Source organism: Sphingomonas mollis (assembly GCF_016427505.1).
GTDB classification, from domain to species: domain Bacteria; phylum Pseudomonadota; class Alphaproteobacteria; order Sphingomonadales; family Sphingomonadaceae; genus Sphingomonas; species Sphingomonas mollis.
Map to the genome: position 1 here is coordinate 284,937 of NZ_JAELXS010000003.1, position 54,843 is coordinate 339,779.

The window sequence follows — 54,843 nt, forward strand, 5'->3', positions numbered from 1 at the left end:
GGCCAGCACCGCGCCGATCGTTTCCCCGTCATGCAGCGCCGTTCGCATCGCGGCGATGGTCGCATCGCCCGGGGGCGGATCGATGCCGATCGCCAGCCCCACTTCCTCCAAGGTCTCACGGATCGCAGCAATCCGCGCGGCGATCCCGTCCACGTCGGCCGCCTCCAGTCCAACGGCCAGCGCACGATCGCCGGGATCGACCCGTCCACCGGGGAACACCCATGCGCCACCCGCAAACGCCATCGTCTCCGCCCGCTTCACCATCAACAATTCGGGCGGCGAGCCCGGGGAAGGGCTGTCCCGCAGGATTATCAGGGTCGCAGCGGGAATGGGGTCAGGCAACGTCATCGCCCGACATAACGCGCCGCCGGGCGGATCATTCCACCGGGATCAACAATAGCTGGTGACGGAAAGGCGGGTGGTGGAGCCGAGGGGAATCGAACCCCTGACCTCTGCAGTGCGATTGCAGCGCTCTCCCATCTGAGCTACGGCCCCGCACCCTTCCGAATAGCCGGTCGTAACCGGATTTTTCGCCCTTAGCGACCTCGATTTCCCAATGCAACATAGGGCGGTGTGGCGCATCGAAAATGCCCCGCGATCAGCCGACCTGGGCCCGCGACGGACCGGTGTGCGGACATCGGTAGAGGGGAACATCGAACCCGGAAACCCGTTTTTGCCAATGTATCGGGCCAGCGCCGAAGACGCGGCCGGTATGCAGGAGAATGGAGACCAACATGGGCTATGAACGCTATCCACGCGGCACCAACCCGCAAGGCGACTATTACAACCGCACCGATCCCCACGACTATGGCCGCGATTACGGCGGCGGTCGCGATTACAGCTATTCGAGCGCGCGCGATTACGCAGCGGCGGGATATGATCGCGACGACGACCGATCGCGGGACCGTTACGGCCGTCAGGAATATGGCAACCAGCGTTATGGCCAGCGCGACCAGTTCGATCGCAGCCGCGCCGGTGGCGGTTACGGCAGGCGCGATGAATATCACGGCTCCTACGCCTCGGATGGCCGTCGTTTCGAGGATGTCGGGCGCAATCGCCATGCCGACGACGACAACCGCCATGATAACCGCCAGCGTGATCGCGGGTATGGACGCCAGCCGCAGGGCTACGAATATGAGGACCGTGGGTTCTTTGCCCGCGCCGGCGACGAGGTACGCTCGTGGTTCGGCGATGACGATGCGGAACGCCGTCGCGAACTGGATTCGCGCTACGACGATCGCGGATATCGCAGTGGCGGCGGCCAGCATGACGAGCATTATGGCAGCTGGCGGTCCAGCCAGATCGCCGCGCTCGACCGCGATTATGACGAGTATCGCAACGAGAACCGCTCGCGGTTCGAAAGCGAGTTTTCGTCCTGGCGGAACAATCGCCAGACGCAGCGCGACTCGCTCAACAAGGTGACCGAACATCAGGAAGTCGTCGGGTCGGACGGCGGTCATATCGGCACCGTGGACAAGGTGCGGGGCGATCGCATCCTGTTGACAAAGAACGATGTCGACGCGGGTGGCCAGCATCACTCGATCCCGTCGAGCTGGATCAAGTCGGTCGATGACAAGGTGACGCTGAGCAAGACGGCGGACGAGGCCAAGCAGGCGTGGCGCGACGAGGATCGCAACCAGGCGATGTTCGGTTATGGCGACAATGCCCGTAATCGCGATGACAGTCGGACCACCGCCTCGGCGAGCAAGTCGTCCGCCGATACCGGCACGGGCGGCAACCTGAACCGCAGCTTCTCCGGCACATACTGACCGTCATCGGCGCGCGAACGTCGCTGACAGGAAGGTCCGGTCGCATCGGCGACCGGGCCTTTTCATTTGCCTCCTGTCGCCATGGGCGGCACATCGAACCGATAACAACGAGAGGATTTGCCGATGCCCCGCGCCTGGACTCTGGCGTCGCGCCCCAAGGGCACGCCGACCCCGAATGATTTCGCCCTGATCTCCGTCGATCGGCCTGAACTGGCGGATGGCGAGGTTCGGGTGGCCAATCGCTGGCTGTCGGTCGATCCCTATATGCGCGGTCGGATGAACGACGTGAAAAGCTATGTCCCGCCCTTCGCCATCGGTGCGCCGATGGACGGCGGTGCGGTCGGCGAGGTCGTCGAAAGCCGTGATCCGTCGCTGGCGGTCGGCGATCTTGTCCAGCACATGTTCGGCTGGCGTGACGAGGCGGTCGGGCCGGCGGCGGCCTTCATCAAGCTGCCGGCGATCGATGCGCCGCCGCAGGCGTTTCTGGGCCAGCTCGGCATGCCCGGCATGACCGCCTATTGGGGTCTGCTCGCGGTGGCGGAGGCCAAAGAGGGCGATACCGTGTTCGTCTCGGCGGCGGCCGGCGCCGTCGGATCGACCGTGGTGCAGGTCGCCAAGGCAAAGGGCATGACCGTGATCGGTTCCGCGGGCGGCGCGGCGAAGGGCGAATGGGTCCGCTCGCTCGGCGCCGATGCGGTGATCGATTACAAGGCGGGCAGCGTGGTGGAGGCGCTGGGCAAGGCGGCCCCCAAGGGGATCGACGTCTATTTCGATAACGTCGGCGGTGACCATCTGGATGCCGCGCTCGCCCATGCCCGCCCTCGTGCGCGTTTCGCGATCTGCGGCATGATCGACGTGTATAACGACGCCAAGCCGACCCAGTTGAAATATCTCGCCCGTCTCATCGGCAATCGCATCCAGATGCGGGGCTTCATCGTGTCCGACTTCATGTCCCGCACCGCCGAATTCTATCAGGACATGGCGATCTTGTCAGGCACGCTGAAGCGGGAGGAAACCGTCCATGACGGGCTGGACGCGATGCCCGACGCCTTTCTAGGTTTGTTCACGGGCGGCAACACCGGCAAGATGCTGGTCAAACTCTGACGGCGCTGTCCTACAGGGTCCCGATTTGCTATTTTCGGCTCCGGCGATGGCCGGAGCCGATATCGACTGCTTAGGTCGATCGGGCAATAAAGACGTTTGAGTGCGAACTTCTGTGAAGTTCGATTCTCAATAAGCTCCCGAGAACGTATCGCACTTGGCCGGATCACCCGTCTCCATCCCGATACGCAGCCATTTCATCCGCTGTGCCGACGTGCCATGCGTGAAGCTGTCGGGAACGACCCGGCCCTGACCTTCCCGCTGCAACGTGTCGTCACCGATCGCCCGCGCCGCGGTCATGCCCTCTTCGATATCGCCGGGATCGAGCCGGTCACGATTGGCTGCCGCCCAGACACCGGCATAGCAATCCGCCTGCAATTCGAGCCGCACCGACATGGCATTGCCTTCGGCCTCGCTAGACCGCGCCTGCGCCTGCTGCACCTGAGTCGATGTGCCGAGCAGGTTCTGAATGTGGTGGCCGAATTCATGCGCGATCACATAATATTGCGCAAAATCGCCCTTCGCGCCGAACTTCGTCGCGAGTTCGTTGAAGAAGCTCGTGTCGAGATAGACGCCCCGATCCGTCGGGCAATAGAACGGCCCCATCGCCGCCTGCGCCGCGCCGCAGCCTGATCGACCCGATCCGCCATAGAATTGCAGAGACGGCGCCTGGAACGGCTGGTTCGACTTGGCGAAGATCGCTTCCCATGTATGCTCCGCCGAACTGAATGCGTTGCAGGCCGCCTTGCTCTCCGCATCGACACGGCACGCGGTCGCCGCCTCGCTGCCGCCACTGCTGCCCGGAGCGGTACGCGTGACCGGGGCAGAACCTTGGCCGCCGCCGTTGATAAGCGACAGCGGGTTCATGCCGAGCACCGCCAATATGATGAGCACCACGACGATCCCACCGCAGCCAAACCGGCTGCCGATCAGTGGCAACAGGCCGAACAGCAACCCGCCGCCACCGCCACCGCCGAAACCACCGCCTTCACCCCGCTGGTCGCCGACGTTGATGTTGGGATCGTAATCGTCGAGCCGCATGAAGTATCGCCTGATCGTTGCGCTGGTGAAATGCTTGAGGTCACTTGTCGGTTGCAAGCGTTGATCGGGATACGGCTTGCCGCCATGCTCGACGGGCGGTCATCACGGACGGAACAGGGAGAACGATATGCTGCTGAAGGGCAAGACGGCGCTGGTCACGGGATCGACATCGGGTATCGGCCTTGCCTTTGCGCGCGCCTTCGCCGCCGAGGGCGCAGCCGTCGTCATCAACGGTTTCGGCGACGCCGGTGCGATCGAGCACATTCGCGCCGAGCTGGCCGATACCAGCGGCGCCATTACCCTGTACGATCCGGCCGACATGTCGAAACCAGACGAGATCGCGGCGCTGGTCGATCGGACGGTGGCGGAGACGGGCGGATGCGACATCGTCGTCGCCAATGCCGGCGTCCAGCACGTGTCGCCGATCGTCGATTTCCCGACCGACAAATGGGATGCGATCATCGCCATCAACCTGTCTTCCGCCTTCCACCTGATGCACGCGGCGATCCCGGTGATGAAGGCGAAGGGGTGGGGGCGAATCATCACCACCGCGTCCGCTCACTCGCTCATCGCCAGTCCGAACAAGTCCGCCTATGTCGCCGCCAAGCACGGCGTGGCGGGGCTGACCAAGGCCGCCGCCCTGGAGGTCGCGCGCGATGGCATCACCGTCAATTGCATCTCGCCGGGATATGTCTGGACGCCGCTCGTCGAGAACCAGATACCCGACACGATGAAGGCGCGGGGCCTGACACGCGAACAGGTGATGAACGATGTCCTGCTCGCTGCCCAGCCGACCAAGGAATTCGTGACCCCCGAACAGGTCGCTGCCTTCGGCCTGTTCCTTTGCCGGGACGAGGCGGCATCGATCACCGGCGCGAACCTGTCGATGGATGGTGGCTGGACCGCGGCATGAGGCACTGGGCCGTGGCGGGTATCCTGCTCGCCGCCGGTGCGGGCGCTGCCGAGCAGTCCGTCACGACAGAGTGGCGCCGCGTTGCCACGGCGGCCGACCGTCAGAAGGTGCGCGAATGGCGGTCGGCTTGGTCGACCGCGTTGCGGGATGTGCGGGGGGACAGGGCGGCGATGACCGCCATCACCGCCGATGCCGCATTGTTCGATCCGGATCGTAGCCTGACCGGGTCTTTGCCAGCGCCGGGCGACTATCGTTGTCGCACGACGAAACTCGGTCGGCAGGGCATATCGGGTTCCTCCTTCGTGACCTTGCCATGGACGGCATGCCGGATCGGGGTCGATCCCTCCGCCAGCCTGTTCACGGGATTGGGCAGGGGGCAGCGACCGATCGGAACGCTGTATGCCGATACCGACTCGCGGACGATATTTCTGGGTTCGATGATGCTCGCGGGTGAAACACGGGCGATGGCCTATGGTCGCGATCCCGGTCGCGATATGGCGGGCATCGTGGAGCGGATCGGCGATCATCGCTGGCGCCTCGTTCTGCCACGTCCGGCCTTCCAGTCGCAACTCGATCTGATCGAGATCGAACCGGCCGATCAGCGAGCGGCAGTCATTGCCGCCGGCAGCGCGGGTAGCGTTGCCAGATAGGTCCTGCCATGGACGCCCAGTACCGTGACCCGATCGCGATTGGCGACGGCTACCGCTTTCAGGAAGGATCGGGGCTTTTTCATCAGGCCGGGCTGTTCCAGATTGACCAGCCCGCTGATGCGCGCCGCCTCCTGGACGAAATGAACGCAATTGCGTCGGCCAAGACTATAACGACTGTCACCCCGGTCGCCCCACGCCGCGACCAGTTTCAGGATATCGGCATATTGCGCATCGGTCAGCACGATCGAAAACTGCGCGTCGCTGGTCGCGATATAGCCCGGCTTGGCGATATCCAGACGCCCGCGCACCGTGCTGAACAGGATTTTCGGACTGAGTGTATTGGCCGTGAACCCGTAATTGACATCGACGGGTGCCCCGCCGGCGTCCGGTACCCCACGCAACGTGAAGAACGCGTGCGGGAAGCTGTTGCCGAGTTCATGACTCCAGAAGGTGATCGTGATCGCAGCCGACGCCGGCAGTGCCGTAAATATCCACGCAAGGGCGGTCAGCAGCATCCACGGGACGCGGGGCATGAACGGCGGCATGCCTTGCTTTAACAGGACTTCGTGCCGCTGTCGCGATCACGCGCCGGCGTTGGTCAACCGTTTCAGTTGATCGTCGTCGAGCGACAAGGTCATCGCCGGCAACAGATCGGCCAGCTGCTCGACGCTCGTCGCACTGGCTATTGGCGCGGTGACACCGGGCTGCGCGATCAGCCACGCCAGCGCGATTTGCGGTAATGTCGCCCCGTTTTCGCCGGCGATTTCGTCCATCGCTGCGAGAACCGCTGCACCACGACCGGCCAGCAATTCCTTCATCGTACCGCCCCGGATGCTTTTGCCCAGGTCGGCTTCGGTGCGATACTTGCCGGTCAGGAACCCTGCGGCCAGCCCATAGTAAGGCAGCACGGCGATATTTTCCTGAACGCAGTAATCCTGCAACTCACCTTCGAATTTGTGACGGCTGACCAGATTATACTCCGGCTGCAGAACATGGACGCGCGGCAGGTCGTCATTCCGCGCGATATCCACCGCCGCCTTCAGACGGCGAGCGGAGAAGTTGGAGACGCCGAGGACCCGGATCTTCCCGGCATCGACCAGACGGCCGAACGCACCCAGCATCTCTTCCTGCGGCACGGAATCGTCATCCTGATGCGCGTAGTAGACGTCGATCCGATCGGTTCCGAGCCGTTGTAGCGAGGCCTCGCACGCCGCGATGATTCGGGCGGGTGCCAGTTTCTCGCCGCCTTCTCCTGGTAGCATGCCTACCTTGGTCGCGATCAGTACATCGTCGCGCCGGCCGCTTGCCTTCAGCCACTCGCCGATCACCATCTCCGATTCGCCGCCTTGATGACCATCGACCCACGCCGAATAGACGTCCGCCGTGTCGATCATCGTGCCACCACCCGCGACGAAGGCGTCGAGGACGGCAAAGCTGGCATTCCGATCGGCCGTCCATCCGAACACATTGCCGCCCAATACCAATGGCGACAGGTGAAGATCGGTGGAGCCGAGGCGAAATTGGGTCATGGTGGGTCCATCATCATGGCGGCGGCCAGTTCGTCCGTGAACTGGCCGCCGCCCGGTCATACAGGTCGATTTTACGACCGTCAGATCAGTCGCGGATAGCGCGGCCGGTGTTCTCCAGCGCGCGGCCGGTGGCATCCGCAGCGCGGTCGGCCGCATTGCCGATCGCAGCGCCGGCCTTGTCGGTGTTATGCTCGATCGCCGAACCGGCATTGTCGAGCGAGGCTTCGGCCGAACCCAGTGCGCGATCGGTTGCGACATCGACGTCGCCGACGGCGTTCTCGGTGGTCGCAGCGGTATCTGCCGCCACAGCGTTGGCGGCTTCCGACGTTTCGTTCTGTGCCTTCTGGCTGCAGGCAGCGAGCAGGGCAGCAGCGGCCATCACGGGAACGATCAGCTTCTTCATAAAAATCTCCTGTTTCGATGATCCTGTTCGGGGATCTCCGGCAATCGGAACGCAAGCGAAAGCATTCGGGTCCACCGCATCGCTCGATTGACCTCATATAAAGATATCTTTATATGTTGATGGTCATGATCGATCCACTCGACATCTTTGGCGCGCTGGGGGATGCCACCCGTCTGCGTATTCTCGCGCTGCTGCGCCGGATGGAGCTGTCGATCGGCGAACTCGCACAGGTGTTGGGCCAGAGCCAGCCGCGCGTGTCGCGCCATGTGAAAATCCTGTGCGATGCCGGTGTCGCCGAGCGTCGCAAGGAAGGCAGCTGGGTGTTCGTCGCCCTGGGCCGACCGGCGGTGGTCGAACCGATCGCCGTGCTGCTGGATGCCTGGGCCGATGGTCAGGCGGATCACTGGGCGGTTGCCGATGCGGCGCGACTGGCGGCGGTGCGCGCGGACCGGGCGTCGTCGGCAGCGGCATGGTTCGAATCGCACGCCGGCGAATGGGACGCCATCCGGTCGCTGCACGTAGCCGACAGCGAGGTCGAGTCGGCCATGCAGCAAGTGCTGGGCGCCGCGCCGCTGGGTACGCTGATCGATATCGGGACGGGTACGGGGCGGATGCTGGAACTGTTCGGTCGCCAGGCGCAAACCGCGCTCGGCATCGATCGGTCGTCGGAGATGCTGCGCCTTGCCCGCGCAAAACTGGCGGGCGCCAGCAACACCGACCTTCGCCAGGCTGACCTGTATGCGCTGCCGATGGCGGATGGTGCGGCGGACGTCGCCATCATCCATCACGTCCTGCATTTCGCGCAACAGCCGGGCGCCGCGATCGTCGAGGCGGCACGGGTGCTGGGGCCGGGCGGGCGCTTGTTGATCGCCGATTTTGCCTCACACGATCGCGAGGATCTGCGCACCAAGGACGCGCATGTCCGGTTGGGCTTCGCGGACGAACAGGTAGCGGGCTGGGCCGATGCCGCGGGCCTGCGGATGGCGCGGGTGGAGACGTTGGGCGGCGGCGAATTGACGGTGAAATTATGGCTGGCGCGCAAAGGCGCGGCGGCTTTGCATGAGGTGAAGGCGGCATGACGATCTCGGTGAACCAGCTGGCAGAGGCGCGGCGGGCGCTCGAATCGCCGCTCTATGCCGATGTCGGCGGCGATCTGGCGGTCAGTTTCGAATTCTTCCCGCCGAAAAACGAGAAGATGGACGTGCAGTTGTGGGAGTCGGTGCGGACGCTGGAGCCGCTCGGCCCCCGTTTCGTATCGGTCACTTACGGCGCGGGCGGCACGACGCGCGAGCGGACGCATGCCACGGTGGCGCGCATCCAGCGCGAGACGTCGCTGGCCGCCGCCGCGCACCTGACCTGTGTCGAGGCGACGCGCGAAGAGATCGATCAGGTCGCCGAGGAATATTGGGCGGCGGGCGTCCGCCATATCGTGGCGTTGCGCGGCGATCCGCCGCAGCAGGGCGCACGCTTTGCCAGCCATCCCGGCGGTTACGAGAATGCCGCCGATCTGGTCGCCGGGCTGAAGCGCCTGCATCCGTTCGAGATTTCGGTGGCGGCGTATCCTGAATCGCACCCCGATTCGCCCGATGCGGCGGCCGATCTCGACAATCTGAAGCGCAAGCTGGATGCTGGCGCCACGCGGGCGATCACGCAGTTCTTCTTCGAGCCGGAAACCTTCTTCCGCTACCGCGATCAGGTGGCGAAGGCGGGGATCGATGCGGAGATCGTACCGGGCATCATGCCGGTGTCGAATTTTGCCAGCGTCAAGCGTATGTCGGCGATGTGCGGCACCGCGGTGCCGCCCTGGATGGGTCGCCTGTTCGAGGGGCTGGACGAGCATCCGGCCTCGCGCCAGCTCGTGGCGGCGACAGTGGCGGCGGAACTGTCGCGTCGGCTGTATGCGGGCGGCGTCGATCAATTGCACTTCTACACGCTCAACCGCGCCGAACTGGCATTCGCGATTTGTCATCTGCTGGGGGTCCGCGCCAAGGCATCGTCCGAGGCGGCAGCGGCATGAGCGCGCGGGAGAGGCTGAACGCGGAAGCGGCCAAGCGCATCCTGATTACGGATGGCGCATTCGGCACCGAAATTCAGAACTGGAAGCTGTCGGAGGCGGATTATGCCGGCGATCTCGGCCTGAGCCACGATCAGAAGGGCAACAACGACATTCTGGCGATCACCAAGCCGGAAGTGCCCGAGACGATCACCCGCGAATATCTGGATGCCGGGTCGGACATCGTGTCGACCAACACGTTTTCGGCAAACCTGATTTCGCAGGCCGATTATGGTGCCGAGCATCTGGTGCGCGAGATCAATCTGCAATCCGCCAGGATCGCCCGGCGGCTGGCGGACGAATACGCGGCGCGCGATGGTCGTCCGCGCTTCGTGGCGGGGGCGATCGGGCCGACCAACAAGACGCTGTCGCTGTCGCCGGACGTCAACGATCCCGGATATCGCGAGATCGACTTCGACTATCTGAAGGGCGTGTACCGCGAACAGGCGGATGCCTTGCTGGAAGGCGGCGTCGATTTCATCCTGATCGAGACGGTGTTCGACACGCTGAACGCTAAGGCCGGTATCATGGCGGCGATCGAGGCGGGCAACGATCTGGGCCGTGATGTGCCGATCATGCTGTCGATGACGCTGACCGATCTGTCCGGCCGCAATCTGTCGGGACATACGGTCGAGGCGTTCTGGCATGCGGTGCGGCATGCTAAGCCGGTGACGATCGGGCTGAACTGCTCGTTCGGCGCGGAGCAGTTGCGGCCGCATGTGAAGACGCTGAGTGAGATCTGCGACACGCTCATCATGATCTATCCCAATGCGGGTCTGCCGAACGAACTAGGCGCCTATGACGAAGCGCCGGTGACGACCGCCGGACTAGTCGGCGAATGGGCGGTAGCGGGTCAGGTCAACGTGCTGGGCGGGTGCTGCGGATCGACGCCGGCGCATATCAAGGCGATGGCGGACAAGGTGCGCGGGCTGCCGCCACGGGTGCCGGTAGCGCCGGCGGTGCGGACCAAGCTGGCCGGGCTGGAGCCGTTCACGATGGCGGCATGAGGCTGATCCTCCCCGGAACGGGGAGGGGGACCGGCCGCAGGCTGGTGGAGGGGGCTCTCCACTCGATGTGACGTTCGTGGAGAGCCCCCTCCACCCCTCGGCAAATGCCGAGCGGTCCCCCTCCCCGTGCCGGGGAGGATCTGAAGAAGAAGTCATGACCACCATTTCGGCCACCAATTTCGTCAATATCGGCGAGCGTACCAACGTCACCGGTTCCGCACGCTTCAAGAAGCTCATCATGGCGGGGGACTATCCGGCCGCGGTCGAGGTGGCGTTGCAGCAGGTCGAGGCGGGGGCGCAGGTGCTTGACGTCAATATGGACGAAGGGCTGCTCGACGCCGAATATGCGATGACGACGTTCCTGAAGCTGATCGCGGCGGAACCCGATATCGCGCGCATCCCGTTCATGGTCGACAGCTCGAAATGGAGTGTGATCGAGGCGGGGCTGAAGTGCGTGTCCGGCAAGCCGATCGTCAATTCGATCAGCATGAAGGAGGGCGAGGCGCAGTTCCTCGACCAGGCGCGCAAGTGCATGGCCTATGGCGCGGCGGTCGTCGTGATGGCGTTCGACGAGGTCGGGCAGGCTGATACGCAGGCGCGCAAGGTCGAAATTTGCGAGCGTGCGTACAAGCTGCTGGTCGGCATCGGCTTTCCGCCCGAGGACATCATCTTCGATCCTAACGTGTTCGCGGTGGCGACAGGGATCGAGGAGCATAACAATTACGGCGTCGATTTCATCGAGGCGTGCCGCGAGATCAAGGTGCGATGTCCGCACGTCCATATCTCGGGCGGGCTGTCGAACTTCAGCTTCTCGTTCCGGGGCAACGAACCGGTGCGGCGGGCGATGCACAGCGTGTTCCTGTATCATGCGATCCCCGCCGGGATGGACATGGCCATCGTCAACGCTGGGCAACTCGACGTGTACGACACGATCGATCCGGAATTGCGCAAGGCGGTCGAGGATGTGGTCCTGAATACCGATCCCGAAGCGGGCGACCGGCTGGTCGCGCTGGCGGAGCGATATCGTGGCACCGATGCGGTGGCGGAAAAGGCGGCGGCCGAATGGCGCAGTCTGCCCGTCACCAAGCGGCTGGAATATGCGCTGGTGAAGGGCATCGACGCGCATGTCGTCGACGATACCGAGGAATGCCGCCAGCAATTCGCGCGGCCGATCGAGGTGATCGAGGGGCCGTTGATGGACGGCATGAACGTGGTCGGTGACCTGTTCGGATCGGGCAAGATGTTCCTGCCGCAGGTGGTGAAATCCGCCCGCGTCATGAAGAAGGCGGTGGCACATCTGTTGCCCTTCATCGAGGCGGCGAAGGAGCCGGGGGCGAAGGGCAAGGGCAAGATCGTGATGGCGACCGTGAAGGGCGACGTCCACGATATCGGCAAGAACATCGTCGGCGTGGTGCTCCAGTGCAACGGGTTCGACGTGGTCGATCTCGGCGTCATGGTGCCGTGGTCGAAGATCATCGCGGCGGCCAACGAGAACGATGCCGACATGATCGGCCTGTCCGGCCTCATCACCCCGTCGCTGGACGAGATGGTGACGGTGGCCGAGGAGATGAAGCGCGCGGGCATGACGATGCCGCTGCTGATCGGTGGCGCCACGACGTCGAAGGTGCATACCGCGCTGCGTATCTCGCCGGCCTATGACGGGCCGATCGTGCATGTGCTGGACGCCAGCCGCGCGGTCGGCGTGGCGACGACGCTGGTCAGCGACACCGGCCGCGATGCCTATGTCGAGGGTGTCGCGGCGGAGTATCAGAAGGTCCGCGATGCGCGGGCGGGCAAGGGGCAGAACGATCTGTTGCCGCTGGCCGAGGCGCGGGCGCGCGGCTTTGTCGCGGATATGGCGTTGAAGGCGCCGGCACCGGTGTCGCCAGGGCTGCATGTGTTCGACGACTGGGATCTGGCGGATCTACGACCGTATATCGACTGGACGCCTTTCTTTCGGGCTTGGGAACTGGCGGGCAATTATCCGGCGATACTGCAGGACGAGGTCGTCGGCGAAAGCGCGACCGGGCTGTTCTCCGATGCTCAGGCGATGCTGGACACGATCATCGCCGAGAAATGGCTGACGGCGAAGGGGATCGCGGCGCTGTGGCCGTGTCACCGCAGTGGCGACGACGTGTTCATCCAGATCGCGCATTCCGACGATCATCGCAGCCCCGATGGCGGGTCGGTGCCGGAGGGGTTCAGCATCCCCGACCTGAACCGGAACAACGAACACAGCGTCCGCCTGCCGTTCCTGCGTCAGCAGATCGCCAAGCGCGAGGGGAGGGCGAACATGTGCCTGGCGGATTTCATCGATCCGGCGGGCGACTGGATGGGCGGCTTCGCGGTCGGCATCCACGGGATCGACCCGCACATCGCGCGGTTCAAGGCGGATAACGACGATTACAACGACATCCTGCTGAAGGCGCTGGCGGATCGGCTGGCGGAGGCGTTCGCGGAGCGGCTGCATCTGCATGTCCGCGCCGATCTGTGGGGCTATTCGCCGGGCGAGCAGCTGACCAACGAGGCGCTGATCCGCGAGCAGTATCGCGGCATCCGCCCTGCGCCGGGCTATCCCGCCTGTCCCGAGCATTCGTTGAAGCGCCAGCTGTTCGACCTGCTGGGCGCGGAGGAGCGGATCGGGATCGAGTTGATGGACAGTTTTGCGATGTTGCCGACGGCGGCGGTCAGCGGCTTTTACTTCGGGCATGCGCAGGCCGAGTATTTCGGCGTGGCGCGGATCGGGCAGGATCAGGTGGTCGACTATGCCGAGCGGCGGGGGGTCGATATCGGCACGGCGACGCGCTGGTTGCGACCCAATCTCGACTGAACGCGGGCCGCGGTCGGGCGTGGAAAGTCCCGAAAGTCACACCCTCCATACGCGCGCGATCACGCGTGCGGGCGCGAGGGGTTGGCGGGCGATCGGGATCGACGGTGAGAAAGAGCGGTCGTCGGGTCCGGAATAATCGACCGGGGGCCTGTAGGACATCCCCGGTCGCGATCGCGATCAATGCGTCCGGCGCAACAGATCGGGCAGCTTTTTCAACCGGGGGGCGACGATCGGGGTCGTCAGCATCGTGCTGGCGATCGCCATCAGCAGCAGGGCGGTGAAGGTTTCGTTGGTGATGATCTTCTTGTCGAGCAGGATGTTGACGAAGATGATCATGATGAGCGCCTTCGTCTGAAGCAGCCAGCCGATGATCGAGGCCTCGCCCTTTTTCCAGCCGAGGATGCGGCCGGCGAGACCGATACCGGCCAGCTTGCCCCCGACCGAGGCGATCAGCAGCAGCAGGGCCGCGGCGAAGACCGCGCCGCCGCCGACGCCCCATTGCGTTTTCAGACCGGTCGACAGGAAGAACACCGGCATCACCGTCAGCAGGATCGTGGCGCGGAACTGGTCCATCCGTTCGCGGTCGAACCATTTGGCGTCGAGCACCGCGCCCGACAGGAACGCGCCGACCATGAAGTGCAGCCCGGCCCAGTCGGCGGCGAAGCCACAGCCGGCGAGCCAGATCAGGCTGATATACCAGCGGTCGCGTTCCGGCACGCGGGCCAGCAGGCGGCGGATCAGGATGGTCGCGAGCGCGAAGCCGATTAGGAAACCGCCCTGTCGGCCGACGCGCTCCCAATCGAGCAGGATCAGCGCCAGGACGCCCCAGATGGCGATATCGTCGAGGCTGGCATAGCGCAGCACGCGCTGGCCGAGCGGCTGGCGCAGGATTTCCAGCTTTTCCATGAGCAGGACGAGGATGGGGAGCGCGGTGACGGCGCAGGCCATGCCGATGCCGAGCACGACCTGCCACGTCGCGCCCTCCGGCCCGCGCCAGCCGTCATATTGCAGCATCAGCAGCGCGGCGATGCTACCTGTGATTAGCGGCACGATGAGGGCGAGGCCGGCGGTGACGCCGGTTTCGGCGCGGCGGCGCCATGCTTCCTCGACATCGAGTTCGATGCCGGCGACCCAGACGAACATCATCACCGCCCACCACGCGATGCCGTTGAGCGAGCCGATCGTCTGGGGCGTGAAGACGAACGCATAGTAATCGGGATAGAGCGCGCCCAGCAGGCCGGGGCCGAGCAGGATGCCGCCGATGATCTGGACGACGACCAGGGGTGCCCAATAGTCGGTTCGGCCCAGCCGCCAGACGGCATAGGGGACCGAGAAGATCAGCAGCATCGCGAGCAGGAATATCTCTGTCGGCGACATGGCGTGCATAGTTTTCTCTTCCCCCCTTTTCGTCCGGCTGTGGCCGGTCTCCCCGGGGGCGCGGATGGCGAAAAATCGGGGGGAGGGCAATGGTACGTCTGAGTAAGTGGGTCGGCCCAAGTTCTCGTTCGTCGTTGCGAGCGTAGCGAAGCAATCCAGGGCAGCGCGTGGGACGCTGGGTTGCTTCGCTGCGCTCGCAATGACGGGGCGGTGGGAGTTTGGGCGTCAGCGCGGGCAGGTGGTGGCGGGGCCGGGGTCGAGGTCGAGGCAGCGGCCGTCCTGGCCCGACACGGGCAGGCCGATCGTGGCGGCGAGGGTGGGCATGATGTCGATCGTTTCGACCGAAAGGGGCTGTTCGAACCCGGACATCCCCTTGCGCCAGAACAGGATCGGGACGCGGCGGTCGTAATCCCAGGGCGAGCCGTGGGTTTCGACATAGCCGGGGCCGGGCTTTTCGATCGTGGTCACGCGCGGTTTTAGCAGGATCAGCAGGTCGCCGGAGCGATCGGGGTCGAAGGACGAGCGCGCGCGCTCCGCCAGCGTCCACGTCTCGGGCGGGGTGGTGGGCCACGGCGTCGCCATGATCTCGGCGCGGGTCAGGGCGGCGGCGACCTGGGGCATCGCCAGATAGCGGCGCTTCGCCTCGGCCAGCACGCGGGGCTTGGCGGCGGCGGGCAGGTCGCGGTCGATGTAGATGTCGCCTTCCGCGCTCAGCAGCACGGGGCCTTTCAGGTTCAGGTCGCGGCCGATGGCGGCGCCGATGCCCTTGCTCTGCAATTGCGGGTCGGCATGGGTTTCCATCGGCATGGCGCGATCGATCTGGCGTTCGGTCATGTCATGCGCACCGTGATCGGCGGTCAGCATCACCTCGTAATCGACGCCGGTCTGGTCGAGCACTTCGAAGAAGCCGGCCAGCGATTGATCCAGCTCGTTCATCTGGATGCACATCTCGGTGCCCTGCGTGCCGACCGAATGGCCGATATAGTCGGTGGCGGACAGGCCGATCGAGATGATGTCGGGCGTGGTGTTACGCCCCAGCTTCATGTCCTGCACCAGCCCGGCGGCCATCGCCAGCACGGCGGCGTCGGACGCGGGCGAGGCGCGGAACGCCTTCGCGTCGCCGGCATCGCGGGCGAAGCGGCCCTGACCCAGCGTCTGCGTGCCGACGGTGATCGGGCGGTCGAGCGGCTTGCACCAGCCGGGCAGAGGCAACGGTGCCTGTGGTTTTGCCAGCATCGCGGCGACGGCGTCGCGCGTGCGCTGGACGACGGGCGGGATCGCGCGGCCGGCATAGGTGACATAGGTCTTGCCGTCCCACCACCACAGCTCGTCGACCTTGTGGCCGCCCATCATCACCGCGGCGCGATCCTTGCCCGCGACCGAGACGACGCGGGTGGCGGGATTGGCGTTCTTCATCCGCTCACCCAGCGTCGGCACCTTCAGATGCCGGTCGGACACGATGTAGCTGTCGTGGGTGGAGTCGGGCGCGGCCTCGTTCTCCGAGCAATAGACGATCTTGTCGGCGCGGCCGGCGCGCTGGTCGATCCAGTTATTGGCGACGATGCCGGTATGCGCGGGGCGATAGCCTGTGAGGATCGTGGAGTGGCCCGGGCATGTCTCGGTCGCGGCATGGCTTTGATAGCCGCTGGGGAAGACGACGCCGTTCAGCAGCCGGGCCATGCCGCCGGTGTAGCGGTTGCGATATTGCGCGAAGAGATCGGCGGAGAACTGGTCGACCGAGATCGCGACGATCAGCGTCGGGCGCGTGGTGGGCGCGGGTGCGGTGGAGGCTGATGCGGCAGGGGCCGGAGCGGTCTGCGCCATCGCCGGGACGGCGAGCAGCAGGGCGAGCGGGGCGAGGGAGGATTTCATCGGCATCCTTGGTGCATTGCGGGCGCCCGCCCGCTATGGAACGGGCGTTTCCCGGTATCAAGGATTGCCATGCGTCTTCTGCGTGTCGTGATGATGACTGTCGTCCTGTGGCTGGCCGGGCTTTCGCCGGCACTGGCCCAGGACGGGGCGCAGAACGGGCCGCATCTGGCGATGCAACTGGTCGCCGAAAGCGAACGACCGAAGGCGGGCGATACGGTGACGCTGGCGCTGGCGACGACGCCGGCACCGGGATGGCACGGATATTGGTCGAACCCCGGCGATGCGGGCTTTCCGGCGACGTTCGGCTGGACGCTGCCCAAGGGGGTGACGGCGGAGGCGCCGGCATGGCCGGTGCCGGAGACGTTGATCGTCGCGGGACTGATGAACTATGTCTACGAGCGGCCCTATGCGCCGTTGGTGCGGCTGCGCGTGCCGGCGGGGCTGGCGGCGGGGACGGTGCTGCCGATCGGGTTGAAGCTGGATTATCTGGTCTGCACGCGGACGGTGTGCGTGCCGGAGCAGCAGACGCTGGCGACCACGCTGACGGTAGGCGACGGCGCGGTGGCGCCGGCGACGCGGGCACGGTTCGATGCCTGGCGGCAGGCGATTCCGCGGCCGCTGGATACGCCGGCGACCTGGGCGGTGAAGGACGGCGCACTGAGGGTGGCGGTGCCGTATCCGGCCGACGCGGCGCTGGCCGAGCCTTACCTGTTTCCGACCGCGCCGGGATCGATCGAGGGGGCCGCGCCGCAGACGGCGGTACGCGTCGGCGACCGGTTGGTGGTAACAACCAAGGGCACGCCGGCCGGGCCGTTCGAGGCGGTGCTGCGGATCGGCGACGGACGCGGGCTGGCGATCAAGGCGCAGGCGGGCGTGGTGCCCGATGCGGGCGGCAGCGATGGCGGGGGGCAGCCGTGGGTCGTGGCGGCGCTGGTGGCGTTTGCCGGGGCGGTGGTCGGCGGGCTGATCCTGAACGTGATGCCGTGCGTGTTCCCGATCCTGAGCCTGAAGGCGCTGAGTCTGGCGCGGGCGAACGTGGCCGAGCGCGAGGCGCGGCGGGAGGCGCTGGCCTATACCGCCGGCGTCGTGCTGGTGTGTCTGGGGCTGGGGGCGGTGATCCTCGGCCTGCGTGCGGGCGGGGCGACGGTGGGCTGGGCGTTCCAGTTGCAGGACCCGCGCGTGGTGGTCGTGCTGTTGCTGCTGGCGGTGGCGATCGCGCTGAACCTGTCGGGGCTGTTCGAGATGCCGATGCCGCGCTGGGCGGGCGAGGCCGGCAGCGGTGGATCGTTTGCGACGGGTGCGCTGGCGGCGTTCGTGGCGACGCCGTGTTCGGGGCCGTTCATGGGTGCGGCGCTGGGCGCGGCATTGGTGCTGCCGGTGCCGGCGGCGCTGGCGGTGTTCGCGGGGCTGGGGCTGGGGCTGGCCTTGCCGTTCCTGTTGCTGGGCTTCGTGCCACGGTTGCGCAAGCGATTGCCGAAGCCGGGCGCGTGGATGGCGCGGTTGCGGCGCATCCTGTCGGTGCCGATGTGGCTGACGGCGCTGGCGCTGGTGTGGGTGCTGGGGCGGCAGGCGGGCGTCGATGGCATGACGCTGGGGCTGGGTGCGGCGCTGGTCGCGGCGCTGGCGCTGTGGGCCGGCGGGCGGCGGCAGATGGCGGGGCTGTCGCTCGGCTGGACGCTGGTGCCGGTGGCGGCGAGCCTGGGCGTGGCGGCGCTGGTGCAGCCGGTGACGGCGACCCCGTCCGTGGCGGCTGGCGAGGCGTTTTCCGAAGCGCGGCTGGCGACGCTCAGGGCGGAGGGGCGGCCGGTGTTCGCGTACTTCACCGCCGACTGGTGCCTGACGTGCAAGGTGAACGAAAAGGCGGCGATCGATCGCGCCGGCGTGCAGGCGGCGTTCGCGAAGAAGAAGGTCGCGGTGCTGGTCGGCGACTGGACCGATGGCGATCCGGTGCTGGGCCGTTTCATCGAACGGCATAACCGCGCGGGCGTGCCGCTGTACCTCTATTATGCGCCGGGGGCGAAGGAGGCGCGGGTGTTGCCGCAGGTGCTGACGCCGGGGATGCTGGAAGAATTGGGCGGGTAAGCCCGGCATGGCCTCTTGTGCGGTGCGGCGATCTCGCGCAGCATGGAACCAGGGCGCTGTGGAGAGCTTTCCGTTCCAATGGGTAATCAGGCGTTCGACGAAATTCTAGGAGCTGGCGGCGGGGCGCCGTCGCGCGCCGAACTGGCGGCGCTGTGCAACTGGATAGAGGCGACGCCGCGCGAGGAACTGCGCCGGCGGCAGCACGCGGCCGAGGCGACGTTCCGGCAGCTGGGCATCACCTTTGCGGTATATGGCGAAAGCGAGGCCAGCGAGCGGATCATCCCGTTCGACATCGTGCCGCGCGTGTTCCTGCATGACGAATGGGCGCGTTTGTCCGATGGTTTGATCCAGCGGGTCGAGGCGATCAACGCGTTCCTCGATGACATTTACGGCGAGCGCCGCATCCTGAAAGAGGGCGTGCTGCCGGAGGATCTAGTGCTGGGCAATCCACAGTTCCGGCCGGAAATCGCCGGGATGCGACCGCCGCACGGGGTGTGGGCGCATATCTGCGGCATCGATCTGGTGCGGACCGGGCCGGACGAATTCTTCGTGCTGGAGGATAATGCCCGCACGCCGTCCGGCGTCAGTTACATGCTGGAGAATCGCGAGGCGATGCTGCGGCTGTGCCCGGAGCTGTTCCGTGAATTCCGGGTGGCGGCGGTGGACAGCTATCCCGACCGGTTGCTGGAGGTGATGAAGTCGGTGGCGCCGCACGGCGTCAGCGCGCCGACCTGTGTCGTGCTGACGCCGGGGCATTACAACTCCGCTTATTACGAGCATAGCTTCCTGGCCGATTCGATGGGGATCGAACTGGTCGAGGGGGCCGATCTGGTCGTCGACGACGACATGGTGTGGATGCGGACGATCGCGGGGCGGGTGAAGGTCGATGTGATCTATCGCCGGGTCGATGACGATTATCTTGATCCGCTGGTGTTCCGGCCGGATTCGGCGCTGGGCGTGCCGGGGCTGATGGCGGCCTATGCCGCGGGCAACGTCGCGATCATGAATGCGCCGGGCAACGGCATCGCCGACGACAAGGCGATCTATAGCTATATGCCCGAGATCGTGCGGTTCTATTCGGGGGGCGAGGCGAAGCTGCCCAATGTCGAGACATGGCGGTGCCGCGAGCCGGATGCGCTGAAGTACACGCTCGACCATCTGGACGAGGTGGTGGTGAAGCTGGTCGATGGATCGGGCGGATACGGGATGCTGGTCGGCCCGACCGCGTCGAAGGCGGAGATCGAGACGTTCCGCGCCGCGCTGATCGCCGAGCCGCACCGCTATATCGCGCAGCCGACGCTGGCGCTGTCGACGGTCCCGACGCTGGCGGACAGCGGCCTCGCGCCGCGACACGTCGATTTCCGGCCGTTCGTGCTGACGGGATCGCGCGGCGTGCAGGTGGTGCCGGGCGGGCTTACCCGCGTGGCGTTGAAGGAAGGATCGCTGGTGGTGAATTCCAGCCAGGGCGGCGGCACCAAGGATAGTTTCGTGTTGATGGATAACGGGCCACAGCAGACGCAGACCATGGGGCAGGGCCAGAGCCAGACGATGGGCGGCATGACGCAGGCTCAGGGCTTCGCGCCGATGGGGCCGGCGGCCTGATGCTCAGTCGCACGGCGTCATCGCTCTATTGGCTGGGCCGGTATTTCGAGCGGGCGGATTTCATCGCACGACTGGTGGAGGCGACGGTGCGGCTCGACGTGCTGTCACCGCGGCCGGCGGGGCGTGAGGCATGGGTGTCGGCGCTGAAGGTGACCGATACCGAGGGGGATTTCGACGAGGTCGGCGCCGAATTGAAACGCAGCGAGGTTGCGCGGTTCCTGACGGTGGACAGCGCGCATCCGGGGTCGATCGTCCGCTGTCTCGACATGGCGCGCAACAATGCGCGCGCGGTGCGGACCGCGCTGACGCGCGAGGCGTGGACGGCGATCAACCGGGCGTGGCTGATCTTCGAGGAGAAGCCGGCGGCGGCAGATCCGACGGCGGTGCTGAATCTGGTCGAGGCGGTGAAGAACGAGACGCGCGGCTTCGAAGGCGCGGTCCACCGGATGCTGCGCAACCAGACGACATGGTTCATTCGGCTGGGGCAGGCGGTGGAGCGGGCGGACAATACCGCGCGGCTGCTCGACGTGAAATATCACATCCTGTTGCCGGCGGGTGAGCGGATCGGCGGCGTCGTCGATCGCGATCAGTGGACGACGATCCTGCAGACGGTGTCGGCGGTGACGGCGTATCGCTGGCTCTACTCGGACGGGCTGAAGCCGGCGAGCGTCATCGACCTGCTGATCGCGCGCGCGGAATTGCCGCGCAGTCTGGCGGCGTCGGTCGAGGAGACGGTGGACGTGCTGTCCATGCTCGCCAAGCGGACGGGACAGCACGGCGAGGCGGACCGGATGGCGCGGTTGCGGGCGACACGGATGGGCAAGACGCGATCGGGGGAAGTGATCGCATCGGGCCTGCACCAGTTCCTGCAATCCTTCATCCAGGAAAACGCGCTGCTGCACAGTGCGATCGGGCGCCAGTTCAAGTTCGGGTAACGGGATCAAGTTCGGGTAAAACGGGGACCGGCGCCATCGCCGGCAACAAAGGGGGGAAACATGCGGCTGTCGATCCATCATCGTACGGCATATCGTTTCTCACGGCCGCAGGACCGGCTGGTGCAGATGTTGCGGATGACGCCGCAGAACACGCACGACCAGACGGTGGCGAGCTGGCGCATCGACATCGATTGCGACGCCAAGCTGCGCGAGGGGCGCGATGGCTGGGGCAATGCCGTGACGATGCTCTATGCCGAGGGGCCGCTTACCGAACTGGAGATCGCGATCAGCGGCGAGGTGCTGACCAGCCATTCCAACGGTGTGCTGCACGGCATGAGCGAGCCGTTGCCGCCGGCGGTGTTCCTGCGATCGACGGAGGTGACGATGCCCGATCCGGCGATCGCGGTCTTCGCCGCCTCGACCGCCGGGGGGCGGGAGACGTTGCCGGCGCTGCACCGGATCAACGCCGGGCTGCATGAACGATTCACGATGGACCGGTCGCGGCCGGTTGCCGGACTGACGGCGGGCGATGCCTTTGCCGCCGAGAGCGCCACGCCGCGCGATCTGGCGCATATGTTCGTGGTGGCGGCGCGCAGCCTGAACGTGCCGGCGCGCTATGTCTCGGGTTATTCGTTGCTGGCGGGCGAGCATCGGCCGACGCCGCATGGCTGGGCGGAGGCGTATCTCGATCGGCTGGGCTGGGTGGGGTTCGATCCGTGCAGCGGCCTGTCGCCGCAGGAGGATTATGTCCGGGTCGCCGCCGCGCTGGATGCGGCGGGCGCGGCGCCGGTCGCGGGATCGCGGCTGGGCGAGGGCGAGGAACGGCTGGACGTGGACGTGACGGTCGCCGAGGCGTGATCACTCAGGCGATCGCCGGTGCCACCGTCGGCCGGGCTATGTCCTCTTCTCGCAGCAACCGCCAGCCGGCGGGGCCGAGCACCTCGATCGGGCGATAGCGGGTCTTGTATTCCATCCGCGGCGATCCCTTCACCCAATAGCCGAGATAGACATAGGGCAGACCCGCATCGCGCGCGCGCATGATGTGATCCATGATGACGAAATTGCCGAGACCGGGACGGCTGCCCTCGTCGGTGTCGAAGAAGCTGTAGATCATCGACAGGCCATCGGCCTGACGATCGGTGAGGCAAGCGCCGACCAGCCGGCCGCGTCGCCCGTTCACCGCCGGTTCGCGATATTCGACGATCAGCGAATTGACCGGCGAATGTTCGATCATGTCGGCGTAATCGTCCTCGTCCATTCCCGCCATGCCGCCGCCGGGGTGGCGGGCGGCGAGGTAACGACGGAGCAGTTGATATTGCTCGTCGGTGGCCCAGGCGCGGCAGGCGGTGACCTCCAGATCGGCGTGCCGCTTCATCAGCTTGCGCTGGGTAGCGTTGGCGACAAATTCGTCATTCACCACGCGGACCGACACACAGGCGGTGCAGCCCGCGCAGGACGGACGATAAGCCACGCCTTGGCTGCGGCGAAAGCCGATCCGGCCCAGCGCATCGTTCAGTTCGGTCGCGTGGGGCCCGGTCAGTTCGGTGAACACCTTCCGTTCCTGCCGGCCCGGCAGATAGGGACACGGCGACGGGCTGGTGACGAAAAAGCGCGGAAAACGAAATGGCGCAGTCACCGCCGATGAACCCCCGAAAACGTGGACAGATGCATGCTATATGTATTCAGCGAAAGCTGGTGAAAAGCTCGTTTACCATCAATCGTCGCAAACACTGGATTTTCGAACGAAAGTTGGTGGGGAACCCCCTGTGAATTGCTGCGTTGCGGTGATTCCATTGGTTTGTCTATCGGAGTCCAATCCCATGCGTTCATTCACTGCCCTCGCCTCGGCCGTCGCGCTGACCGTTTCGCCCGTAATCGCTGCTCCGGCCTTCGCCGCACCGGTGAATGCCGCATCGTCGCTCTCGGTTGCCAAGGCTCGCGTCGGCACGGCGACGTCGTCGAAGAAGAACGGTCTGGCCGGCGGTGGCGCGATCGCCGCTGCCCTGCTGGCGGCTGGCGTTGCAGCGATCGGTATCGTTGCGATCGTCAACGACAGCAACGACTCCGACAGCAATTGATCCGGGCATGACCGGTCGGTTCGACCGGCGGATTTGCCTTATCGAAAGGGCTTGATGCTCTTTCCATCTTGATGCCCTGGCTTGCTGTTGCAGGTCAGGGCATTTTGATAACGGAGCGATGGAGGTCACCGGTGAATGTTACGGTGATATCTATCCGCTTCGTCTTGCGACCTACGTTGTCGGTCAGCAACGCACTGCCCGGGCCGGCGCGTGGTGCGATCATCCCCCCGTTTCAACAATCAGGCACGGATGGCGCGAGCGCTGTCGCTCTCGGTGTCGGGCGCCGTTTCGGGCCGGCCGAAGCGTTCATCGGGTACACCTGACCTCAAGGGACTGGTGACGCCCGTATTATCCCGTTGCCCGAACCGGAATGACGGTGCCGCCGACCTGCGCGCAAGTGGAATCGTATGATGCCGGCGCGGGGGCGCATTTCAATATCTGATCCGCGGTGGCTATCGCCAAACCAAGATGACGAGCGCCGCCGGCCCGAATGATCGGGATTTCCTGATGTCGTTCATCCGCGACGATCCGGGTCGACAGACGTCCATCGGTTAGGCCAGGATCGGCCGCCAGCGTGTCGGCATCGGACAGCGTCTGTGAGACCGAAGCCCGGCTCGAACGGCAAGATGCGCTATGCCAGTTCCACCGGCGTCGTGTCATAACCCGCGGCTCGCAATGCGGCGATCAGGCGATCCAGATGGGCGGCATCCCGCGCTTCGCATTCGATATCGGTTATCAGCCCCTTGGCCGGCAGCGTCGTGAAGACGCGCTGATGATAGACCTCGATGATATTGATCCGTTCCTGATCGAATATCCGCGCGACATTGAACAGGGCGCCGGGTTGATCCTGCAACCGGATGCGCAGGCGAGCGAGACGACCGGAGCGTGCCAGATCGCGGAGCAGTACGTTGGCGAGTAACCGCGTATCGATGTTGCCACCGCATAGCACCACGCCCACCGTCTTGCCGGCGAACCGGCCCGGATGCGCGAGCAGGGCGGCCAGACCGGCGGCACCGGCGCCCTCGACCACGGTCTTCTCGATCTGGAGCAGCAGGCTGACCGCTTCCTCCAGACTGCGCTCGCCGACCAGCAGGATGTCGTCGACCAGTTGCGCGACCATGCGGGCGGTGATGCCGCCGGGCTCCTTCACCGCGATACCCTCGGCCAGCGTATCGCCCGCGCATGGCATGTCGGTGCCGTTGATGCGGTTGTACATCGAGGGGAACAGTTCCGCCTCGACGCCGACGACCTCGACCGGGTTCGGTTGCGCCCTCGCGACGGTCGCCATGCCGGAGATCAGGCCGCCGCCGCCGATCGGCGTGACGATCGTGTCGATCGAGGGCACATCCTCGAACATCTCGATCGCGACGGTGCCCTGGCCGGCGATGATGCGGGGATCGTCGAACGGATGGACGAAGGTGAAGCCGCGCTCACCCTCCAGCACGCGGGCATGGGCATAGGCGGCGTCGAACGTGTCGCCTTCCAGCACGACATTGGCGCCGTGGCCCTCGGTCTGGACGATCTTCACCGTCGGCGTGTTGCGCGGCATCACGATCGTCGCCGGTACGCCGAGCCGGTTGGCGTGATAGGCGAGACCCTGCGCATGGTTGCCGGCCGACGCGGCGATGACGCCCTTGGCCTTTGCTTCCTCCGACAGCAGCAGCAGCGTGTTTAGCGCGCCGCGCTCCTTGTAGGCGGCGGTGAACTGAAGGTTTTCGAACTTCAGATACACCGTCGCGCCGGTCATCTGCGACAGGGTGCGGCTGATGAGCGTGGGCGTCCGCACGATCGAATCGCGAATGCGGGCATGGGCGGCACGCACATCGTCGATGCTGACGGGAAGCGTTTCGGGCTGCGGCTTGATCTGGGTTGCCATGCGCTCCCGTTAGACCGTCTGGCGCGGTGGGGGAACACCGCTTATGCGGGCGCCATGGCAAAGCTGGCATTCATCGGAACAGGCGTAATGGGCGCGCCGATGGCGGGGCATCTCGTCACGGCGGGGCATGAGGTGACGGTCTATAACCGTACGCGGGCGAAGGCGAAGGCGTGGGCGGCGCAATATGGCGGCGCGGTGGCGGCGACGCCGGCCGAGGCGGCCGGGGGCGCAGGGGCGGTGTTCGCTTGCGTCGGCAATGACGACGATCTGGCGGCGGTGACGCTGGGCGACGACGGTGCTTTCGCGGCGATGGCGGATGGTGCGTTGTTCGTGGATCACACCACCGTGTCGGCGACGATCGCGCGGCGGCTGGCAGCGGAGACGCGGCTGCTGGTGCTGGATGCGCCGGTGTCTGGCGGGCAGGCGGGCGCGGAGAACGGCAAGCTGTCGATCATGTGCGGCGGTTCGGCCGAGGCATTCGCGGCGGCGGAGCCGTTGATGCAGGCCTATGCCGCGCGGATCGTCCATGTCGGCGACGCGGGCGCGGGCCAGCAGACCAAGATGTGCAACCAGATCGCGATCGCCGGCGTGGTGCAGGGCGTGGCCGAGGCGTTGCGGTTCGCGCAGAAGAGCGGACTGGATACGGGCAAGGTGCTGGAGGCGATCTCCGGCGGCGCGGCGCAAAGCTGGCAGATGGTCAATCGCTGGGAATCGATGGCGGACGAGCGGTTCGATTTCGGGTTCGCGGTCGACTGGATGCGCAAGGACCTGGGGCTGGCGCTGGACGAGGCGCGGGCGAACGGTGCGGTGCTGCCGGTCGCGGCGCTGGTCGATCAATTCTATGCCGAGGTGCAGGCGATGGGCGGGGCGCGGCAGGATACGAGTTCGCTGGCGCGGAGGTTGCCGAAGTGAGGGCGATGTTTGCTGTGATGCTGGCGTTGCTGCCCGCCCCCGCATTCGCCGATGCGCTGGTCGATAATGTCGATGGCATCACGCTGGATGCCGATGGCAAGGTGGTGCGCTTCACCGGGCTGGTGCTGACGACGGATGGCAAGGTCGTGCGGTTGCTGGGCGAGAAGGACAAGCGGCCGGAGAAGCTCGACTGGCGCGCGGACATGAAGGGGCGGGTGATGCTGCCGGGCTTCGTGGATGCTCATGGGCATGTGATGGAACTGGGGTTCCGGGCGCTGGAACTCGATCTGTCGGGTACGAAGTCGCTGGACGAGGCGAAGGCGCGGATCGCGGCCTATGCGGCGGCCAATCCGGAGCGGAAGTGGATTCTGGGCGGCGGCTGGAATCAGGAGGCATGGGGGCTGGGGCGCTTTCCGACCGCTGCCGATCTGGATGCGGTGGTCGCGGATCGACCGGTGTTCCTGTCGCGGGTCGATGGCCATGCCGGCTGGGCGAACAGCGCGGCGATCAAGGCGGCAGGCGTGACCGCGAAGAGCGTGTCGCCACCGGGCGGGCGGATCGAGAAGGCGGGATTGCTGCCCAGTGGCGTGTTCGTCGATGCGGCGCAGGAACTGATCCGCAAGGCGGTGCCGGCGATTCAGCCCAAGGAGCGCGATGTCGCCTTCGTGAAGGCACAGACGGCGTTGCTGTCGATGGGCATCACCGCGACCGCCGACATGGGCACGACCGTGGACGAATGGCTGACGTACCGGCGGATGGGCGATCGCGGGGCGCTGCGCGTGCGGATCATGAGCTATGGCAGCGGGATCGACGATACGGTGCGGATCGGTGGCACGGGGCCGACGCCGTGGCTGTATGCCGACAAGCTGAAGCTGGTGGGCGTGAAGCTGTATGGCGACGGTGCGCTGGGATCGCGCGGCGCGTGGTTGAAGGCGCCCTATGCCGATGCGCCACGCGAGCGGGGGCTGGGTTTCATGACCGATACGGTCATCCGCAACCTGATGAGCCGGGCGGCGATGGATAATTATCAGGTTGCGGTTCATGCGATCGGCGATGCCGCCAATGCGCAGGTGCTGGGCGCGGTCGAGGAACTGGCGGAGACGTACAAGGGCGATCGCCGCTGGCGGATCGAACATGCACAGATCGTCGATCCGGCCGATCTGAAACGCTTTGGCCAGCACGGCATCATCGCGTCGATGCAGCCGGTGCACCAGACCAGCGACCGGACGATGGCGGAGGCGCGGCTGGGGGCCGCACGGCTGGCGGGCGCCTATGCGTGGAAATCGATGCTGGCGAACGGATCGCGGCTGGCGTTCGGGTCGGACTATCCGGTCGAAAGCCCCGATCCCTTTGCGGGCTGGGCAGCGGCGTTCACCCGGCAGGGGGCGGACGACCAGCCGTTCGGTGGATGGCAGCCGCAGGAGGCGGTGACGCGCGAACAGGCATGGGCGGCGTTCACGCAAGGCGGCGCCTATGCCGGATTCGCCGAGGACAAGTTCGGGCGACTGGGCGTGGGGCAGCGGGCGGACTTCGTGATCGTCGATCGTGATCCGATCGCCGCCAGTGCGGCCGAGCTGCGCGCGACGAAGGTGCAGGAGACATGGGTCGGGGGCGAGAAGGTGTGGGAGCGGAAATAGACCTTTCCGCGATCGTCGCCGACATCGCTGCCGAAATGGCGGCGGCGCCCGATCGCGGTACGCCGGCATCGTACATTCCGCCGCTGGCAGCGGTCGATCCGGGCAAGTTCGGGATCGCGGTGATCGAGGCGGACGGGACATGCCATCTGGCCGGCGATGCCGAGGAGGCATTCTCGATCCAGTCGATCTCCAAGGTCTTCGCGCTGACGCTGGCGCTGGGCCATGTCGGCGACCAGTCGTGGCGGCGCGTGGGGGTGGAGCCGTCGGGCAGCGCGTTCAACTCGATCGTCCAGCTGGAGGCGGAGCACGGCATTCCGCGCAATCCGTTCATCAATGCCGGCGCGATCGTGGTCGCCGACGTGCTGCTGGGTCGCAACGAACCGCGTGAGGCGATCGGCGAGATACTGCGCTTCGTCCGCGCGCTGGCGGGGGACGACACGATCGTGATCGACCGCAGCGTGGCGGAGGCGGAGGTGGCGACGGGCCATCGCAACGTGGCGCTGGCCAGTTACATGCGCTCGTTCGGCAATATCGAACATGATGTGGAGCGCACGCTGGGCGTGTATTTCCATCAATGCGCGCTGGCGATGAGTTGCCGGCAACTGGCGCTGGCGGGCCGGTTCCTGATGGCGGACGGGCTGAACCCCGGTACGGGCCGGCAAGTAGTGTCGGCGCTGCGGGCGCGGCGGATCGGCGCGCTGATGATGATGTGCGGCCATTACGACGGATCGGGCGAGTTCGCCTTTCGGGTCGGCCTGCCCGGCAAATCGGGGGTCGGCGGCGGCATCCTGGCGGTGGCGCCGGGGCGGGCGAGCATCGCGGTATGGTCACCGGGGCTGAACGAGCGCGGCAATTCGCAACTCGGTACGCTGGCGCTGGAACGGCTGGTGCAGCGGACCGGGTGGTCGGTGTTCGAGGCGGATCAATAGCGGGCGGGGTGATGCCGGGTAAGGATCGACATCGACATCGACATCGGCGTTGCGCGATAGCGTATCAGAACAAGGGGTTTTCGCGCGGAGGCGAAGAGGACGCAGAGGTGTGCCGTACGGGCGACCTGATCCCTCTTGCCTGACGGCGTGAGAGGATGGACCGTGTTTGCGGCAAGGGCGACGCCTCCGCGTCCTTTGCGCCTCTGCACGAATCGACCGTTCTTCTGCCGCGCGAACGTCGTGACGCTTCGCGTCGAAACTCCGCGACGGTGCGAGGTCAGGCGACGGCGGTGGCGGCCACATCGTCCAGTTCGCGCAGCACATAGCCGCGGCCCCAGACCGTCTCGATGTAGTTTTCGCCCTCGCAGGCGAGGCTGAGCTTCTTGCGCAGCTTGCAGATGAAGACGTCGATGATCTTCAGTTCGGGCTCGTCCATGCCGCCATAGAGATGGTTCAGGAACATCTCCTTGGTCAGGGTCGTACCCTTGCGGAGCGAGAGCAGCTCCAGCATCGCATATTCCTTGCCGGTCAGATGGACGCGGGCGCCATCGACCTCGACCGTCTTGGCATCCAGGTTCACCGCCAGCTTGCCGGTGCGGATGACCGACTGGCTGTGACCCTTCGACCGGCGGACGACGGCGTGGATGCGGGCGATCAGTTCTTCGCGGTGGAAGGGCTTGGTCACGTAATCGTCGGCGCCGAAGCCGAAGCTGCGGACCTTCGAATCCATCTCGCTGACGCCGGACAGGATCAGGACGGGCGTGGTGACGCGTGCGACGCGCAGCTTCTTCAACACGTCGTACCCGTGCATGTCGGGCAGGTTCAGATCGAGCAGGATGATGTCGTAATCATACAGCTTGCCGAGGTCCAAACCTTCCTCACCGAGATCGGTGGTATAGACATTGAATCCTTCGGTATTCAGCATCAGCTCGATGGCCTTGGCCGTCGTTGGCTCGTCCTCGATCAGCAGCACACGCATCAGGTATTCCCCAGTTGCGGGGCCGTCGATAAGCGAGCGGCCGACCCGAAACATTAACCACACAAGCAATGAAGGCAAAAGGTTAATTCCCGATTAAGCCGGGGTGTCGGTTTTTTCAGAAGGCGCCAATAATGTCGCGTGATCGGCGCGGGGAATATCCTCGCCCAGCACTTCGCGCAGGTACAGGCTGCGCACGAGGGTGAAGATCACCACGAGCAGCGCGGCCGAGAAGAACAGCCCGAACAGGCCGAACACGATGCCGATGCCGATGATCGCGAAGACGGTGATCGCAGGCGGGATCGCGATCACGCGCTGCTGGACATAGGGCGTGATGAAGTTGGTCTGGACGAGGCGAACGACCGCATAGGTGGCCAGCGCCCCCAGCACCGGACCTGTCCCTTGGGTGGCGGCGAGGCCGAGTGCGGGGACCATGGCGGCGGTAGGGCCGACATAGGGGATGAACTCGCTGAGCCCCGCCAGCAGGCCGAGCGCGGCGGCCGACGGCACGCCCGATATCCAGAGGCCGAGGCCGATCAGAACGCCCATGCTGGTCATCAGGATCAGCGACGATCGCAGCCACAGGCGCAGCGTGGAGCCGACATCGAACAGCGCATCCTCGATCGCGGCGCGCTTCGACGGGGGCATCAGGAGGAGGAAGCCGCGTTCGTACACCTTGGGATCGCCGGCGAAGAACAGCGCGCCGATCAGGAGCAGGAGGCAGTTGAGGACGAATTCGCCACCGCCCTCCACCAGCCCGCCGACATCCTGCGCGGCGCGGCTGCCGGCGTATGCCTGGCGCACGGCGTCGACGATCTTGGCGCCGACCGGCGATTGCGAGGCCCAGCCGGCGAACTGGTCGATCAGGAAGGGCAGGCGGGTGACGAGGACGTTCACCTGCTGGCGGAACTCGACCCCGAACAGCCAGACGAGGAAGCCGATGACGCCGAGGACGGTGACGTAGCCGAGCGTCAGCCCGAGCTTCTTCGACGCGCCGAGATGGTCGCGATAGAGATCGGCGACGGCGTGGATGACGATCGCGCCGAGCATCGATCCGAAGGCGAGGATCAGGAGGTTGCCAGCGCGATAGAGCGCGGCGGTGACGGCGATCAGGACGATGAGGATGATGACGCGACGGATGAAGCGGGCGTCGGCCTTGTCGGGGGCGAGGCGGTTCATGAGTGGCGGGTGCCGAGCGCAGTTTCGTGGTGGTGGGGTTTTTGCGAGTTGCTGTGCCGAATCAAACAGGGTGCCTCCCCGGCAGAGGCCGGGGTCCAGGTGGGAGGGCCGTCGTGGGTCATTACAACCCTCCGCCCAACTGGACCCCGGCCTCCGCCGGGGAGGCGATCCGTGGGGTCGGTCGGGGCTGGCGATCACGCATCCGCAGATACTGGCAGATCACTCGCGGGGAGGACAGCGCCGGCGCAGGGGTCGCGCAGGTTCTGGCTGAGGAAGGCGATCAGCGCCTCGACCCGCTGCGGACGCAGGGGGCTGGGCGGGGTGAGCAGATGGAGGCCGATCGGCGGCGGTGTCCAGTCGGGCAGGATCGCGACGAGCCGGCCGTCGGACAGCATCGGGCCGACGATGAAGCCGGGCAGGCGGGCGATGCCGAGCCCGGCGACGAGGGCCGGGACCAGCGCATCGCCGGAATTGGCGATCAGCGGGCCGGTGGGGCGCAGCGTCACCTCCGGTTCGCCGTCTTTCCGGAAATGCCAGGGGCCGGGGATGTTGGAATAGCCGAGCACGCGGTGCTGCGACAGGTCGGACGGGTGACGCGGCGTTCCCGATGCGGCGAGATAGGCGGGGGCGGCGACGATATGCGTGGCGATGCCGCACAGGCGGCGGGCGCGCAGGCTGGAATCGGCGAGGTCGCCGATGCGGAGCGCGACGTCGAACCCCTCCGCGACGATATCGATGCGCGCGTCGGACAGATGCAGGTCGATCTGGATGCCGGGATGCAGCGTCAGGAAGTCGGCGACGAGCGGCGCGACATTGGCAATGCCGAAGCTCATCGGCGCGGCGAGGCGGACGCTGCCGGCGGGGGTGCTGGCGGCGTCGCGGGCGGCTTCCTCGGCGGCGCGCGCCTCGGCGACGATGCGGCGGGCGTGTTCGGCGAGCGGGCGACCGGCCTCGGTCAGGGCGAGCCGGCGGGAGGTGCGGTGGAACAGCGACTGGCCGAGTTGCGCCTCGAGCCGCGACACGGCCTTCGACACGGTCGCCTTGGACAGGCCGATCGACTCGGCCGCGCCGCTGAACGAGCGGGCATCGACGACGGCGGCGAAGATCGCCCAAGCTTCGAGATCGGGTAGTCGCATGGCCCTGCTCTCCTCTCGGCTTGTGATAACGGCGGAAACGATCGGTTTCCACCGTTTCCGTTTACGTGATGATCGGCCGCACTATCTTGGCATCAACCAAGGGAGTTAAGCCATGCTCGACACCAAGACCAAGATCGATATCCGCCGTTTCGAGACGCTGGGCCATGCCAATCACGGCTGGCTCGACGCGCGGCATCATTTTTCGTTCGCCAGCTATCACGAACCGGCCCGGATGGGCTGGGGCGCGATCCGGGTGTGGAACGACGATGTGATCGCGCCGAACGCCGGTTTTCCGCCGCATCCGCACCGCGACATGGAGATCATCACCTATGTCCGCACCGGTGCGATCACGCATCAGGACTCGCTGGGCAACACCGGCCGCACCGCGGCGGGCGACGTGCAGGTGATGAGCGCCGGATCGGGCGTGCGCCATGCCGAATTCAACGTCGAAAACGAGGCGACGACGCTATTCCAGATCTGGGTGGAGCCGACCACGAAGGGCGGCGAGCCAAGCTGGGGTGCCAAGCCGTTTCCGAGGGACGAGCGGTCCGGCCGGTTTACGGTGCTGGCGAGCGGCTTTGCCGAGGATGCCGATGCGCTGAAGATCCGCGCCGAGGCCCGTGTGCTGGCGACGACGCTGAGCGCTGGCGAGAGCGTGACGCACGAAGTCGGGGCGGGGCGGCATGCCTATCTGGTGCCGGCGACGGGCGCCCTCACCATCGACGGCACGGCGGTGAACGCCCGCGATGGTGTGGCGTTGTCGGCGGGGACGGTGACGATCACCGCGACCGAGGATGCAGAGATCGTACTGGTCGACGCGGCGTAAATTCCATTCGGCCCCGGCTTCGGTCGGGGCCGTTCCCTATTTTCAGGAGGTTTCATGGCCAAGGTACTGGTTCTTTATTATTCGTCCTACGGGCATATCGAGCAGATGGCCGATGCCATCGCCGAGGGTGTACGCACCGGCGGGGCAGAGGTGGACATCCGCCGCGTCGCCGAAACCGCGCCGGCCGAGGTGGTCGAGGCCGCGCATTTCAAGACCGATACCGCGCATCCGCTGATCGAGTCGCCCGATGCGCTCGCGACCTACGACGCGATCATCGTCGGTGCGCCGACGCGGTACGGCCGGATGCCGGCGCAGATGGCGTCATTCTGGGATACGACGGGCGGCCTGTGGTTTCAGGGCAAGCTGATCGGCAAGGTCGGCGGTGCGTTCACCTCGACCGCCAGCCAGCATGGCGGACAGGAGACGACGCTGTTCTCGATCATCACCAACCTGCTGCATCATGGCATGACGATCGTGGGGCTGGATTATGGCTTTCAGGGCCAGATGGGCGTGGACGAGGTGAAGGGCGGTACGCCTTATGGTGCATCGACGCTGGCGGATGGCGACGGATCGCGCCAGCCGAGCGCGGTCGAACTGGATGGCGCGCGGTATCAGGGCAAGCGGATCGCCGAGACGGCGGTGAAGTTGTTCGGGTGATTTCCCGGCCTTTCCCGAGCGGTATCGTTCGGGAAAGGCTCCCTATCTCCAATCTCGATCCGTCGTTGCGAGCGTAGCGAAGCAATCCAGCGTTCCGCGTGACGCCCTGGGTTGCTTCGCTACGCTCGCAACGACGGATGGGTCGGCGGGGTCATCAAGCCTCAGCGGCGGCGCTTTTTCTTTTTCGGTTCGGGCGGCAGGATGGGTGGCGAGGGCTGGCCGGTCAGCACGATCTTCAGCGGCGGATAGATGCCGGGGCTGGCCGGAAACGCGGCGCGTGCCTTGGCGAAGATGAAGCGGGCCTTGGCCGCGCCGGGGGCATCCGCCGTGCGGCCGACCCAGCGCCAGTGCCAGGGTTCCCATTTCACCTGCTGACGATTGCCCGGCGGGAAGCTCAGCTCGAACCCGAAGCGCGGTGCGTTGGCGAGCAGCCAGCGGGCGGCGGGGAGGGCGGCCATGCATGCCTCGATATCCGGGCAGTTGGGCGAGGGGCGGACGGCGAAGTCGATCGCGTAGCCGGTGGTGTGTTCGCTGTGTCCGGCTGGCGCGACCGAGATGGCGCGGCTCTGGTCGTCGCCTTCGCCGCCGGTGCGGAAGACGCCGCCCTGACGCTCGATCGAGCGGTGACAGGAGACGCCGCGCAGGGTGCCGCCGGTCGTCGGGTCGGTGGCGGCGGCGGCCAGCAGGGCGATCAGGTCGGGCAATACCTCGCGCCGGATCTGGCAGGCGTGCAGGCCGAAGCCGACGGGGGCCTCGACCAGTTCGCCGGGCGCGACGTTGCCGTACGGGAAGTGGCCCAGCACCCGGCCGTCCGTGACGGGTGCCATTGCGGCTTGGGCGAGGATAAGCACCAGCATCGACTACGGGCTCTGGCATGCGCGGGCCGGCGGTGGCAAGGAGCGCGGCATGCATGGTGACCGCGTACTTTTCATCGATGGCGAAGCGCTGGTGATCGACAAGCCCACGGGCTTGCCGGTCGATCGGCCGCGTGACGGATCGATCAGCCTCGAAAACCACCTTGAATCGCTGCGCTTCGGGTTCCAGCGTTGGCCGACGGCGGTGCACAGGCTGGACCGCGATACCAGCGGTTGCCTGTTGCTGGCGCGCAATCCCAAGGCGGGGGCACGATTCCAGCAGGCGTTCGAGCAGGGACTGGTCGAGAAGCGGTATCTGGCGGTGCTGGACGGCGTGGTCGAGGGTGAGGGACTGATCGAACTGGCGCTGGGCAAGACCAGCACGGCCGAGGATGGCTGGCGGATCGTGCCCGACGAGCGCGGCAAGGCGGCGCGGACGCACTGGCGCGCGATCGAAGTGCGGGGCGAGCGGACGCTGGTGGAATTCAAGCCGGAGACGGGGCGCACGCACCAGATTCGCGTTCATGCCGCCACCGGTCTGGGCGCGGCGGTGGTCGGCGATCCGGTCTATGGCCGGGCGGACAGGATCGGCATGTTGCTGCACGCGGCCGAGCTGATCGTGCAGCGGCCGGGCAAGGACCCGATCAAGGCCGAGGCGCCGATGCCCGAACGGTTCGAGAACTGGTGACGGTGAAGGGCGATGGTGGCTATTCCCATCACCCGGTCGATCTCGATCGATAGCGGAGAGATCGAGGAGAGCTTCACCCGGTCGGGCGGCCCCGGGGGGCAGCATGTGAACACCACCGACTCGGCGGTGCTGCTGCGCTTCGATGTGGGACGCTCGCCGGGGTTGCCGGAGATGGTGAAGGAGCGGCTGGCGGCGCTGGCCGGATCGCGGATGACGCGCGATGGCGTCCTGACCTTGCGCATCGAGGGGTCGCGGTCCCAATTGCTCAACCGGCAGGAAGTGCGCGAACGCCTGATCGAGATGATCCGCGAGGCGACGATCGTGCCGAAGAAGCGTCGCCCGACCCGGCCGACCAAGGCGTCGCAGACGCGGCGCGTAGATGGCAAGACCAAGCGGTCGGCGGTGAAGGCCGGGCGTGGGCCAGTTCGCGAATGACCGTGCAGGAATAGGGAAATATTGATGTATCAGTTCGATGTGGCTGCCGGATCGAAGGCGGAACTGTACCGCGATATGCTGGCGGCGCTGGACGCGCTGACCGATGGGGAGGCGGATGCGATAGCCAACATGGCCAACGCGGCGGCGCTGATCTGGCAATATCTGCCCGACCTGAACTGGGCGGGGTTCTATCGCATGGTCGATGGCGAACTGGTGCTGGGGCCGTTTCAGGGCAAGGCGGCGTGCATCCGCATTCCGGTGGGGCGCGGCGTGTGTGGCACGGCGGCGGCGGAACGGACGACGCAACTGGTCGAGGATGTCCATGCGTTTCCCGGACACATCGCCTGCGACGCGGCGAGCCGGTCGGAACTGGTCGTGCCGCTGGTGAAGGATGGCGTCGTGCTGGGGGTGCTCGATCTCGACAGTCCGGTGCCGGCGCGCTTCGATGCGGAGGATGCGGTGGGGTGCGAGGCGCTGGCGGCGTTGTTGAGCTCGCGTCTGACCTGAATCGGGACGCGATCATCACTAGTGATGGGGCGGTGATGGTGTTAGTTTTCCTGCAGGCGGTCTTCCCAGACGCGACCGCTCACGATGCCGCCCCGCGATGGACTCCCGTGGGGCGGCATTATTTTTGGATCAGCGACCGGCGAAGGTGACGAGGCTCTCCGATCCGTCCGCCGCCAGGGCCGAGACGCCGACGAAATGGTCGTCGACGGGAGTCTGCTTCAACAGTGTTTCGGTGCCGGTCACGTCGATCGATCTCGACCAGTCGGCGGTGTCGTTGCGCCGCCAGCGGACGCGGTAGTGGACAGCGCCGGGAACGGCCGCCCATTTGACCGAGGTGTCGCGTGACAGGGCGCCGGCGATCGTCGCGGTGGCGGGCGCGGCGGGGGCGGTGGCGAGGCGGTTCAACGTCGCCACGTTGATCGCCGTGACCTTGGCCAGATAGGCGAAATCCATCCGGTCGATCGTGTCGCCATAGACGGTGCCGTTTTCGGTGCGGAGGTCCTGATGCTGCGCGTCCCAATTTTCGTTGGCGACGGAGAAGCGGACGGCGGGATAGCCGAGTTTCAGGAACGGTTCGTGATCGCCGCCGCGTCCGAAGCGATCGGGGCGACGATCGAGAAAGACGTCGAGTCCGCGCCTGTTGCCGGCAGCGATGCCGTCGATCGCCTTGGCCAGCGCGCGGCTGGGGCCGTCATCCTCGCCGCCATTGCCGCGCCGGACGATCGCCTGCGCGGCATCCTCGGATGAGCGGATGCCTTCGGAAAAGACGCGGACCCATCGTGCTTCGCGGGCGCCGCCCTGTCCCAAGGTGTTGCCGACGATGTCGTTGTTGAGCATCGCCGACACCTGCCAGCCACGCGCCTTGGCCGTGTCGGCCAGCAGGGTCGCGCCCCACAGACCCTGTTCCTCGCCGGAAAAAACGGCGTAGACGATGGTGGCGTCGAACTTGTGCCGCGACAGGATACGGGCGGCCTCCAGCACCAGCGCGACGCCGGACGCGTCGTCGTTGGCGCCGGGTGCGTCGCTGGTTGCGTCCATCACGTCCGTCACGCGGCTGTCGATATGCGCGCCGACGATGACGACGCGGTTCGGATCGCGGCCCGGCTGGATGCCCAGGACGTCCTGCACCACGACGCCGGTGGGTGCGCGGGGGCCGGTGAAGGATCGTTCGATCCGCTCGACGGTGATGCAGCCGTTGCAGGCGCGGCCGATCTCCTCGAACCGCCGGGCCGCCCAGTCACGCGCGGCGCCGATGCCGCGGCGGGGATCGATGGTGGTGGAGGCGGTGTGGCGGGTGCCAAAACCGACCAGCGCCGCCACGTCGGCCTTCAACCGTTCCGGCGAGGGCGACGGGGTGACGGCGGCGGCGAGGAGCAGGGGCGCGATGATCGACATGGCGCGAGGGTGGAGCGGATCGCGTTTCCGCTCAAGCGTTTCCACGAGAAACGTGACTTCGTGCACGCCGACCATAACCGTCCCGACTTGGCACGGCGATATGTTAACCCATTTTGGGGCTGGTCCGAATAGGTAAATATGGCGTTAACACTTGCGCTATGACCAGACGCCTTGTCCTGACCAACGAAGCCGCCCGCCATCCGATGCGCCGCGCGTTGCCGCCACCGCCGCCCCCGGTGACCCGATCGGACGACAACGACGTGAAGCTGTTCTTCCTGAGCTTCGCGGCGTTCTTCACCTGCTTCTACAGCTTCATCTTTTAACTCGATCGTACTGCGTTCGTTATCGCGAGCGTCGCGAAGCAACTGAGGGCGTCACGCGGAACATCGGGTTGCTTCGCTACGCGCGCAATGATGGGGCGAGCCTCAATCGCAGGCGCGGTGCAGGCGTTGCGCGATCCAGGCGGAGACCAGACACATGCCGGCGACCAGCAGCAGCATGTTTTCCGGCGTCACGCCCAGCGCGGTGATGCCGATGACCGCAATCGAGCCGACCGTCATCGCGCCCGCATTTACGACATTGTTGGCGGCGACGGTGCGGGCGGTGTGGTCCTTTTCCACGGTGGTGGTGAGAAAGGCATAGAGCGGCACCACGAACATGCCGCCGGTGATCGCGATCGCCAGCAGCGTCAGCAGGATCGGCACCGATCCGGGCTGGGCGAGGAACGCGGTCCAGCCATAGAACTGGCCGGCGGGGGCGGGCGTCCAACCGCGTGACAGGAACGAGAACAGAACGACGAACGCGCCCATCGCGATCACCGATCCGGGCGAATAACGGGCGGATATATTGCCCTTCAACATGGTGTTGATGACCACCGATCCGATCGCGACGCCGACCGAGAAGACGGCGATGGCGATGCTCGCGACCTGTTCGTCGGCGGTGAGAACGTTCTTCACCAGCGGCGGGAAGACGATGATGAGGACCGAGGCGATCGTCCAGAAAAAGCTGATCGCGCAGATCGCCAGGAACAGGCGTGGGATGTGCAGCGTGGCGGAGATCAGCCGCCACGACGCGGTGAAGGGGTTGTAGTTCAACCGCAGGAGCGGCCCCTCCCGCGGTGCCGGTGGCACCTGCCGGCCCGACAGCAGGCCGATGACGGCGATGCCGAGGATCGCGCCGATCGTCCACCAGAAGGACAGTTTGACCAGGAAGCCGGCGGTGACGGTGCCGAGGAGGATGGCGAGATAGGTCCCCGCCTCGACCAGTCCGGTGCCGCCCAGTACATCGGCGGGGCGCAGATGCTGGGGCAGGATCGCGTATTTGATCGGCCCGAAGAACGTCGAATGGACCCCCAGCAGCAGGACCGACCCCAGCATCAGCGCGAGACCGAGCGAGACGTGGTTCCGGTTCACCGCGTACAATCCCGCCGCGCCGATCGCCATAATGCCGATTTCCGCCGACTTCACGAGGCGGATGATGCGGGCCTTGTCATGGCTGTCCGCCAATTGTCCTGCCAGTGCCGACAAGAGAAAGAAGGGCAGGATGCCAAGACCGGTGGCCAGCGCATTGAAGTTCGCTTCATGACCGGCATCGTTGAACACGACATAGGTCGCGAACAGGACCATCGACGTCTTGAACAGATTGTCGTTGAACGCGCCGAGGAACTGGGTCGTGAACAGGGGCAGGAAGCGACGTTGCTTCAACAGCCCGAGCGCATTTATCATGATGGGCGGGGCCTCGGTCGTGACATACAGCGCAGGCACTTAGCCCAGCGGGCGGCATGACGCCAACGTCTAATAAGTCGGTTCCCGCGGGCGTGATCGCAAGCTAGGGGAGGAGCGGATGCTGACGCTGCCCAATCTCCTGACGTTGTCGCGAATCGTCGCGGTGCCCCTGCTGGTGGGATTCCTGTGGTGGCCGCAATGGGCCGCGGGCTATGCCATCGCGTTCGCGCTTTATTGCCTGATGGGCATCACCGATTATTTCGACGGCTATCTGGCGCGGTCGAACGGCGCGGTGTCGCGGCTGGGCGTGTTCCTCGATCCGATCGCGGACAAGATCATGGTCGCGGCGGTGATCCTGATGCTGGTGGGCACGCGCGACATTGCCGGCGTGCATCTGATCGCGGCACTGGTGATCCTGCTCCGCGAGATCGCGGTGTCTGGCCTGCGCGAATTCCTGGCGCCGCTGCATGTGTCGATGCCGGTGTCGACGCTGGCGAAGTGGAAGACGACGTTGCAACTGGTGTCGCTGGGTGGATTGATTTTGGCTGGCGCACTCCCGCATGAGACGTGGATTCAGGTCGCGAGTCTGGCGGCGCTGTGGGGTGCGGCGGTGCTGACGCTGATAACCGGCTGGGATTATCTGCGCGTCGGCCTGAAGCATATGGACTGATCGAGACCATGGCGATCCGGATGCTGTATTTTGCCTGGGTGCGTGAACGCGTCGGGACAGGCGAGGAACTGGTCGATCCGCCGGCGTCGGTGGCGACGGTCGCGGCGCTGATCGATTGGCTGGCGGCTGGCAGTCCGACCCATGCCGCGGCCTTTGCGGAGCGCGGGCGGTTGCGGGCGGCGGTGGATCAGGTCTTCGTTTCGCTCGATGCACCGATCGAGGGTGCGCGTGAGGTGGCGCTGTTTCCGCCGGTGACGGGCGGATGATCCGCGTCGTCGTGTCGCCGGCGAACATCGACTTGGCGGCGGAGATGGCGCTGGCCGAAGCGAACGGCGTCGGCGCCGTCGCGACCTTTACCGGGCTGGTGCGCGCGGACCCCGGTGTGGTCGGGGATGTCGAGACGCTGGAACTGGAACATTATCCCGGCGCGACGGAAGCGGCGCTGGAGGGGTTGGCCTGCGAGGCGCAAACGCGCTGGTCGCTGGCGTCGGTAACGGTGGTGCACCGGGTGGGTCCAATGCGGCCGGGCGAGCGGATCGTGTTCGTGGCGGCATCATCGCGGCACCGTGGCGCGGCGCTGGACGCCTGTGCGTTCCTGATCGACCGGTTGAAGACCGATGCGCCGTTCTGGAAGCGGGAGACACGCAGTGGCACCGCCGCCTGGGTCGAGGCGCGTGAGGCGGATGACGACGCCGCCCGGCGATGGACATAGGCCGTTGATGCTCCCCTCCCGGCCGGGAGGGGAGCAACCGGATCAGCCCAGCTTGGGCAGGCTGATGCCGTTGGTCGAGTGGATGACGCCGTTCGCCTCACGCAGATCGGCGGGCTTGTCGATATAGCTCTTGTTGCCGACCGCGTCGGTCAGCAGGATCGAGCCATTGTCGATCGTCGCGACGAGCGGCTGGCCCGACAGCGTGTTCAGCGTCGCCGTACCGCCGCCGGCGGCGATCTGCGCCTTCAACTGGTCGGACGTGATCGCACCCGCGACGACGTGGTTCTTCAGGATCGTCGTCAGGCTGGCGACGTTGGCGGGGGCCAACAGCGTATCGAGCGTGCCGGCGGGCAGGCGGGCGAACGCGTCGTCATTTGGCGCGAACAGCGTGAAGGGTCCGGGGCCGCCGAGCTGCGCGTCGAGCTTGGCCGCGGTGATGAGACGCACCAGCGTGGTGTGTGCGGGCACAGACGGCAGCGCCTGTACGATCGTCGTGGTGGCGGCCGGAGTCGCGGGCGCCGGCGCCGCGGCGGGAGCGGCGGGTGCGGCCTGTGGCGCGGTCGTCGTCCCAGGGGCTGATGCTGTGCCGGTGGCCGGTGCCGTGGTGGGGGCGGATGAAGCCGGCGCGGTGGTCTGGGCCGAAGCCAGAGCGGGCAGGGCGATGAAGCCGGCGGTCAGGGTCAGCAAGGTAGAACGCATTCGTACACTCCCGGTTCGTTGCGCAATTGCACTGACCTTTCACCGCGCCACCGCTGCAATGGTTTCGATGGACACGATGAATCGAGGCTGTGATGCGACCGGTCGTTAACGATCGTTCAACGGGCTTCGGCCAATACCTCTGCGAGCAGGCGGAAATCGGCTTCGCGGGGAGAGGCGCGGCGCCAGACCAGTGCGATCTGGCGCACCGCATCCGGGGCGGCAAGCGGCCGGGCGGTGACGCTGGTGTGGTCGAGGATGCCGGCCTTCAACGCCATCTCGGGCAGCATGGTGATGCCGAGGCCGTTATCGACCATCTGCACGATCGTGTGGAGCGACGTGCCGAGCATCGTCGCCTCCGCCCGTGTCTCCGGCCGGCTGCAGGCGGCGAGCGCGTGGTCTTTCAGGCAATGACCGTCCTCCAGCAGCAACAGGCGGCTGCCGTCGATCGCGTCGTCGGCGATGGCGGGGGGCAGGGTGTCTGCCTCGGTCCCCTGGAACGCCACGAACAGCCGGTCGTCGAACAGCGGCGCCGAGGCGACCTCGCCACACGCAAAGGGGAGCGCGAGCAGGACACAGTCGGTACGGCCGTTATGCAGCCCCTCGCACGCGGCGGCGCTGGGTTCCTCGCGCAGGAACAGGCGCAGGTCGGGATAATCGCGGCGCAGATGCGGCAGGATATGCGGGAGCATGAACGGCGCGATGGTGGGGATGACGCTCATCCGCATGTCGCCCGTCAGCGGCCGACCGGCGGCGCGGGCGAGATCGCCCAGTTCGTCGGCTTCGCGGAGGACGCGCCGGGCCTTGTCGACTATCCGCTCGCCGACCGGCGTGAAGCGGACGACGCGGCGGGTGCGTTCGACCAGCACGACGCCGATCAGCGTTTCCAGATCGCGCAGGCCCGCCGACAGCGTCGACTGGGTAACGAAACATGCCTCTGCGGCGCGGCCGAAATGACCGTGATCGCGCAGGGCGACGAGATACTGGAGTTGCTTGAGCGTGGGCAGGTAGGTGGCGGCCATGGCGCCTCCGCTAGCGTACCCGCGCCCGCGCGCCTACCCGTGGTGCCATGCCGATCAGTGCAGCGCGCGCCACAGGCCGAACAGGCTGGTGATGATGAGGATGACGCCCACCAGCGTCATGAGCGTCCGGGCGGGCACCCGCTTTGCCAGAATGGCGCCGAAGGGAGCCGCCAGCACGCCGCCGATCAGCAGGCCGACGGTGGCGATGGTGAACGCGGCCCATCCCAATTGGGTTAGGAACGTGATCGAGATCGTGACGGTCAGGAAGAATTCGGCGGTGTTGACGGTGCCGATCGTCGTGCGGGGCGTGGCGCCCTGCACCAACAGGTTCGACGTGACGACCGGACCCCAGCCACCGCCGCCGGCCGCATCGAGGAAGCCGCCGATCAGGCCGAGCGGCTCGACCACCTTGGGTTCCTTGCCGATCGGCGCGTGGCGGGCGGCGCGATAGAGGAGGTAGACGCCGATGCTGGCGAGGTAAGCAAGGATGAACGGCTTGGCGACGGCGGCGTCGATGTTCGACAGCACATAGGCACCCAGCACGCCACCGATGACGCCGGGAATCATCAGCCGCAGGAACAGTTTCCAGTTTACATTGCGATGAAGCGTGTGGCTGATCCCCGACACCGCCGTCGTGAAGGTTTCGACGGTATGGACGCCGGCCGAGGCGGCGGCAGGCGGAACGCCGATCCACAACAGGGCGGTGTTCGAGATGACACCGAACGCCATGCCCAGTGCGCCGTCGACCACCTGTGCGCCGAAACCGATGAGAATGAAGGGCAGGATGGTCGAGAAATCGAACGTCGCGAGATCGGGCATGGAATTCCTTTCGAAGGCGCAACGTGGCGGGAACGGACAATATCCACAAGAAAGATAGGCTTTAGCCAGCGGCGATCACGGTTCGTCGCATACTGGCAATTGTCGTGTCCGCGCCTTAGATCGCGATGACGCGTCAGGGAAAGCGCGAAGGAACGCTCAGTCATGCCAAACCGCCTCGTCGCGTATATCGATTCCATTCGCGCCCGCGATCCGGCCCCGCGCAGCCGGGCGGAGGTGCTGACCTATCCGGGCGTCTGGGCGCTGGCGGGCCACCGGGTGGCGCACCGCCTGTTCCGGGCGCGGCTGTTCCTGCTGGCGCGGATCGTCAATCACTGGACGCGGGCATGGACGGCGATCGACATCCATCCGGGCGCAACGATCGGCCGCAATTTTTTCATCGATCATGGTTTCGTGGTGATCGGCGAGACGGCGACGATCGGCGACGACGTGACGATCTATCAATGCGTGACGCTGGGCGGGACGAGCCCCGACAAGGGCGTCGGCGGCAAGCGCCATCCGACGATCAGCGATGGCGCGATCATCGGGTCGGGCGCGCAGGTGCTGGGACCGATCCTGGTCGGCGCACGCTCGCGCATCGGCGCCAATGCGGTGGTGACGCGCGACGTGCCGGAGGGCGCGGTGATGGTCGGTATCCCGGCCCGTCCGACGACGATCGACGGCGGTGCGGCGCTGGCGCCACGCTTCGTGCCCTATGGTACGCCCTGTTCGGAGAATTTCGATCCGGTGACGCAGAAGACGGAATTGCTCCGTTGCGAAGTCGAACATTTGCGACGGCGGCTGGAAGCGTTGATCGCCGAACACGAGCATGGCGGGCTGGACGCCGGAGAGCGTGACCGCGCCTGATGGGGGTCGTACTGTTTCCCGAGCGCCGGAACGTACAGGTCGGATTCGACCGTGCGGAACTGTCGCGCATCCTCGACCTGTATGGCCGGATGGTCGCGGCGGGCCATTGGCGTGACTATGCGATCGAATTGGGGCGTGAGGCGGCCGTCTTCTCCGCCTTTCGGCGTGCCGCCGAGCGACCGGAGATCCGGATCGAGAAGCGACCGGCGTTGCGTTTGCGGCAGGGGATGTGGGCGCTGGTCGGTGAGGCGGGCGCGGTGTTGAAGCGCGGACAGGAACTGGGACCGGTGCTGGCGCCGGTCGAGCGGCGGTTGATGAAGCTGGTCGACGAATAAGCGGAGCGGCTGGTGGTCATGCGGATGCAGGAATCCGAAGCCAAGCATGGTATCGCTTTTGATTCTGGGCTCCTGCCTTCGCAGGAGCACGGTGGGTCGATCGGCTGCCGATCCTACCGATATATTTAGATATAGAAAGGGCGCCCACCCGAGCGGGGAGCGCCCTTTTCCACACCTGCTAAAACGCAGGCATCGTCGATCAGCGGGTTACTTGCCGCCGCGCTGGCGGCACTTGTCGTACTGACCCTTTTTGCAGATCGGATAGGACTGCAAGGCGGCCGGTGCCGGGAACGCTTCCGAGGGTGCGGCAGCCGGACGGAACGTTACCGGGCCGCCGGGCGTGCCGGTGGTTGCGGGCTGTGTCGGCTGATAGCCGCCGACCGGATCACCAGTCGCGATGCCGGCGGGGGCTGCCGTCGTTGCTGGTGCCGCCTGTGCCATCGGCGCTGCGGGATCCGCTGCGGGTGCCGGCTCCGCGGGGGCGGTCGGTGCGGCGGTGTCCGCCGGCATGGCCTGATCGGCGGGCATCGCCGGATCGGTTGCGGGGGCGGTCGTCGGCGTCTGCGCGGCCGGCGGCGCCGGGGCGGTGGTGTCCTGTGCGATCACCGGGGTGGCGATCAGGGCCGTCGCGGCCAATAGGATGAGCTTCATGGCGAATCTCCTGAGAAAATCTGACGTGCGCTTTCACTCACGCCGCCGACTAACGCCCATCCTGTGATTTGTGTCCTTCGCGAAACGATTCAGCCCTCGGCGTCCAGCGCGTAACCGGCGGAGCGGACCGTGCGGATGATATCCGGCCGGTCGCCGACGTTGATCGCCTTGCGCAGGCGACGGATATGCACATCGACGGTGCGGCTTTCGATATCGCTGTCATGGCCCCACACCGCATCGAGCAATCGCTCGCGTGAGAAGACCCAGCCGGGATGTTCGAGGAAATGCTTGAGCAGGCGGAATTCCGTCGGCCCGAGCGCGACCATCTCGCCGCCGCGCCGCACCTTGTGGCCGACGGTGTCCATCTCGATGTCCGAATAATTCAGAGCTTCGCCCGCCAGACCCGGACGGACGCGGCGCAGGACGGCACCGACGCGTGCGACGAGTTCGCGCGGCGAAAAGGGCTTGGTGACGTAATCGTCCGCGCCGGTTTCCAGGCCGCGGACGCGGTCCTCTTCCTCGCCGCGTGCGGTGAGCATAATGATCGGCACGTTCTGCGTCTCGGGCGCGCGGCGCAGGCGGCGGCAGACCTCGATGCCGGAGATCCCCTCGACCATCCAGTCGAGCAGGACGATGTCGGGCGTCCGCTCACGCGCGAGCAGCAAGGCCTCCTCGCCGTCGGCGGTGTGGACGACGTCGAAATCCTCGCGCCGGAAATGGAATTCGAGAAGTTCGGCGAGCGCCGCATCGTCCTCGACCAGCAACATCGTGACACGTGCCATGGTTCAGTCCTTGTCGCCGCCGCGGTCGCGGTCGGCCATCTGGGCGCCGGTCGCGGCGAAATAGACCATCTCGGCGACGTTGGTGGCATGGTCGCCGATGCGTTCGAGATTCTTGGCGATGAACAGCAGGTGCGCGACCTGGCTGATCGTCGCCGGGTTCTCGACCATGTAGGTCACCAGCGTGCGGAAGATGGAGTCGTAGAAATCGTCGAGCGCGGCGTCGCTTTCGCACACCAGCACCGCGCCCGGCGCATCGCGCGCGCCGAACGCGTCGAGCGCGTCGCGGACCATCTCGGACGCCATCCGGCCCATGGCGGGCAGGACGGACACCGGTTCGATGCGGTGTTCGCTTTCGATCAGCGGCACGCGCTTGGCGATGTTCTTGGCGTAATCACCGATGCGTTCGACCACGTTGGCGATCTTCAGCGCCGCCACGACCTCGCGCAGGTCGACCGCCATCGGTGCGCGGAGCGCGATGATCTGGACGACGAGGCGTTCGACCTCCGCCTCGATCGCGTCGATGGCCTTGTCGCCAGCGCGTACTTCGGCGGCGAGAGCCAGATCGTTGCGTTGCAGCGCCTGCATTGCCTTGGCGATGGCATCTTCCGCGAGGCCGCCCATCTGGCTGATGAGCCCGCGCAACTGGCCGATATCGTTGTCGAAGGCCTTGACCGTATGCTGGTTCATAGATCCCCCACTCAGCCGTAGCGGCCGGTGATGTAATCCTTGGTCCGTTCCTGGACGGGATTGGTGAAGATGTCGGACGTCGCGCCGTATTCGACGAGCGTGCCGAGGTGGAAGAACGCGGTCTTCTGGCTGACGCGCGCCGCCTGTTGCATGTTGTGCGTGACGATCGCGATGGCATAGCGGCCGCGCAGTTCGTGGATCAGTTCCTCGATCTTGGCGGTCGCGATCGGATCGAGCGCGCTGCACGGCTCGTCCATCAGGATCACTTCGGGATCGACGGCGATGGCGCGGGCGATGCACAGCCGCTGCTGCTGGCCACCGGACAGGGCGGTGCCGCTGTCGGTCAGGCGATCCTTCACCTCGTTCCACAGACCGGCGCGGGTCAGCGAGCGTTCGACCACGACGTCGAGGTCCGCCTTGCCGGTGGCGAGGCCGTGGATGCGCGGGCCATAGGCGATGTTCTCGAAGATCGATTTCGGGAACGGATTGGGCTTCTGGAACACCATGCCGACGCGGGCGCGGAGCTGCACCACGTCCATTTCCGGCGCGTAGATGTCCTGCCCGTCGAGGCGGATGTCGCCATCGACGCGGGCGGAGGCGACGGTGTCGTTCATCCGGTTCAACGTGCGCAGGAACGTGCTTTTGCCGCAGCCGGACGGGCCGATGAAGGCGACGACCTTGTCCTGCTCGATATCGATCGAGACATCGTGCAGCGCTTGTTTGGGTCCGTACGACACGTTGACGTGGCGGGCGGTCATTTTCGGTTCGTTGCTCACCAGCGGGTCTCGAATCGGTTGCGGAGGTAGATGGCCAGCCCGTTCATCGCGAGCAGGAAGACGAGGAGCACGATGATCGCCGCCGACGTCTTTTCGACGAAGCCGCGATCGACCTGATCCGACCAGAGGAAGATCTGGACGGGCAATGCCGTGGCCGGGCTGCCGAGGCCGGAGGGCGGCGCGGCGATGAACGCGCGCATGCCGATCATCAGCAGCGGTGCCGTCTCGCCCAGCGCGCGGGCCATGCCGATGATCGTGCCGGTCAGGATGCCGGGCAGGGCCAGCGGCAGGACGTGGTGGAACACGACCTGCACCGGCGATGCGCCGACCCCGAGCGCGGCATCGCGGATCGACGGCGGCACCGCCTTGATCGCGTTGCGACCGGCGATGACGATGACCGGCATCGTCATCAGCGCCAGCGTCAGCCCGCCGACGATCGGCGCCGATCGCGGCATCCCGAAACTGCCGAGGAAGACGGCGAGGCCGAGCAGGCCGAAGATGATCGAGGGCACGGCCGCGAGGTTGTTGATCGATACCTCGATCAGGTCGGTCCAGCGGTTCTTCGGTGCATATTCTTCCAGATACAGCGCCGACAGGACGCCGATCGGGAAGGCGAGGCCGAGCGTGACGAGCATCGTCAGCAACGATCCCTTGAACGCGCCCCAGATGCCGACCCGCGTGGGGTCGGTCGCGTCCGCGCCGGCGAGGAAACCGGTGTTGAAGCCGCGTGACAGGACGCCGCGTTGCTTCAGGGAAGCGATCGTCGCTTCCGCTTCGGGGGTGCCGTTACCCTTGTCGGCGACGTCGAGCGCGCTGGAGGTGGGCAGATCGAATTGCGCGGTGCGGGACAGCAGGGCGGGATCGGCCTTGATCGCGTTGCGGACGCGGACCCACGCGCCATCGGACAGGATGTTCGCGTCGCCGAACGCGCGCACCGCCGCGGCATCGACCGCGCTTTCGAGGCCGGCGCCGGCCAGCGCCAGATCGGCACCGCGCCCGTCGAGCTGCCTTGCCGTCACCGGCAATTTGGCGGCGGCGAAATCGATCGGCAGCGAAACGCGCGTCTCGGTGAAGCCGCCCAAGCCCTGCATCAGCATGGTGACGAGCAGGAAGGCGAGGAACCCCGCCGACATGACGACCGCCGACAGCCCCATCAGGCGGAAGCGCCGTTCCGCGCGATAGCGGCGGCGGATACGGCCCTGCATCGACGTGGTGGTCCAGTCGGTCGGCACGCGCGGCGCATCGTCGTGCGCGATCCCCATGTCGGGCAACTGGGCGACGAGCGTGTTACTCATATGCTTCCCGGTAGCGTTTGACGACGCGCAGCGCGACGATGTTGAGGAGCAGCGTGACGACGAAGAGCGTCAGGCCGAGCGCGAAGGCGGCGAGCGTCTTGGGGCTGTCGAACTCCGCCTCGCCGGTCAGCAGATCGACGATCTGGCGGGTGACGGTGGTGGTCGAGGCGAAGGGGTTGGCGGTGAGCGTCGCGACGCCGCTGGCGGCCATGACGACGATCATCGTCTCACCGATGGCGCGGCTGATCGCCAGCAACACGCCACCGACGACGCCGGGGAGAGCGGCGGGGAGCAGCACCTTGCGGATGGTCTCCGACGAGGTGGCGCCCATCGCCAGACTGCCGTCGCGCATTGCGCTGGGCACGGCGGCGAGGCTGTCGTCGGCCATCGACGAGACGAACGGGATAATCATCACGCCCATCACCGCGCCGGCCGCGAGTGCGCTTTCCGACGAGGCCCAGCTGATCCCGATCGACACCGCGAAATCGCGAACCGCCGGCGCCACCGTCAGCGCGGCGAAATAGCCGTAGACGACGGTGGGCACGCCCGCGAGCACCTCGAGGATCGGCTTCATCCAGCGGCGGGTGCGGGGAGCGGCATATTGCGTCAGGTAGATCGCGCTCATCAACCCGAACGGGATGGCGACCGCCATCGCGATGACCGCACCGATGAAGAACGTACCCCAGAACAGCGGCACCGCGCCCAGCGACGCGCCGGGATCGCGCGGGTCGATCACCTGCGGGCTCCAGTGCGTGCCGAACAGGAAATCGGTGATCGGCACGACGCTGAAGAACCGAGCTGCCTCGTACACCAGCGAGGCGACGATGCCGATCGTGGTCAGGATCGCGATCAGCGACGCGGCCAGCAGCGCGCCCATCACGATGCGTTCGATCCGGGTGCGCGCAGCAAAGCCGGGACGGATGCGGGTGAAGGCATAGGCGCCACCGGCAAAGGCGAGCAGCAGCGCCAGCGCGGTGGCGATCCAGTCATACCGGCTCTGCGCGGCGGCATAGGCGGGGGCGAGCAGGCGCGAGGTTTCGTTGAACGCGCCGAAGGCGCGGCCGGCACCCAGCTCGCGCGCCTCCGACAAGATCGAGGCGCGGTCGAAACCGGGCGGGGGCAGTTGCGTGGCAGCGGGGTTCGTCAGCACCGCATCCGTCACCATGGCAGGCGACACCGCCGCCCAGATAACGAGGAAGACGAGTGGCGGGATCACTGTCCACAGGGCGACGTACCAGCCATGATGCGTCGGCAGCGAACTGAACCGCTGCGCGCCGGTACGGAAGCCGGCGGCGCGGGTGCGCGCGGTGAGCCAGCCGATCAGCGCCAGTCCGGCGACGACGAGGGAAAGCGTGATGGCGCTCATTTCAGGCTCGCCGGATCGAGCGGTGTTTCGTTCGCGATGACCTGTGCCGCGCGGGCGCGCACATCGTCCGGTGCGGCGATCAGGCCGCGGCGGATCAGCGGACCGTCCGGCCCCCATGCCTTCGCGTACAGCATCAGAAAATCACGCAAGCCGGGGATCGCATTCAGATGCGCTTTCTTCACGTAGAGATAGAGTGGGCGCGACCCCGGATATCGCCCATCGGCGATCGCGGCATAGGTGGGGGCGACACCGCTGATCGGGACGCCGTTCACCGCGTTGCTGTTCTCTTCGAGATAGCTGTATCCGAACACGCCGATCGCGTTGGGGTTCGATTGCAGTTTCTGGACGATCAGATTGTCGTTCTCGCCGGCATCGACATAGGCGCCGTCTTCGCGAACGCGGGTGCAGAGCGCCTTGTGGCCATCGGGATTAGATTTGGCCATCGGCTTGGCGGCGGGGTTCGATGCCTCGCAACCCTTGGTCAGGATCAGTTCGGCCAGCGCGTCGCGCGTGCCGCTGGTCGCGGGCGGACCGTATACCTGGATAGGAATGGCGGGGAGGGCGGGGTTCACGTCGCGCCACGTGCTGCGCTGGTTGGGCTTGCCGTTCGGTGCGGAGGCCAGCGCCAGATAGAGGTCGGCGGGCGTCAGCTGCATCTTCGGGCCGTTCTTCGCCTCGGCAAAGGCGATGCCGTCGATGCCGACCTGGATTTCCAGCACGTCGCGCGCGCCGTTGGCGGCGCAATCCTTGTACTCGCTGGCCTTCATCCGGCGCGAGGCGTCCTCGATATCCGGATGCGCGGCCCCGATGCCGGCGCAGAACAGCTTCATGCCGGCACCCGTACCGGTCGATTCGATCACCGGCGCCTTGGCATCGGGATCGCTGGCGACGAACTGTTCGGCGACCATCGTGGTGAAGGGATAGACGGTGGACGATCCGACCGCGGTGATCTGGTCGCGCGCGCCCGCGCCGCCGCCATTGGCCTGGTCCTGGCACGCGGCCAGCGGCAGCAACAGGCCGATGATAAGCTGGCGGCGCATGAACATTCCCATGAGGAGTGGCCCTGCCACCCGTGCGAGCCGCCTATGTGACGCTGCGGTTACGCTTTCATGACAGTGGAGCCGGGCACCGATCCGGAGGGGGGTGGCGGCAGTGTCACCGTGACCGTCGTGCCCACGCCGACGCGGCTGGCGATGTCGAGCCGGCCGCGATGCCGCTCCGCCACATGCTTCACGATCGCGAGGCCGAGGCCGGTGCCGCCCAGCGAGCGGCTGCGCCCCGGATCGGCGCGATAGAATCGTTCGGTCAGGCGGGGCAGATGTTCGGGCGCGATGCCGTCGCCCTGATCGGTGACGATGATCGCCACGCCGGCCGGCACGCGATCGATCCGGGCGATGACGGGGGTGGCCGCGCGGCCATATTTCATCGCGTTGCCCAGCAGGTTGTGGAACAGCTGCGACAATTGCGCACGGTCGCCCGCGATCGTGCCGATTCCTTCGGCGACGACGCATTCCACATCGGCGGCGCGGGGGCTGCCTGACGAGCGCAGCTCTGCGCAAACCTCGCCCAACAGGACGCCGAGATCGATCGGCTGGTCGGGCAGGCGGTATTTGTCCGCCTCGATCCGCGACAGCGACAACAAATCCTCGACCAGCCGCTGCATCCGCCGCGCCTCGTCCATCATGATCTTCAGGAATCGTTTGCGAATGGCCGGTTCATCGCCGGCTTCCTCACCCAGCGTCTCGATATAGCCGAGGATCGAGGCGAGCGGCGTGCGCAGTTCGTGGCTGGCATTGGCGACGAAATCGACGCGCATCCGCTCCGCGGCGGCATATTCGGTGCGGTCGATCAGATCGACGACGGCAAGGTCGTCGGACACGGCGGCGACGCGCATCTCCCAGCGCCGGTCGCGCGCGCCGATGCCGACGAGTTCGACCGGCTGGCCACCCGGTGCGGCGAGCGCGGCGGCGGCGGCGGGGTGGCGGATCGCGACGCGCGCATCCTCGCCGATGATATGCGTGCCCAGCAACGTCCGCGCGGCGCGGTTGGCCAGCGTTACCCGGCCCGCGGATACGAGCAGGACGGGATCGGCGACGGCGTCCAGTACCTGACCCAGCGGTGATTCCTCCGGCTCGGCGACCGGCGTCGTCGGTGTGTCGTCTTCACGACCACGGGCGAGCAGGACGGCGGCGATGCCACCGACCAGCGCGACCATCGCCGGTTCCCATTGCCGCCCGATCAGGAACACCGCGACGGCGGCGACCATGACGATCGCCAGCGCGGGCAGGGTGTGGCGAGCCGATGTTCCGGTCATCGGCTTAGCGAGCGCCGCCCAGTCGGCGCAACGTCGGCACCAACCGGTCGAACCCGTCGATCACCGCGTCGGCGCCCAGATCGGCGACGGGGCGATCGAGGAAGCCGAAACTGCATGCGACCACCGGCACATTCGCGGCTTTCGCGGCCTTCACGTCGTAGATCGAATCGCCGACGAACGCGGCGCGGCCGCCGCCGCAGCGATCGATCATCGCATAGATCGGCGCGGGCGATGGCTTGCCGTTGCCCGGCCCCATGGTGTCGCCGCCGATCAGGCAGGCGAAGCGATCCTTGAGACCGAGCGAATCGAGGATGTGGGCGGCGTATCGTTCCAGCTTGTTGGTGACGACGGCCAGCGTCACCCCCTGCGCGGCCAGCGTGTCGAGCGCGGCGAGGGCGTGGGGATAGGGCGCGGTTTCCACGATCATATGCGCCTCGTAATAATCGAGCAGGCGGTGGTGGAGTATGTCGAGTTCGTCATCGGTGCAGCCGCCGGTGCGGGCCATGCCCTGCGCCAGCATATGTCGTGCGCCGCCGCCGATCATCGTGCGGATGTCGTCGACCGGTAGCGTCGGTCGCCCCGCGCTTTCCAGGGCGTGATTGACCGCGGCGGCGAGATCGCCGCTGGTATCGAGCAGCGTGCCATCCATATCGAATCCGACGATGGCGAAGGGAAAATCGGTCATGCGGCGGGGCGTGCCAGCCAGCCTATGGCATTGGCAAGGCTTTCGTGGCACCCGCCCGCGTCATGACCGATGCAACGACCCGTCCGCTTGCCGCCATCGTCCTCGCCGCGGGCAAGGGCACGCGGATGAAGTCCGACACGCACAAGGTGCTGCACCCGATCGCGGGGCGACCGATGCTGCTGCATCTGCTCGCTGCCGTGGGTGAACTGGCGCCAGAGCGCGTGGTGGTGGTGACAGGCGCCGGCCGCGAGCAGGTGGAAGCGGCGGTCGCGCCGTTGGGCATCGCCACGGCGCTGCAGGCCGACCAACTGGGCACGGGCCATGCGGTGCGGCAGGCGGAGGCGGCGCTGGCCGGCTTCGCGGGCGATGTGCTGGTCCTCTATGGCGACGTGCCGCTGGTGACGGCGGCGACGATGCGGCGAATGCTCGACCGGTTGCGTGGCGGCGATGCGCCGGCGGCGGTGGTGCTGGGCTTTCGCCCCGCCGATCCGGGTGCCTATGGCCGGGTGATCGCCGATGCCGACGGGCGCATCGACCGGATGGTCGAATACAAGGACGCGACCGAGGCCGAGCGGGCGGAGACGCTGTGCAATTCGGGGCTGATGGCGGCGCGAGCGGAGGATTTGTGGGCGCTGCTGGCGCGGGTCGGCAACGACAATGCGGCAGGCGAATATTACCTGCCCGACATCGTGATGCTGGCGAGTGCTGACGGCCGCGGATCGGCGGTGATCGAGACGGGCGCGGATGAGGTGGCGGGCGTCAACAGCCGTGGCGAACTGGCGGCGGTAGAGGCCGGCTGGCAGGCGCGCCGCCGGGTCGAGGCGATGCGTGACGGCGTGACGCTGGTCGCGCCGGATACGGTTTGGTTCGCGCATGATACGGTACTGGGCCGCGATGTGACGGTCGAGCCGAACGTCGTGTTCGGTCCCGGCGTGCGAGTGTCGGACGGGGCCGTCATTCACGCGTTCAGCCATCTGGAGGGCGCGACCGTGGGCGAGGGGGCGGAGGTCGGCCCCTATGCGCGATTGCGGCCGGGGGCGGTGATGGGGGCGCATGCCAAGGTCGGCAACTTCGTCGAGATGAAGAAGGCGGTGCTGGGCGAGGGCGCGAAGGCGAGCCACCTGACCTATCTGGGCGATGCGGATGTCGGGCCGGGCGTGAACATCGGCGCCGGCACCATCACCTGCAATTACGACGGATATCTGAAATATCGCACGACGATCGGCGCGGGTGCGTTCATCGGCTCCAATTCCGCGCTGGTGGCGCCGGTATCGATCGGCGCCGGGGCGATCGTCGGCGCGGGATCGGTCATCACCGGCGATGTCGAGGCGGATGCGCTGGCGCTGGCGCGCGGGCGGCAGGAGAGCCGGCCCGGCTGGGCGGCACGGTTCCGCACAATGATGAAGGCGAAAAAGGCGGCTCGATAAGGGCGGGGCTTTCGCTCGCAATCGATTTCACCCATAATCGTGTCAGTAATTCGGGAGAGTGATATGGGCGAGGCACCACTGGTCGCCGGCGTGGAACTGGGCGGCACCAAGTGCATCTGCATTCTGGCGCGCGGCCCTGACGATATCGAGGATCGCGTCCAGCTGCCGACGACGCGGCCGGAAGAGACGCTGAGCGCGATCGAAGCGGTGCTGGACCGGTGGTCGGGCTTTTCGGCCCTTGGCATTGCCAGCTTCGGGCCGGTTTCGATCGACCATGCCAGCCCGCTCTACGGGCATATCACTTCGACCCCGAAGCCGGGCTGGGCGGGACAGGACGTGGCGGCACGATTGAAGCGCCATGCCGGCGTCCCGACCGGTTTCCACACAGATGTCGTCGGCGCGGCACTGGCCGAGGCGCGGTGGGGCGCGGCGAAGGGGCTGGCAGATATCGCCTATGCGACGGTCGGCACCGGCATCGGCGTCGGCCTGATCGCCGGTGGCAAGCCGGTCGATGGATTGACGCATTCCGAGCTTGGCCATCTTCGTCCGGTACGGGTGCTAGGCGACGATTGGGTCGGCAACTGCCCCTATCATGGCGCGTGTCTGGAGGGGCTGGCCGCCGGCCCGGCGATCGCGGCGCGGACAGGTATTCCGGGCGACCAACTGGCCGCCGACGATCCCGCCTGGGACCTGATCGCGCATGCGCTGGGCCAGTTGCTCCATTCACTGGTGCTGACCGGTGTGCCGCGGCGGATCGTGATGGGTGGCG

General features: G+C 66.5%; 56 protein-coding genes and 1 tRNA gene (2 of these 57 running past the window's edge). 29 read left to right on the forward strand and 28 right to left on the reverse strand.

Features of this window, described 5'->3' with window-relative positions; all coding sequences use genetic code 11:
* On the reverse strand, positions 1-348 hold the 5' portion of the coding sequence (locus tag JAO74_RS07135) for an NUDIX hydrolase (RefSeq protein WP_199036494.1). It extends 402 nt beyond the left edge of the window; only the first 348 of its 750 coding nucleotides appear in the window; the start codon lies at positions 346-348; its stop codon lies off the left edge, out of view.
* 71 nt (positions 349-419) lie between these two features.
* Positions 420-495: transfer RNA gene (locus tag JAO74_RS07140), tRNA-Ala, on the reverse strand.
* A 227-nt stretch (positions 496-722) separates the two neighbouring features.
* Between JAO74_RS07140 and JAO74_RS07145 the strand changes: the two genes are divergently transcribed.
* Both JAO74_RS07145 and JAO74_RS07150 read left to right on the forward strand, forming a co-directional pair.
* Positions 723-1,769, forward strand: coding sequence for a DUF2171 domain-containing protein (locus tag JAO74_RS07145; protein WP_233150762.1), 1,047 nt, complete (start codon positions 723-725; stop codon positions 1,767-1,769).
* A gap of 123 nt (positions 1,770-1,892) precedes the next feature.
* Positions 1,893-2,873 carry an NADP-dependent oxidoreductase gene (locus tag JAO74_RS07150; protein ID WP_199036496.1) on the forward strand — a complete coding sequence of 327 codons (981 nt, stop codon included), beginning with the start codon at positions 1,893-1,895 and terminating at the stop codon, positions 2,871-2,873.
* A 126-nt stretch (positions 2,874-2,999) separates the two neighbouring features.
* On the opposite strand, the gene ypfJ is transcribed toward JAO74_RS07150, so the two are convergent.
* The gene (gene ypfJ, locus JAO74_RS07155) at positions 3,000-3,911 is read right to left on the reverse strand and encodes a KPN_02809 family neutral zinc metallopeptidase (protein WP_199036498.1); all 912 of its coding nucleotides are present in this window, start codon (positions 3,909-3,911) and stop codon (positions 3,000-3,002) included.
* Between the two features lie 127 nt (positions 3,912-4,038).
* Between ypfJ and JAO74_RS07160 the strand changes: the two genes are divergently transcribed.
* Together JAO74_RS07160 and JAO74_RS07165 are read left to right on the forward strand one after the other, a co-directional pair.
* Positions 4,039-4,824, forward strand: a complete 786-nt coding sequence (locus tag JAO74_RS07160; RefSeq protein WP_199036499.1) for a 3-hydroxybutyrate dehydrogenase — start codon at positions 4,039-4,041, stop codon at positions 4,822-4,824.
* On the forward strand, positions 4,821-5,474 hold the full coding sequence (locus JAO74_RS07165) for a DUF4893 domain-containing protein (protein WP_199036500.1): 654 nt from the start codon (positions 4,821-4,823) through the stop codon (positions 5,472-5,474). The genes JAO74_RS07160 and JAO74_RS07165 overlap by 4 nt, the downstream gene beginning before the upstream one ends.
* Here JAO74_RS07165 and JAO74_RS07170 read toward each other — a convergent pair.
* The 3 genes from JAO74_RS07170 to JAO74_RS07180 form a co-directional block, all read right to left on the reverse strand.
* Positions 5,423-6,007 (reverse strand): hypothetical protein, encoded by a 585-nt coding sequence (locus tag JAO74_RS07170; RefSeq protein WP_199036758.1) that lies wholly within the window; start codon positions 6,005-6,007, stop codon positions 5,423-5,425. The genes JAO74_RS07165 and JAO74_RS07170 overlap by 52 nt on opposite strands.
* A gap of 48 nt (positions 6,008-6,055) precedes the next feature.
* Positions 6,056-7,003: an aldo/keto reductase gene (locus tag JAO74_RS07175; protein WP_199036760.1), complete on the reverse strand. Its 948-nt coding sequence runs from the start codon at positions 7,001-7,003 to the stop codon at positions 6,056-6,058.
* Positions 7,004-7,088: 85 nt separating this feature from the next.
* Positions 7,089-7,406 (reverse strand): hypothetical protein, encoded by a 318-nt coding sequence (locus JAO74_RS07180; protein WP_199036501.1) that lies wholly within the window; start codon positions 7,404-7,406, stop codon positions 7,089-7,091.
* Positions 7,407-7,531: 125 nt separating this feature from the next.
* Between JAO74_RS07180 and JAO74_RS07185 the strand changes: the two genes are divergently transcribed.
* From JAO74_RS07185 to metH, 4 genes are all read left to right on the forward strand, one after another.
* The gene (locus tag JAO74_RS07185) at positions 7,532-8,485 is read left to right on the forward strand and encodes an ArsR/SmtB family transcription factor (RefSeq protein ID WP_199036502.1); all 954 of its coding nucleotides are present in this window, start codon (positions 7,532-7,534) and stop codon (positions 8,483-8,485) included.
* Entirely contained in the window at positions 8,482-9,423 is a 942-nt protein-coding gene (gene metF, locus JAO74_RS07190; protein WP_199036503.1) for a methylenetetrahydrofolate reductase [NAD(P)H], read from the forward strand. The genes JAO74_RS07185 and metF overlap by 4 nt, the downstream gene beginning before the upstream one ends.
* The gene (locus JAO74_RS07195; RefSeq protein ID WP_199036504.1) at positions 9,420-10,466 is read left to right on the forward strand and encodes a homocysteine S-methyltransferase family protein; all 1,047 of its coding nucleotides are present in this window, start codon (positions 9,420-9,422) and stop codon (positions 10,464-10,466) included. The genes metF and JAO74_RS07195 overlap by 4 nt, the downstream gene beginning before the upstream one ends.
* Before the next feature lie 154 nt (positions 10,467-10,620).
* A complete protein-coding gene (metH, locus tag JAO74_RS07200) occupies positions 10,621-13,296 on the forward strand; it encodes a methionine synthase (protein WP_199036506.1) in 2,676 nt (891 codons plus the stop codon).
* 177 nt (positions 13,297-13,473) lie between these two features.
* Here the strand turns inward: metH and JAO74_RS07205 are convergent, their stop codons facing one another.
* Positions 13,474-14,682, reverse strand: a complete 1,209-nt coding sequence (locus JAO74_RS07205; RefSeq protein ID WP_199036508.1) for a cation:proton antiporter — start codon at positions 14,680-14,682, stop codon at positions 13,474-13,476.
* Positions 14,683-14,898: 216 nt separating this feature from the next.
* Positions 14,899-16,545: an alkaline phosphatase family protein gene (locus tag JAO74_RS07210; RefSeq protein ID WP_199036510.1), complete on the reverse strand. Its 1,647-nt coding sequence runs from the start codon at positions 16,543-16,545 to the stop codon at positions 14,899-14,901.
* Positions 16,546-16,614: 69 nt separating this feature from the next.
* Between JAO74_RS07210 and JAO74_RS07215 the strand changes: the two genes are divergently transcribed.
* The 4 genes from JAO74_RS07215 to JAO74_RS07230 all read left to right on the forward strand — a co-directional run bounded on the left by JAO74_RS07215 (position 16,615) and on the right by JAO74_RS07230 (position 22,022).
* Positions 16,615-18,627, forward strand: a complete 2,013-nt coding sequence (locus JAO74_RS07215) for a protein-disulfide reductase DsbD family protein (protein WP_199036512.1) — start codon at positions 16,615-16,617, stop codon at positions 18,625-18,627.
* Between the two features lie 78 nt (positions 18,628-18,705).
* Positions 18,706-20,229, forward strand: a complete 1,524-nt coding sequence (locus JAO74_RS07220) for a circularly permuted type 2 ATP-grasp protein (protein WP_199036514.1) — start codon at positions 18,706-18,708, stop codon at positions 20,227-20,229.
* On the forward strand, positions 20,229-21,164 hold the full coding sequence (locus JAO74_RS07225; RefSeq protein ID WP_199036516.1) for an alpha-E domain-containing protein: 936 nt from the start codon (positions 20,229-20,231) through the stop codon (positions 21,162-21,164). Before JAO74_RS07220 ends, JAO74_RS07225 begins: the two co-directional genes overlap by 1 nt.
* A gap of 60 nt (positions 21,165-21,224) precedes the next feature.
* The gene (locus JAO74_RS07230) at positions 21,225-22,022 is read left to right on the forward strand and encodes a transglutaminase family protein (protein ID WP_199036518.1); all 798 of its coding nucleotides are present in this window, start codon (positions 21,225-21,227) and stop codon (positions 22,020-22,022) included.
* A 4-nt stretch (positions 22,023-22,026) separates the two neighbouring features.
* Here the strand turns inward: JAO74_RS07230 and JAO74_RS07235 are convergent, their stop codons facing one another.
* A complete protein-coding gene (locus tag JAO74_RS07235; protein WP_199036520.1) occupies positions 22,027-22,800 on the reverse strand; it encodes an arginyltransferase in 774 nt (257 codons plus the stop codon).
* Between JAO74_RS07235 and JAO74_RS19135 the strand changes: the two genes are divergently transcribed.
* Complete coding sequence (locus JAO74_RS19135; RefSeq protein WP_332908757.1) at positions 22,763-23,242, forward strand: hypothetical protein; 480 nt, start codon at positions 22,763-22,765, stop codon at positions 23,240-23,242. The two genes, JAO74_RS07235 and JAO74_RS19135, sit on opposite strands and share 38 nt — an antisense overlap.
* Positions 23,243-23,873: 631 nt before the next feature.
* Here JAO74_RS19135 and JAO74_RS07245 read toward each other — a convergent pair.
* The gene (locus JAO74_RS07245) at positions 23,874-25,118 is read right to left on the reverse strand and encodes a threonine ammonia-lyase (protein WP_199036524.1); all 1,245 of its coding nucleotides are present in this window, start codon (positions 25,116-25,118) and stop codon (positions 23,874-23,876) included.
* A 54-nt stretch (positions 25,119-25,172) separates the two neighbouring features.
* Here JAO74_RS07245 and JAO74_RS07250 point away from each other — a divergent pair, with 54 nt between their 5' ends.
* Genes JAO74_RS07250 through JAO74_RS07260 form a run of 3 tightly spaced genes read left to right on the forward strand, consistent with a single transcriptional unit; the run spans position 25,173 to position 28,596 of the window.
* A complete protein-coding gene (locus JAO74_RS07250; protein ID WP_199036526.1) occupies positions 25,173-26,030 on the forward strand; it encodes an NAD(P)-dependent oxidoreductase in 858 nt (285 codons plus the stop codon).
* 5 nt (positions 26,031-26,035) lie between these two features.
* A complete protein-coding gene (locus JAO74_RS07255) occupies positions 26,036-27,667 on the forward strand; it encodes an amidohydrolase (RefSeq protein ID WP_199036528.1) in 1,632 nt (543 codons plus the stop codon).
* On the forward strand, positions 27,631-28,596 hold the full coding sequence (locus JAO74_RS07260; RefSeq protein WP_199036530.1) for a glutaminase: 966 nt from the start codon (positions 27,631-27,633) through the stop codon (positions 28,594-28,596). The genes JAO74_RS07255 and JAO74_RS07260 overlap by 37 nt, the downstream gene beginning before the upstream one ends.
* A gap of 277 nt (positions 28,597-28,873) precedes the next feature.
* On the opposite strand, the gene ctrA is transcribed toward JAO74_RS07260, so the two are convergent.
* From ctrA to JAO74_RS07275, 3 genes are all read right to left on the reverse strand, one after another.
* On the reverse strand, positions 28,874-29,575 hold the full coding sequence (ctrA, locus tag JAO74_RS07265; RefSeq protein WP_199036532.1) for a response regulator transcription factor CtrA: 702 nt from the start codon (positions 29,573-29,575) through the stop codon (positions 28,874-28,876).
* A 93-nt stretch (positions 29,576-29,668) separates the two neighbouring features.
* Positions 29,669-30,751, reverse strand: a complete 1,083-nt coding sequence (locus tag JAO74_RS07270; protein WP_199036534.1) for an AI-2E family transporter — start codon at positions 30,749-30,751, stop codon at positions 29,669-29,671.
* A gap of 194 nt (positions 30,752-30,945) precedes the next feature.
* Positions 30,946-31,887: a LysR family transcriptional regulator gene (locus tag JAO74_RS07275; RefSeq protein WP_199036536.1), complete on the reverse strand. Its 942-nt coding sequence runs from the start codon at positions 31,885-31,887 to the stop codon at positions 30,946-30,948.
* A 112-nt stretch (positions 31,888-31,999) separates the two neighbouring features.
* On the opposite strand from JAO74_RS07275, the gene JAO74_RS07280 reads away from it, so the two are divergent.
* Both JAO74_RS07280 and wrbA read left to right on the forward strand, forming a co-directional pair.
* Positions 32,000-32,713: a pirin family protein gene (locus JAO74_RS07280; RefSeq protein ID WP_199036538.1), complete on the forward strand. Its 714-nt coding sequence runs from the start codon at positions 32,000-32,002 to the stop codon at positions 32,711-32,713.
* A 54-nt stretch (positions 32,714-32,767) separates the two neighbouring features.
* Positions 32,768-33,370, forward strand: coding sequence for an NAD(P)H:quinone oxidoreductase (gene wrbA / locus JAO74_RS07285; protein WP_199036540.1), 603 nt, complete (start codon positions 32,768-32,770; stop codon positions 33,368-33,370).
* Positions 33,371-33,531: 161 nt separating this feature from the next.
* Here the strand turns inward: wrbA and JAO74_RS07290 are convergent, their stop codons facing one another.
* Positions 33,532-34,227, reverse strand: coding sequence for a M15 family metallopeptidase (locus JAO74_RS07290; protein WP_199036542.1), 696 nt, complete (start codon positions 34,225-34,227; stop codon positions 33,532-33,534).
* 49 nt (positions 34,228-34,276) lie between these two features.
* Between JAO74_RS07290 and JAO74_RS07295 the strand changes: the two genes are divergently transcribed.
* The 3 genes from JAO74_RS07295 to JAO74_RS07305 are packed head-to-tail and all read left to right on the forward strand — an operon-like array spanning position 34,277 to position 35,854.
* Positions 34,277-34,912: an RluA family pseudouridine synthase gene (locus JAO74_RS07295; protein ID WP_199036544.1), complete on the forward strand. Its 636-nt coding sequence runs from the start codon at positions 34,277-34,279 to the stop codon at positions 34,910-34,912.
* A gap of 12 nt (positions 34,913-34,924) precedes the next feature.
* Entirely contained in the window at positions 34,925-35,347 is a 423-nt protein-coding gene (arfB, locus tag JAO74_RS07300; protein ID WP_199036546.1) for an alternative ribosome rescue aminoacyl-tRNA hydrolase ArfB, read from the forward strand.
* A 24-nt stretch (positions 35,348-35,371) separates the two neighbouring features.
* The gene (locus tag JAO74_RS07305; RefSeq protein WP_199036548.1) at positions 35,372-35,854 is read left to right on the forward strand and encodes a GAF domain-containing protein; all 483 of its coding nucleotides are present in this window, start codon (positions 35,372-35,374) and stop codon (positions 35,852-35,854) included.
* Positions 35,855-35,983: 129 nt separating this feature from the next.
* Here JAO74_RS07305 and JAO74_RS07310 read toward each other — a convergent pair whose 3' ends face one another.
* Complete coding sequence (locus JAO74_RS07310; protein WP_199036550.1) at positions 35,984-37,249, reverse strand: M20/M25/M40 family metallo-hydrolase; 1,266 nt, start codon at positions 37,247-37,249, stop codon at positions 35,984-35,986.
* A 158-nt stretch (positions 37,250-37,407) separates the two neighbouring features.
* On the opposite strand from JAO74_RS07310, the gene JAO74_RS07315 reads away from it, so the two are divergent.
* Positions 37,408-37,572, forward strand: a complete 165-nt coding sequence (locus JAO74_RS07315) for a hypothetical protein (protein ID WP_199036552.1) — start codon at positions 37,408-37,410, stop codon at positions 37,570-37,572.
* 102 nt (positions 37,573-37,674) lie between these two features.
* Here JAO74_RS07315 and JAO74_RS07320 read toward each other — a convergent pair whose 3' ends face one another.
* Positions 37,675-38,973, reverse strand: a complete 1,299-nt coding sequence (locus JAO74_RS07320) for an MFS transporter (protein WP_199036554.1) — start codon at positions 38,971-38,973, stop codon at positions 37,675-37,677.
* Positions 38,974-39,091: 118 nt separating this feature from the next.
* On the opposite strand from JAO74_RS07320, the gene pgsA reads away from it, so the two are divergent.
* The 3 genes from pgsA to JAO74_RS07335 are packed head-to-tail and all read left to right on the forward strand — an operon-like array spanning position 39,092 to position 40,355.
* Entirely contained in the window at positions 39,092-39,643 is a 552-nt protein-coding gene (gene pgsA, locus JAO74_RS07325) for a CDP-diacylglycerol--glycerol-3-phosphate 3-phosphatidyltransferase (RefSeq protein ID WP_199036556.1), read from the forward strand.
* A gap of 8 nt (positions 39,644-39,651) precedes the next feature.
* Positions 39,652-39,909, forward strand: a complete 258-nt coding sequence (moaD, locus tag JAO74_RS07330; protein WP_199036558.1) for a molybdopterin converting factor subunit 1 — start codon at positions 39,652-39,654, stop codon at positions 39,907-39,909.
* The gene (locus tag JAO74_RS07335) at positions 39,906-40,355 is read left to right on the forward strand and encodes a molybdenum cofactor biosynthesis protein MoaE (RefSeq protein ID WP_199036560.1); all 450 of its coding nucleotides are present in this window, start codon (positions 39,906-39,908) and stop codon (positions 40,353-40,355) included. Before moaD ends, JAO74_RS07335 begins: the two co-directional genes overlap by 4 nt.
* Before the next feature lie 42 nt (positions 40,356-40,397).
* On the opposite strand, the gene JAO74_RS07340 is transcribed toward JAO74_RS07335, so the two are convergent.
* The 3 genes from JAO74_RS07340 to JAO74_RS07350 all read right to left on the reverse strand — a co-directional run bounded on the left by JAO74_RS07340 (position 40,398) and on the right by JAO74_RS07350 (position 42,892).
* Entirely contained in the window at positions 40,398-41,054 is a 657-nt protein-coding gene (locus tag JAO74_RS07340; RefSeq protein ID WP_199036562.1) for a fasciclin domain-containing protein, read from the reverse strand.
* Between the two features lie 116 nt (positions 41,055-41,170).
* A complete protein-coding gene (locus tag JAO74_RS07345) occupies positions 41,171-42,073 on the reverse strand; it encodes a hydrogen peroxide-inducible genes activator (protein WP_199036564.1) in 903 nt (300 codons plus the stop codon).
* A gap of 54 nt (positions 42,074-42,127) precedes the next feature.
* A complete protein-coding gene (locus JAO74_RS07350) occupies positions 42,128-42,892 on the reverse strand; it encodes a sulfite exporter TauE/SafE family protein (RefSeq protein WP_199036566.1) in 765 nt (254 codons plus the stop codon).
* A 162-nt stretch (positions 42,893-43,054) separates the two neighbouring features.
* Here JAO74_RS07350 and epsC point away from each other — a divergent pair, with 162 nt between their 5' ends.
* Positions 43,055-43,756 carry a serine O-acetyltransferase EpsC gene (gene epsC, locus JAO74_RS07355; protein ID WP_199036568.1) on the forward strand — a complete coding sequence of 234 codons (702 nt, stop codon included), beginning with the start codon at positions 43,055-43,057 and terminating at the stop codon, positions 43,754-43,756.
* Entirely contained in the window at positions 43,756-44,091 is a 336-nt protein-coding gene (locus JAO74_RS07360; protein ID WP_199036570.1) for a DUF2794 domain-containing protein, read from the forward strand. The genes epsC and JAO74_RS07360 overlap by 1 nt, the downstream gene beginning before the upstream one ends.
* A 207-nt stretch (positions 44,092-44,298) precedes the next feature.
* Here JAO74_RS07360 and JAO74_RS07365 read toward each other — a convergent pair whose 3' ends face one another.
* The 9 genes from JAO74_RS07365 to JAO74_RS07405 all read right to left on the reverse strand — a co-directional run bounded on the left by JAO74_RS07365 (position 44,299) and on the right by JAO74_RS07405 (position 52,647).
* Positions 44,299-44,742 (reverse strand): hypothetical protein, encoded by a 444-nt coding sequence (locus JAO74_RS07365; protein WP_199036572.1) that lies wholly within the window; start codon positions 44,740-44,742, stop codon positions 44,299-44,301.
* An 89-nt stretch (positions 44,743-44,831) separates the two neighbouring features.
* Positions 44,832-45,524: a phosphate regulon transcriptional regulator PhoB gene (gene phoB, locus JAO74_RS07370; protein WP_056530905.1), complete on the reverse strand. Its 693-nt coding sequence runs from the start codon at positions 45,522-45,524 to the stop codon at positions 44,832-44,834.
* 3 nt (positions 45,525-45,527) lie between these two features.
* On the reverse strand, positions 45,528-46,211 hold the full coding sequence (phoU, locus tag JAO74_RS07375; RefSeq protein WP_199036574.1) for a phosphate signaling complex protein PhoU: 684 nt from the start codon (positions 46,209-46,211) through the stop codon (positions 45,528-45,530).
* A gap of 11 nt (positions 46,212-46,222) precedes the next feature.
* Entirely contained in the window at positions 46,223-46,969 is a 747-nt protein-coding gene (gene pstB / locus JAO74_RS07380) for a phosphate ABC transporter ATP-binding protein PstB (RefSeq protein WP_233150794.1), read from the reverse strand.
* 14 nt (positions 46,970-46,983) lie between these two features.
* Positions 46,984-48,282, reverse strand: a complete 1,299-nt coding sequence (pstA, locus tag JAO74_RS07385) for a phosphate ABC transporter permease PstA (RefSeq protein ID WP_199036576.1) — start codon at positions 48,280-48,282, stop codon at positions 46,984-46,986.
* A complete protein-coding gene (pstC, locus tag JAO74_RS07390) occupies positions 48,275-49,648 on the reverse strand; it encodes a phosphate ABC transporter permease subunit PstC (protein ID WP_199036578.1) in 1,374 nt (457 codons plus the stop codon). The genes pstA and pstC overlap by 8 nt, the downstream gene beginning before the upstream one ends.
* A complete protein-coding gene (locus JAO74_RS07395) occupies positions 49,645-50,688 on the reverse strand; it encodes a substrate-binding domain-containing protein (protein ID WP_199036580.1) in 1,044 nt (347 codons plus the stop codon). The genes pstC and JAO74_RS07395 overlap by 4 nt, the downstream gene beginning before the upstream one ends.
* Positions 50,689-50,747: 59 nt before the next feature.
* A complete protein-coding gene (locus JAO74_RS07400) occupies positions 50,748-51,962 on the reverse strand; it encodes an ATP-binding protein (RefSeq protein ID WP_199036582.1) in 1,215 nt (404 codons plus the stop codon).
* 4 nt (positions 51,963-51,966) lie between these two features.
* A complete protein-coding gene (locus tag JAO74_RS07405; RefSeq protein WP_199036584.1) occupies positions 51,967-52,647 on the reverse strand; it encodes an HAD-IA family hydrolase in 681 nt (226 codons plus the stop codon).
* 62 nt (positions 52,648-52,709) lie between these two features.
* Between JAO74_RS07405 and glmU the strand changes: the two genes are divergently transcribed.
* Positions 52,710-54,074: a bifunctional UDP-N-acetylglucosamine diphosphorylase/glucosamine-1-phosphate N-acetyltransferase GlmU gene (gene glmU, locus JAO74_RS07410; protein ID WP_199036585.1), complete on the forward strand. Its 1,365-nt coding sequence runs from the start codon at positions 52,710-52,712 to the stop codon at positions 54,072-54,074.
* Positions 54,075-54,137: 63 nt separating this feature from the next.
* Positions 54,138-54,843 carry the 5' portion of an ROK family protein gene (locus JAO74_RS07415; RefSeq protein ID WP_199036586.1) on the forward strand. Its footprint extends 212 nt past the window's final position, so 706 of the gene's 918 nt are visible here — the first part of the coding sequence; it begins with the start codon at positions 54,138-54,140; the stop codon falls past the right edge of the window.

Bases quoted from the DNA above. Each gene is read 5' to 3' on its own strand.
- JAO74_RS07145 (WP_233150762.1), top strand. From the start codon at position 723: ATGGAGACCAACATGGGCTATGAACGCTATCCACGCGGCACCAACCCG.
- JAO74_RS07150 (WP_199036496.1), top strand. From the start codon at position 1,893: ATGCCCCGCGCCTGGACTCTGGCGTCGCGCCCCAAGGGCACGCCGACC.
- ypfJ (WP_199036498.1), bottom strand. From the start codon at position 3,911: ATGCGGCTCGACGATTACGATCCCAACATCAACGTCGGCGACCAGCGG.
- JAO74_RS07160 (WP_199036499.1), top strand. From the start codon at position 4,039: ATGCTGCTGAAGGGCAAGACGGCGCTGGTCACGGGATCGACATCGGGT.
- JAO74_RS07165 (WP_199036500.1), top strand. From the start codon at position 4,821: ATGAGGCACTGGGCCGTGGCGGGTATCCTGCTCGCCGCCGGTGCGGGC.
- JAO74_RS07170 (WP_199036758.1), bottom strand. From the start codon at position 6,007: ATGCCCCGCGTCCCGTGGATGCTGCTGACCGCCCTTGCGTGGATATTT.
- JAO74_RS07175 (WP_199036760.1), bottom strand. From the start codon at position 7,003: ATGACCCAATTTCGCCTCGGCTCCACCGATCTTCACCTGTCGCCATTG.
- JAO74_RS07180 (WP_199036501.1), bottom strand. From the start codon at position 7,406: ATGAAGAAGCTGATCGTTCCCGTGATGGCCGCTGCTGCCCTGCTCGCT.
- JAO74_RS07185 (WP_199036502.1), top strand. From the start codon at position 7,532: ATGATCGATCCACTCGACATCTTTGGCGCGCTGGGGGATGCCACCCGT.
- metF (WP_199036503.1), top strand. From the start codon at position 8,482: ATGACGATCTCGGTGAACCAGCTGGCAGAGGCGCGGCGGGCGCTCGAA.
- JAO74_RS07195 (WP_199036504.1), top strand. From the start codon at position 9,420: ATGAGCGCGCGGGAGAGGCTGAACGCGGAAGCGGCCAAGCGCATCCTG.
- metH (WP_199036506.1), top strand. From the start codon at position 10,621: ATGACCACCATTTCGGCCACCAATTTCGTCAATATCGGCGAGCGTACC.
- JAO74_RS07205 (WP_199036508.1), bottom strand. From the start codon at position 14,682: ATGCACGCCATGTCGCCGACAGAGATATTCCTGCTCGCGATGCTGCTG.
- JAO74_RS07210 (WP_199036510.1), bottom strand. From the start codon at position 16,545: ATGAAATCCTCCCTCGCCCCGCTCGCCCTGCTGCTCGCCGTCCCGGCG.
- JAO74_RS07215 (WP_199036512.1), top strand. From the start codon at position 16,615: ATGCGTCTTCTGCGTGTCGTGATGATGACTGTCGTCCTGTGGCTGGCC.
- JAO74_RS07220 (WP_199036514.1), top strand. From the start codon at position 18,706: ATGGGTAATCAGGCGTTCGACGAAATTCTAGGAGCTGGCGGCGGGGCG.
- JAO74_RS07225 (WP_199036516.1), top strand. From the start codon at position 20,229: ATGCTCAGTCGCACGGCGTCATCGCTCTATTGGCTGGGCCGGTATTTC.
- JAO74_RS07230 (WP_199036518.1), top strand. From the start codon at position 21,225: ATGCGGCTGTCGATCCATCATCGTACGGCATATCGTTTCTCACGGCCG.
- JAO74_RS07245 (WP_199036524.1), bottom strand. From the start codon at position 25,118: ATGGCAACCCAGATCAAGCCGCAGCCCGAAACGCTTCCCGTCAGCATC.
- JAO74_RS07250 (WP_199036526.1), top strand. From the start codon at position 25,173: ATGGCAAAGCTGGCATTCATCGGAACAGGCGTAATGGGCGCGCCGATG.
- JAO74_RS07255 (WP_199036528.1), top strand. From the start codon at position 26,036: ATGTTTGCTGTGATGCTGGCGTTGCTGCCCGCCCCCGCATTCGCCGAT.
- JAO74_RS07260 (WP_199036530.1), top strand. From the start codon at position 27,631: ATGGGTCGGGGGCGAGAAGGTGTGGGAGCGGAAATAGACCTTTCCGCG.
- ctrA (WP_199036532.1), bottom strand. From the start codon at position 29,575: ATGCGTGTGCTGCTGATCGAGGACGAGCCAACGACGGCCAAGGCCATC.
- JAO74_RS07270 (WP_199036534.1), bottom strand. From the start codon at position 30,751: ATGAACCGCCTCGCCCCCGACAAGGCCGACGCCCGCTTCATCCGTCGC.
- JAO74_RS07275 (WP_199036536.1), bottom strand. From the start codon at position 31,887: ATGCGACTACCCGATCTCGAAGCTTGGGCGATCTTCGCCGCCGTCGTC.
- JAO74_RS07280 (WP_199036538.1), top strand. From the start codon at position 32,000: ATGCTCGACACCAAGACCAAGATCGATATCCGCCGTTTCGAGACGCTG.
- wrbA (WP_199036540.1), top strand. From the start codon at position 32,768: ATGGCCAAGGTACTGGTTCTTTATTATTCGTCCTACGGGCATATCGAG.
- JAO74_RS07290 (WP_199036542.1), bottom strand. From the start codon at position 34,227: ATGCTGGTGCTTATCCTCGCCCAAGCCGCAATGGCACCCGTCACGGAC.
- JAO74_RS07295 (WP_199036544.1), top strand. From the start codon at position 34,277: ATGCATGGTGACCGCGTACTTTTCATCGATGGCGAAGCGCTGGTGATC.
- arfB (WP_199036546.1), top strand. From the start codon at position 34,925: ATGGTGGCTATTCCCATCACCCGGTCGATCTCGATCGATAGCGGAGAG.
- JAO74_RS07305 (WP_199036548.1), top strand. From the start codon at position 35,372: ATGTATCAGTTCGATGTGGCTGCCGGATCGAAGGCGGAACTGTACCGC.
- JAO74_RS07310 (WP_199036550.1), bottom strand. From the start codon at position 37,249: ATGTCGATCATCGCGCCCCTGCTCCTCGCCGCCGCCGTCACCCCGTCG.
- JAO74_RS07315 (WP_199036552.1), top strand. From the start codon at position 37,408: ATGACCAGACGCCTTGTCCTGACCAACGAAGCCGCCCGCCATCCGATG.
- JAO74_RS07320 (WP_199036554.1), bottom strand. From the start codon at position 38,973: ATGATAAATGCGCTCGGGCTGTTGAAGCAACGTCGCTTCCTGCCCCTG.
- pgsA (WP_199036556.1), top strand. From the start codon at position 39,092: ATGCTGACGCTGCCCAATCTCCTGACGTTGTCGCGAATCGTCGCGGTG.
- moaD (WP_199036558.1), top strand. From the start codon at position 39,652: ATGGCGATCCGGATGCTGTATTTTGCCTGGGTGCGTGAACGCGTCGGG.
- JAO74_RS07335 (WP_199036560.1), top strand. From the start codon at position 39,906: ATGATCCGCGTCGTCGTGTCGCCGGCGAACATCGACTTGGCGGCGGAG.
- JAO74_RS07340 (WP_199036562.1), bottom strand. From the start codon at position 41,054: ATGCGTTCTACCTTGCTGACCCTGACCGCCGGCTTCATCGCCCTGCCC.
- JAO74_RS07345 (WP_199036564.1), bottom strand. From the start codon at position 42,073: ATGGCCGCCACCTACCTGCCCACGCTCAAGCAACTCCAGTATCTCGTC.
- JAO74_RS07350 (WP_199036566.1), bottom strand. From the start codon at position 42,892: ATGCCCGATCTCGCGACGTTCGATTTCTCGACCATCCTGCCCTTCATT.
- epsC (WP_199036568.1), top strand. From the start codon at position 43,055: ATGCCAAACCGCCTCGTCGCGTATATCGATTCCATTCGCGCCCGCGAT.
- JAO74_RS07360 (WP_199036570.1), top strand. From the start codon at position 43,756: ATGGGGGTCGTACTGTTTCCCGAGCGCCGGAACGTACAGGTCGGATTC.
- JAO74_RS07365 (WP_199036572.1), bottom strand. From the start codon at position 44,742: ATGAAGCTCATCCTATTGGCCGCGACGGCCCTGATCGCCACCCCGGTG.
- phoB (WP_056530905.1), bottom strand. From the start codon at position 45,524: ATGGCACGTGTCACGATGTTGCTGGTCGAGGACGATGCGGCGCTCGCC.
- phoU (WP_199036574.1), bottom strand. From the start codon at position 46,211: ATGAACCAGCATACGGTCAAGGCCTTCGACAACGATATCGGCCAGTTG.
- pstB (WP_233150794.1), bottom strand. From the start codon at position 46,969: ATGACCGCCCGCCACGTCAACGTGTCGTACGGACCCAAACAAGCGCTG.
- pstA (WP_199036576.1), bottom strand. From the start codon at position 48,282: ATGAGTAACACGCTCGTCGCCCAGTTGCCCGACATGGGGATCGCGCAC.
- pstC (WP_199036578.1), bottom strand. From the start codon at position 49,648: ATGAGCGCCATCACGCTTTCCCTCGTCGTCGCCGGACTGGCGCTGATC.
- JAO74_RS07395 (WP_199036580.1), bottom strand. From the start codon at position 50,688: ATGCGCCGCCAGCTTATCATCGGCCTGTTGCTGCCGCTGGCCGCGTGC.
- JAO74_RS07400 (WP_199036582.1), bottom strand. From the start codon at position 51,962: ATGACCGGAACATCGGCTCGCCACACCCTGCCCGCGCTGGCGATCGTC.
- JAO74_RS07405 (WP_199036584.1), bottom strand. From the start codon at position 52,647: ATGACCGATTTTCCCTTCGCCATCGTCGGATTCGATATGGATGGCACG.
- glmU (WP_199036585.1), top strand. From the start codon at position 52,710: ATGACCGATGCAACGACCCGTCCGCTTGCCGCCATCGTCCTCGCCGCG.